This is a genomic window from Streptomyces sp. NPDC030840, from assembly GCF_055572015.1.
Genome location: NZ_JBVIEE010000009.1, coordinates 141,549 through 199,025, shown reverse-complemented (window position 1 = coordinate 199,025; position 57,477 = coordinate 141,549). Strand labels below are relative to the sequence as shown.

The 57,477-nt window shown below is 70.9% G+C and carries 50 protein-coding genes; 14 read left to right on the top strand and 36 right to left on the bottom strand.

Annotated features, from left to right (window positions below; all coding sequences use genetic code 11):
• Positions 1–662: 662 nt before the first annotated feature.
• The 4 genes from ACZ49J_RS21420 to ACZ49J_RS21405 form a co-directional block, all read right to left on the bottom strand.
• Positions 663–1,787: a GuaB3 family IMP dehydrogenase-related protein gene (locus ACZ49J_RS21420; RefSeq protein WP_467450039.1), complete on the bottom strand. Its 1,125-nt coding sequence runs from the start codon at positions 1,785–1,787 to the stop codon at positions 663–665.
• 103 nt (positions 1,788–1,890) lie between these two features.
• Positions 1,891–3,393 (bottom strand): IMP dehydrogenase, encoded by a 1,503-nt coding sequence (gene guaB / locus ACZ49J_RS21415; RefSeq protein WP_467450038.1) that lies wholly within the window; start codon positions 3,391–3,393, stop codon positions 1,891–1,893.
• 208 nt (positions 3,394–3,601) lie between these two features.
• The gene (locus tag ACZ49J_RS21410; protein ID WP_060901477.1) at positions 3,602–4,177 is read right to left on the bottom strand and encodes a sigma-70 family RNA polymerase sigma factor; all 576 of its coding nucleotides are present in this window, start codon (positions 4,175–4,177) and stop codon (positions 3,602–3,604) included.
• Positions 4,178–4,505: 328 nt separating this feature from the next.
• Positions 4,506–5,117 (bottom strand): response regulator transcription factor, encoded by a 612-nt coding sequence (locus ACZ49J_RS21405; RefSeq protein ID WP_003948568.1) that lies wholly within the window; start codon positions 5,115–5,117, stop codon positions 4,506–4,508.
• 389 nt (positions 5,118–5,506) lie between these two features.
• On the opposite strand from ACZ49J_RS21405, the gene ACZ49J_RS21400 reads away from it, so the two are divergent.
• On the top strand, positions 5,507–5,836 hold the full coding sequence (locus ACZ49J_RS21400; RefSeq protein ID WP_467450036.1) for a WhiB family transcriptional regulator: 330 nt from the start codon (positions 5,507–5,509) through the stop codon (positions 5,834–5,836).
• A gap of 67 nt (positions 5,837–5,903) precedes the next feature.
• Here ACZ49J_RS21400 and ACZ49J_RS21395 read toward each other — a convergent pair whose 3' ends face one another.
• Complete coding sequence (locus ACZ49J_RS21395; RefSeq protein WP_467450034.1) at positions 5,904–6,800, bottom strand: LysR family transcriptional regulator; 897 nt, start codon at positions 6,798–6,800, stop codon at positions 5,904–5,906.
• Positions 6,801–6,881: 81 nt separating this feature from the next.
• On the opposite strand from ACZ49J_RS21395, the gene ACZ49J_RS21390 reads away from it, so the two are divergent.
• The 3 genes from ACZ49J_RS21390 to ACZ49J_RS21380 all read left to right on the top strand — a co-directional run bounded on the left by ACZ49J_RS21390 (position 6,882) and on the right by ACZ49J_RS21380 (position 9,254).
• A complete protein-coding gene (locus ACZ49J_RS21390) occupies positions 6,882–7,556 on the top strand; it encodes an MOSC domain-containing protein (protein WP_467450033.1) in 675 nt (224 codons plus the stop codon).
• Positions 7,557–7,678: 122 nt separating this feature from the next.
• The gene (locus tag ACZ49J_RS21385; protein ID WP_467450031.1) at positions 7,679–8,452 is read left to right on the top strand and encodes an SDR family NAD(P)-dependent oxidoreductase; all 774 of its coding nucleotides are present in this window, start codon (positions 7,679–7,681) and stop codon (positions 8,450–8,452) included.
• Positions 8,453–8,546: 94 nt separating this feature from the next.
• Positions 8,547–9,254 (top strand): ester cyclase, encoded by a 708-nt coding sequence (locus ACZ49J_RS21380; RefSeq protein ID WP_467450030.1) that lies wholly within the window; start codon positions 8,547–8,549, stop codon positions 9,252–9,254.
• A 147-nt stretch (positions 9,255–9,401) separates the two neighbouring features.
• Here the strand turns inward: ACZ49J_RS21380 and groL are convergent, their stop codons facing one another.
• Together groL and groES are read right to left on the bottom strand one after the other, a co-directional pair.
• Positions 9,402–11,027 (bottom strand): chaperonin GroEL, encoded by a 1,626-nt coding sequence (gene groL / locus ACZ49J_RS21375; protein WP_467450028.1) that lies wholly within the window; start codon positions 11,025–11,027, stop codon positions 9,402–9,404.
• A gap of 141 nt (positions 11,028–11,168) precedes the next feature.
• Positions 11,169–11,477: a co-chaperone GroES gene (gene groES / locus ACZ49J_RS21370; protein WP_014178834.1), complete on the bottom strand. Its 309-nt coding sequence runs from the start codon at positions 11,475–11,477 to the stop codon at positions 11,169–11,171.
• Positions 11,478–11,818: 341 nt separating this feature from the next.
• Between groES and ACZ49J_RS21365 the strand changes: the two genes are divergently transcribed.
• A complete protein-coding gene (locus ACZ49J_RS21365; RefSeq protein ID WP_467450026.1) occupies positions 11,819–13,006 on the top strand; it encodes a class I SAM-dependent methyltransferase in 1,188 nt (395 codons plus the stop codon).
• Between the two features lie 166 nt (positions 13,007–13,172).
• On the opposite strand, the gene ACZ49J_RS21360 is transcribed toward ACZ49J_RS21365, so the two are convergent.
• The 13 genes from ACZ49J_RS21360 to tsaB all read right to left on the bottom strand — a co-directional run bounded on the left by ACZ49J_RS21360 (position 13,173) and on the right by tsaB (position 29,642).
• Complete coding sequence (locus ACZ49J_RS21360; RefSeq protein WP_467450025.1) at positions 13,173–14,243, bottom strand: LCP family protein; 1,071 nt, start codon at positions 14,241–14,243, stop codon at positions 13,173–13,175.
• 79 nt (positions 14,244–14,322) lie between these two features.
• Positions 14,323–15,684: a glycoside hydrolase family 10 protein gene (locus ACZ49J_RS21355; RefSeq protein WP_467450024.1), complete on the bottom strand. Its 1,362-nt coding sequence runs from the start codon at positions 15,682–15,684 to the stop codon at positions 14,323–14,325.
• A 744-nt stretch (positions 15,685–16,428) separates the two neighbouring features.
• Positions 16,429–17,532: a LacI family DNA-binding transcriptional regulator gene (locus ACZ49J_RS21350; protein WP_467450022.1), complete on the bottom strand. Its 1,104-nt coding sequence runs from the start codon at positions 17,530–17,532 to the stop codon at positions 16,429–16,431.
• A 164-nt stretch (positions 17,533–17,696) separates the two neighbouring features.
• Complete coding sequence (locus tag ACZ49J_RS21345) at positions 17,697–19,925, bottom strand: beta-xylosidase/alpha-l-arabinosidase (protein ID WP_467450020.1); 2,229 nt, start codon at positions 19,923–19,925, stop codon at positions 17,697–17,699.
• A 121-nt stretch (positions 19,926–20,046) separates the two neighbouring features.
• Complete coding sequence (locus ACZ49J_RS21340) at positions 20,047–20,943, bottom strand: carbohydrate ABC transporter permease (protein WP_467450018.1); 897 nt, start codon at positions 20,941–20,943, stop codon at positions 20,047–20,049.
• Positions 20,940–21,962, bottom strand: a complete 1,023-nt coding sequence (locus ACZ49J_RS21335) for a carbohydrate ABC transporter permease (protein ID WP_467450017.1) — start codon at positions 21,960–21,962, stop codon at positions 20,940–20,942. Before ACZ49J_RS21335 ends, ACZ49J_RS21340 begins: the two co-directional genes overlap by 4 nt.
• A gap of 9 nt (positions 21,963–21,971) precedes the next feature.
• The gene (locus ACZ49J_RS21330; RefSeq protein WP_467450229.1) at positions 21,972–23,264 is read right to left on the bottom strand and encodes an extracellular solute-binding protein; all 1,293 of its coding nucleotides are present in this window, start codon (positions 23,262–23,264) and stop codon (positions 21,972–21,974) included.
• A gap of 164 nt (positions 23,265–23,428) precedes the next feature.
• Entirely contained in the window at positions 23,429–24,448 is a 1,020-nt protein-coding gene (locus ACZ49J_RS21325; protein WP_467450016.1) for a LacI family DNA-binding transcriptional regulator, read from the bottom strand.
• A 112-nt stretch (positions 24,449–24,560) separates the two neighbouring features.
• A complete protein-coding gene (locus tag ACZ49J_RS21320) occupies positions 24,561–26,429 on the bottom strand; it encodes a glycoside hydrolase family 15 protein (protein ID WP_467450013.1) in 1,869 nt (622 codons plus the stop codon).
• 676 nt (positions 26,430–27,105) lie between these two features.
• The gene (locus ACZ49J_RS21315; RefSeq protein ID WP_467450012.1) at positions 27,106–27,357 is read right to left on the bottom strand and encodes a hypothetical protein; all 252 of its coding nucleotides are present in this window, start codon (positions 27,355–27,357) and stop codon (positions 27,106–27,108) included.
• Positions 27,354–28,466: a tRNA (adenosine(37)-N6)-threonylcarbamoyltransferase complex transferase subunit TsaD gene (tsaD, locus tag ACZ49J_RS21310; RefSeq protein ID WP_467450011.1), complete on the bottom strand. Its 1,113-nt coding sequence runs from the start codon at positions 28,464–28,466 to the stop codon at positions 27,354–27,356. Before tsaD ends, ACZ49J_RS21315 begins: the two co-directional genes overlap by 4 nt.
• Positions 28,459–28,965 carry a ribosomal protein S18-alanine N-acetyltransferase gene (gene rimI / locus ACZ49J_RS21305; RefSeq protein ID WP_467450228.1) on the bottom strand — a complete coding sequence of 169 codons (507 nt, stop codon included), beginning with the start codon at positions 28,963–28,965 and terminating at the stop codon, positions 28,459–28,461. Before rimI ends, tsaD begins: the two co-directional genes overlap by 8 nt.
• Before the next feature lie 23 nt (positions 28,966–28,988).
• Positions 28,989–29,642, bottom strand: coding sequence for a tRNA (adenosine(37)-N6)-threonylcarbamoyltransferase complex dimerization subunit type 1 TsaB (tsaB, locus tag ACZ49J_RS21300; protein ID WP_467450009.1), 654 nt, complete (start codon positions 29,640–29,642; stop codon positions 28,989–28,991).
• A 142-nt stretch (positions 29,643–29,784) separates the two neighbouring features.
• Here tsaB and ACZ49J_RS21295 point away from each other — a divergent pair, with 142 nt between their 5' ends.
• Positions 29,785–30,339, top strand: coding sequence for a hypothetical protein (locus ACZ49J_RS21295; protein WP_467450008.1), 555 nt, complete (start codon positions 29,785–29,787; stop codon positions 30,337–30,339).
• A 457-nt stretch (positions 30,340–30,796) separates the two neighbouring features.
• Here ACZ49J_RS21295 and tsaE read toward each other — a convergent pair whose 3' ends face one another.
• The 3 genes from tsaE to alr all read right to left on the bottom strand — a co-directional run bounded on the left by tsaE (position 30,797) and on the right by alr (position 33,906).
• Entirely contained in the window at positions 30,797–31,330 is a 534-nt protein-coding gene (tsaE, locus tag ACZ49J_RS21290) for a tRNA (adenosine(37)-N6)-threonylcarbamoyltransferase complex ATPase subunit type 1 TsaE (protein WP_467450007.1), read from the bottom strand.
• Positions 31,296–32,543, bottom strand: a complete 1,248-nt coding sequence (locus tag ACZ49J_RS21285; protein WP_467450006.1) for an alpha/beta fold hydrolase — start codon at positions 32,541–32,543, stop codon at positions 31,296–31,298. The genes tsaE and ACZ49J_RS21285 overlap by 35 nt, the downstream gene beginning before the upstream one ends.
• A 199-nt stretch (positions 32,544–32,742) precedes the next feature.
• Entirely contained in the window at positions 32,743–33,906 is a 1,164-nt protein-coding gene (gene alr, locus ACZ49J_RS21280) for an alanine racemase (RefSeq protein WP_467450004.1), read from the bottom strand.
• A gap of 407 nt (positions 33,907–34,313) precedes the next feature.
• Here alr and glmS point away from each other — a divergent pair, with 407 nt between their 5' ends.
• From glmS to ACZ49J_RS21265, 3 genes are all read left to right on the top strand, one after another.
• Positions 34,314–36,161, top strand: coding sequence for a glutamine--fructose-6-phosphate transaminase (isomerizing) (gene glmS / locus ACZ49J_RS21275; RefSeq protein WP_467450002.1), 1,848 nt, complete (start codon positions 34,314–34,316; stop codon positions 36,159–36,161).
• 374 nt (positions 36,162–36,535) lie between these two features.
• Positions 36,536–36,907 carry a holo-ACP synthase gene (locus ACZ49J_RS21270; RefSeq protein WP_467450001.1) on the top strand — a complete coding sequence of 124 codons (372 nt, stop codon included), beginning with the start codon at positions 36,536–36,538 and terminating at the stop codon, positions 36,905–36,907.
• 70 nt (positions 36,908–36,977) lie between these two features.
• Positions 36,978–38,408: an NAD(P)H-hydrate dehydratase gene (locus ACZ49J_RS21265; RefSeq protein ID WP_467450000.1), complete on the top strand. Its 1,431-nt coding sequence runs from the start codon at positions 36,978–36,980 to the stop codon at positions 38,406–38,408.
• 21 nt (positions 38,409–38,429) lie between these two features.
• Here ACZ49J_RS21265 and ACZ49J_RS21260 read toward each other — a convergent pair whose 3' ends face one another.
• Entirely contained in the window at positions 38,430–38,591 is a 162-nt protein-coding gene (locus tag ACZ49J_RS21260) for a hypothetical protein (protein ID WP_468349785.1), read from the bottom strand.
• A 250-nt stretch (positions 38,592–38,841) separates the two neighbouring features.
• On the opposite strand from ACZ49J_RS21260, the gene coaA reads away from it, so the two are divergent.
• On the top strand, positions 38,842–39,831 hold the full coding sequence (gene coaA / locus ACZ49J_RS21255; RefSeq protein WP_467449997.1) for a type I pantothenate kinase: 990 nt from the start codon (positions 38,842–38,844) through the stop codon (positions 39,829–39,831).
• Positions 39,832–39,848: 17 nt separating this feature from the next.
• Positions 39,849–40,787, top strand: a complete 939-nt coding sequence (locus tag ACZ49J_RS21250; RefSeq protein WP_467449995.1) for a DUF389 domain-containing protein — start codon at positions 39,849–39,851, stop codon at positions 40,785–40,787.
• 128 nt (positions 40,788–40,915) lie between these two features.
• Here the strand turns inward: ACZ49J_RS21250 and glmM are convergent, their stop codons facing one another.
• The 4 genes from glmM to ACZ49J_RS21230 all read right to left on the bottom strand — a co-directional run bounded on the left by glmM (position 40,916) and on the right by ACZ49J_RS21230 (position 45,070).
• On the bottom strand, positions 40,916–42,274 hold the full coding sequence (glmM, locus tag ACZ49J_RS21245; protein WP_467449994.1) for a phosphoglucosamine mutase: 1,359 nt from the start codon (positions 42,272–42,274) through the stop codon (positions 40,916–40,918).
• A gap of 291 nt (positions 42,275–42,565) precedes the next feature.
• Complete coding sequence (gene rpsI / locus ACZ49J_RS21240; protein ID WP_467449991.1) at positions 42,566–43,081, bottom strand: 30S ribosomal protein S9; 516 nt, start codon at positions 43,079–43,081, stop codon at positions 42,566–42,568.
• 41 nt (positions 43,082–43,122) lie between these two features.
• Positions 43,123–43,566, bottom strand: a complete 444-nt coding sequence (rplM, locus tag ACZ49J_RS21235; RefSeq protein WP_055715789.1) for a 50S ribosomal protein L13 — start codon at positions 43,564–43,566, stop codon at positions 43,123–43,125.
• A gap of 433 nt (positions 43,567–43,999) precedes the next feature.
• Positions 44,000–45,070: a glycosyltransferase family 87 protein gene (locus tag ACZ49J_RS21230; RefSeq protein ID WP_467449989.1), complete on the bottom strand. Its 1,071-nt coding sequence runs from the start codon at positions 45,068–45,070 to the stop codon at positions 44,000–44,002.
• On the opposite strand from ACZ49J_RS21230, the gene ACZ49J_RS21225 reads away from it, so the two are divergent.
• Both ACZ49J_RS21225 and ACZ49J_RS21220 read left to right on the top strand, forming a co-directional pair.
• Entirely contained in the window at positions 45,063–45,197 is a 135-nt protein-coding gene (locus ACZ49J_RS21225; RefSeq protein WP_467449988.1) for a hypothetical protein, read from the top strand. The genes ACZ49J_RS21230 and ACZ49J_RS21225 overlap by 8 nt on opposite strands.
• 127 nt (positions 45,198–45,324) lie before the next feature.
• Complete coding sequence (locus tag ACZ49J_RS21220; protein WP_467449985.1) at positions 45,325–46,206, top strand: hypothetical protein; 882 nt, start codon at positions 45,325–45,327, stop codon at positions 46,204–46,206.
• Between the two features lie 254 nt (positions 46,207–46,460).
• Here the strand turns inward: ACZ49J_RS21220 and ACZ49J_RS21215 are convergent, their stop codons facing one another.
• The 5 genes from ACZ49J_RS21215 to ACZ49J_RS21195 form a co-directional block, all read right to left on the bottom strand.
• Positions 46,461–47,546 (bottom strand): C40 family peptidase, encoded by a 1,086-nt coding sequence (locus tag ACZ49J_RS21215; protein WP_467449984.1) that lies wholly within the window; start codon positions 47,544–47,546, stop codon positions 46,461–46,463.
• An 18-nt stretch (positions 47,547–47,564) separates the two neighbouring features.
• Positions 47,565–48,047 (bottom strand): poly-gamma-glutamate biosynthesis protein PgsC/CapC, encoded by a 483-nt coding sequence (locus ACZ49J_RS21210; protein WP_467450227.1) that lies wholly within the window; start codon positions 48,045–48,047, stop codon positions 47,565–47,567.
• An 87-nt stretch (positions 48,048–48,134) separates the two neighbouring features.
• A complete protein-coding gene (pgsB, locus tag ACZ49J_RS21205; RefSeq protein ID WP_467449983.1) occupies positions 48,135–49,715 on the bottom strand; it encodes a poly-gamma-glutamate synthase PgsB in 1,581 nt (526 codons plus the stop codon).
• A gap of 7 nt (positions 49,716–49,722) precedes the next feature.
• Entirely contained in the window at positions 49,723–51,969 is a 2,247-nt protein-coding gene (locus tag ACZ49J_RS21200; protein WP_467450225.1) for a HAMP domain-containing protein, read from the bottom strand.
• A gap of 205 nt (positions 51,970–52,174) precedes the next feature.
• Positions 52,175–53,314 carry a CapA family protein gene (locus ACZ49J_RS21195; RefSeq protein ID WP_467449981.1) on the bottom strand — a complete coding sequence of 380 codons (1,140 nt, stop codon included), beginning with the start codon at positions 53,312–53,314 and terminating at the stop codon, positions 52,175–52,177.
• A gap of 332 nt (positions 53,315–53,646) precedes the next feature.
• On the opposite strand from ACZ49J_RS21195, the gene ACZ49J_RS21190 reads away from it, so the two are divergent.
• Entirely contained in the window at positions 53,647–54,354 is a 708-nt protein-coding gene (locus ACZ49J_RS21190; protein ID WP_467449980.1) for a hypothetical protein, read from the top strand.
• 38 nt (positions 54,355–54,392) lie between these two features.
• Here ACZ49J_RS21190 and truA read toward each other — a convergent pair whose 3' ends face one another.
• The 3 genes from truA to ACZ49J_RS21175 all read right to left on the bottom strand — a co-directional run bounded on the left by truA (position 54,393) and on the right by ACZ49J_RS21175 (position 57,135).
• Entirely contained in the window at positions 54,393–55,253 is an 861-nt protein-coding gene (truA, locus tag ACZ49J_RS21185) for a tRNA pseudouridine(38-40) synthase TruA (RefSeq protein WP_467449979.1), read from the bottom strand.
• A gap of 168 nt (positions 55,254–55,421) precedes the next feature.
• On the bottom strand, positions 55,422–55,931 hold the full coding sequence (gene rplQ / locus ACZ49J_RS21180) for a 50S ribosomal protein L17 (protein ID WP_467449977.1): 510 nt from the start codon (positions 55,929–55,931) through the stop codon (positions 55,422–55,424).
• Positions 55,932–56,112: 181 nt separating this feature from the next.
• Entirely contained in the window at positions 56,113–57,135 is a 1,023-nt protein-coding gene (locus ACZ49J_RS21175) for a DNA-directed RNA polymerase subunit alpha (RefSeq protein WP_003966937.1), read from the bottom strand.
• Positions 57,136–57,477: the final 342 nt, after the last annotated feature.

Here is a 57,477-nt window from a genome sequence, read left to right as displayed (position 1 = left end):
GAGCCGTCGCTAGCGTACGGGCAGGTGGAGTCCACCGCAGCGGGCTACTGCGGCAGGCTCCAGAACGGGTTCCGGGTATCCGCCCCTAGTCCTCGTAGGGACGGCCACTCTCCGTCCATGGATCCGCAAGATCCACCCTGCACTACGGTGCTGCCCGACAGCGGATCCGGTACCGTACGAAAAGGTGGAGCCCACCGCAGCGGTCACTGCAGCGGGCTCCTGGCCGGTTCACGGGTGTCCGCCCCTAGGTCTCATGGGGGCGGCCGCTCACCGTCCATAAATCCGCAAGATCCACCTCCTCCGGTACTTCACCATCCACAGACAGATCCGGTCCCAGCGGGTGGGCTTGCGGTGGCGGCCCATAGGCGCCCCCTTCCACGACGCCGCCCATTGACCCGGTGGACGGCACGTTGGACTGCGGGCCGGGCCCCGAGGGCCGGGGTCCGGAACCTTGTCCTTGGAAGGGGGCGTCCCAGAGAACCGGGGCGCCGGACATGGACACTACCGCCTCGATACGGCCGTCAGACGGGCATTCATCCCGAACGCAACCACGCGCCCCATACCGCAAATGCGCGCCCTACCAGCCCCTTTGGACACACAAAAGGACCCGGTCACCCACACGAGCAACCGGGCCCCTACGTCCCCTCAGGCCATGCGCAGCGTCACCGCTTGTGCTGCGAGTCCGCCACCGTGACCTCCACCCGCTGGAACTCCTTCAGCTCGCTGTACCCGGTCGTGGCCATCGCCCGCCGCAGCGCACCGAAGAAGTTCATCGAGCCGTCCGGAGTGTGCGAGGGACCCGTGAGGACCTCCTCGATCGTGCCGACCGTGCCGAGGTCGACCTTCTTGCCGCGCGGCAGCTCCTCGTTCACGGCCTCCATGCCCCAGTGGTTGCCCCTGCCGGGCGCGTCCGTGGCGCGGGCCAGCGGGGAGCCCATCATCACCGCGTCCGCGCCGCAGGCGATGGCCTTGGGCAGGTCGCCGGACCAGCCCACGCCGCCGTCGGCGATGACGTGCACGTACCGCCCGCCGGACTCGTCCATGTAGTCCCGCCGGGCCGCGGCCACGTCCGCCACCGCCGTCGCCATGGGCACCTGGATGCCCAGGACGTTGCGCGTGGTGTGCGCGGCGCCGCCGCCGAAGCCGACGAGGACACCGGCCGCGCCCGTGCGCATCAGGTGCAGGGCCGCGGTGTACGTGGCACAGCCGCCTACGATCACCGGGACGTCCAGCTCGTAGATGAACTGCTTCAGGTTCAGCGGCTCGTGCGCGCCCGACACGTGCTCCGCCGACACCGTCGTACCGCGGATGACGAAGATGTCGACGCCCGCGTCCACGACGGCCTTGGAGAACTGGGCCGTGCGCTGCGGGGAGAGCGCGGCGGCGGTGACCACACCCGAGTCGCGCACCTCCTTCAGGCGCTGCCCGATCAGCTCCTCCTTGATCGGAGCCGTGTAGATCTCCTGGAGGCGGCGGGTCGCGGTCTCAGCGTCCAGCTCGGTGATCTCGTCGAGCAGCGGCTCCGGGTCCTCGTACCGCGTCCACAGGCCTTCGAGGTTGAGGACGCCGAGGCCGCCCAGCTCGCCGATGCGGATGGCGGTGGCCGGCGAGACGACCGAGTCCATGGGGGCGGCCAGGAAGGGCAGCTCGAATCGGTAGGCGTCGATCTGCCAGGCGATCGAGACCTCCCTCGGGTCCCGCGTACGGCGGCTGGGGACGACGGCGATGTCGTCGAAGGCGTACGCCCGGCGGCCGCGCTTGCCGCGCCCGATCTCGATCTCAGTCACGTCTGTGGCCTTTCCCTCTGCGTTTCAGCGCCTCCAGTATCGCCGACGGGTACGCCGAGGGCGGCCCCGGAGGTTCCGGAGCCGCCCTGGGGAAGCGTGGCGACTACTTGGTGCTGTAGTTGGGCGCCTCGACCGTCATCTGGATGTCGTGCGGGTGGCTCTCCTTGAGGCCCGCGGAGGTGATCCGCACGAAGCGGCCCTTGGACTCCATCTCGTCGATGGTGGCGGCACCGACATAGCCCATGGTCTGGCGCAGGCCGCCGACGAGCTGGTGCAGGACGTTGGCCAGCGGGCCGCGGTAGGGCACCTGGCCCTCGACGCCCTCGGGCACGAGCTTGTCGTCGGAGGCGACCTCGGCCTGGAAGTAGCGGTCCTTCGAGTACGACCTCGCCTGGCCGCGGGACTGCATGGCGCCGAGCGAGCCCATGCCGCGGTACGACTTGAACTGCTTGCCGTTGATGAAGAGCAGCTCGCCGGGCGACTCCTCGCAGCCGGCCAGGAGGCTGCCGAGCATCACCGTGTCGGCGCCGGCGGCCAGCGCCTTGCCGATGTCGCCGGAGTACTGCAGGCCGCCGTCGCCGATCAGCGGGACACCGGCCGGGCGGGCGGCGAGAGAGGCCTCGTAGATGGCGGTGACCTGTGGGACACCGATGCCGGCGACCACGCGCGTGGTGCAGATCGACCCGGGGCCCACACCGACCTTGATGCCGTCGACACCGGCGTCGATCAGGGCCTGCGCGCCGTCGCGCGTGGCGACGTTGCCGCCGATGACGTCGACGGACACGCTGGACTTGATCTTCGACATCCAGCTGAGGGCGTTGCTGTTGTGGCCGTGCGAGGTGTCGACGACCAGGAAGTCCACGCCTGCCTCGGCGAGCGCCTGGGCGCGCTCCAGGGCCTCGGGGCTGGCGCCGACGGCGGCACCGACGAGCAGACGGCCCTCGGCGTCCTTGGCGGCGTTCGGGTACTTCTCGGCCTTGACGAAGTCCTTGACCGTGATGAGGCCCTTGAGGACACCGGCGTCGTCGACCAGGGGAAGCTTCTCGATCTTGTGGCGGCGCAGCAGCTCCATGGCGTCGACACCGGAGATGCCGACCTTGCCGGTGACCAGCGGCATCGGCGTCATGACCTCGCGCACCTGGCGGCTGCGGTCGGTCTCGAAGGCCATGTCGCGATTGGTGACGATGCCGAGCAGCTTTCCGGCCGGGTCGGTGACGGGGACACCGCTGATGCGGAACTTGCCGCACAGGGCGTCCGCCTCGGCGAGCGTCGCCTCCGGGTGCACCGTGATGGGGTCGGTGACCATGCCGGACTCGGACCGCTTGACCAGGTCGACCTGGTTCACCTGGTCCTCGACGGAGAGGTTGCGGTGCAGCACGCCGACGCCGCCCAGCCGGGCCATCGCGATCGCCATGCGGGACTCGGTCACCTTGTCCATCGCCGCCGAGAGCAGCGGGATGTTGACCCGGACGTTGCGGGAGATGCGGGACGAGGTGTCGACCGCGTTCGGGAGCACCTCGGATGCGCCCGGCAGCAGCAGCACGTCGTCGTAGGTCAGCCCGAGTGTCGCGAATTTCTCGGGCACTCCGTCGACGTTCGCAGTCATGACACCTTCCCCAAATGGCCTTGATCGGTGCGGATGTCCATGCTAACGGGAAGCGAGGGCGTCTCATTCCGGTGTCTCCTCGCATGACGAAGAGCACGCCTGGGCTTCGTAGGTTCGTACGGTCCGGGCATCGCCCCCGTTCACGGACATCGCTCACACGGCCGGAAAGCGCCTCCGGAAGGCCGGGGAACCCGCCGCGAGAGCTCGCCTACTGCTCCGCCAGGGCCCGCAGCCGGCTCAGCGCCCGGTGCTGTGCCACCCGCACGGCCCCCGGGGACATCCCCAGCATCTGGCCCGTCTCCTCGGCCGTGAGCCCCACCGCGATGCGCAACAGGAGCAGCTCCCGCTGGTTCTCCGGGAGGTTGGCCAGGAGTTTCTTGGCCCACTCGGCGTCGCTGCTCAGCAGCGCCCGTTCCTCGGGGCCCAGCGAGTCGTCCGGCCTCTCGGGCATCTCGTCCGAGGGAACCGCCGTCGAACCCGGGTGGCGCATCGCGGCCCGCTGCAGATCGGCGACCTTGTGGGCGGCGATGGCGAAGACGAACGCCTCGAAGGGCCTTCCTGTGTCCTTGTAGCGCGGCAGCGCCAGGAGCACGGCGACGCAGACCTCCTGCGCCAGGTCCTCCACGAAGTGGCGAGCGTCACCCGGAAGCCTGGACAGCCGCGTGCGGCAGTAGCGCAGGGCCAGCGGGTGGACGTGGGCGAGCAGATCGTGCGTGGCCTGCTCGTCTCCGTCGACTGCGCGGTGAACGAGCGCACCGATCACCGTCGTCTCGTCGTCGCGCATCGGTCCATGGTGCCCTGAGGCCGGCCGCCCCGTGGCACCGTGCCCCATGTTGTGCACCGAAGCGTTATGAGCAGGTGCGCCGGAACTCATCTCCTGCGCCCTCCCCTTCCGCTCGTCCGACTCGTCCCCGAGGAACTCCACACCTCAAGGATGCGGCATCCGCGGCGAAACGAGCAGCAGGCATCCGGCGGGCCGCTTGGACGGCCCCGCCCGCCTCGCGATATATGCCCCCGCTCACCTGCGGGAAAGCGCTGTCGTCGGCCTTTCGGAAAGCGGCCCCGCCCACCTCGTGGCAGGCGGGGATTTCCGATCCCCCGCTGCGGTCCACCTAACGAACCAGGCCCCACCGGAAGCCGAGCGCCACGGCGTGTGCCCGGTCGGATGCGCCGAGCTTCTTGAACAGCCGCCTCGCGTGCGTCTTGACGGTGTCCTCGGAGAGGAACAGCTCCCGGCCGATCTCCGCGTTCGACCGGCCGTGGCTCATGCCCTCGAGGACCTGGATCTCACGCGCGGTGAGCGTGGGGGCCGCCCCCATCTCGGCCGAGCGCAGCCGGCGGGGGGCGAGGCGCCAGGTCGGGTCGGCGAGCGCCTGCGTCACCGTGGCGCGCAGCTCCGCGCGGGAGGCGTCCTTGTGCAGGTACCCGCGGGCTCCGGCGGCGACCGCGAGCGCCACGCCGTCGAGGTCCTCGGCGACGGTGAGCATGATGATGCGCGCACCGGGGTCGGCGGACAGCAGCCGCCGCACCGTCTCGACGCCGCCCAGACCGGGCATGCGTACGTCCATCAGAATCAGGTCCGAGCGGTCGGCACCCCAGCGGCGGAGGACTTCCTCGCCGTTGGCCGCCGTCGTCACGCGCTCGACGCCGGGCACGGTCGCGACCGCGCGGCGGAGCGCCTCTCGGGCAAGCGGGGAGTCGTCGCAGACGAGGACGGATGTCATGGCCGCCCTCCGCAGCTGATGCGCGTCACCTTGAGCCTCCAGGCTGGTACGAATCGTCACCTGTGCGGTCGACACTCGCGAGCGGACTTCTGACGCCTGCCCGAGCGCTTGTTCCTTCAACCGCCTCCGCACTCTCAACGACGGTCACTCGAAAGAGTTACGGGGCACTGAGCCACCTTCGGCACTCTACGTGAGGGGACGGACACAGTGGAGGCATGAGCGGCGGACCCTCAACGTTTCACCACAACCGTGCCCCATTTAGCCCCATTTCTTCCCTTTTGGCAGTGTCTGAGGCTAGATTCGCAATGGGTCATATTTTCATCTCCTTAGATCGCGGATGTACGGTCAAGTCACATCTCAGCCCAGAACGGCAACAAGGGGACAACGCAATGGCAGATTTCTCCCGCCTTCCCGGGCCCAACGCGGATCTGTGGGACTGGCAGCTGCTTGCGGCGTGCCGCGGGGTCGACAGCTCGCTCTTCTTCCACCCGGAGGGCGAGCGTGGCGCGGCACGGAGCGCACGCGAGAACTCGGCCAAAGAGGTTTGCATGAGATGCCCGGTCCGCGCGGAGTGCGCGGCGCACGCCCTGCGCGTGCGCGAGCCGTACGGAGTGTGGGGCGGACTGACCGAGGACGAGCGCGAAGAGCTCATGGGCCGGGCGCGCCACCGGCTGGTGTCGGCGTCGACTACGGGGGGCGACACCTCGTCGAACACCTGAAGGAACGTTTCTGCACCACCCAGCGCCTTCGCGCCGCACGCCGGGCGCCGGGCGCCGACGGCGGCGTCTACCGGGCGGCCGCCCTGCCCAGGTGGTCCAGCGTCGCCGCGACCGCGGGCACCTGGGCCAGGTCCGGCAGCGTCAGCGCCACGATCTCCCGGCGCACCGGGGGTTCCACCGCGATCATCCGCACCCCCTTGGGCCGTACCGACTCGATGGCCAGCTCCGGCAGCACCGCGACACCGAGCCCCGCCCCCACCAGGCCGACCACCGCCGGATAGTCGTCGGTCGCGAAGTCGATCCGCGGCGTGAAGCCGGCCCCCTCGCAGATCTCGACGAGGTGCCCGCGGCAGCGAGGGCAGCCCGCGATCCACGGCTCCGCCGCGAGCGCCCCGATGCCGACGGACTCTGTACGGGCCAGGCGGTGTCCCTCCGGCACGAGCCCGACGAGCCGGTCGCTGAGCAGGGGGCGTACGACCAGGTCGTCCCACTCCTCGGCACCGGCCGCACCCTCGTAGCGGAAGGCGAGCGCGACGTCGCAGTCGCCCTGGCGCAGCAGGTCGACGGACGCCGGGGGCTCGGCCTCCTCCAGGAAGACGCGGGTCCCGGGGTGCTCGGCACGCAGCGCGGCGAGCGCCGTGGGCACGAGGGCGGAGCTACCGCTCGGGAAGGACACCAGACGCACGCGCCCGGCTCGCAGTCCCGCGATGGCGGCGACCTCCTCCTCGGCGGCCGTGAGCCCCGCGAGGATCCCGGCGGCGTGCCGGACCAGCGCCTCACCCGCCTGCGTCAGCCGCATCCGGCGCCCGCTCCGGACGATGAGCGGCGTGCCCACCGAGGCCTCAAGTGCCTTGATCTGCTGGCTGACGGCGGGCTGGGTGCAGCCGAGTTCGCGCCCCGCTGCCGAGAAGGATCCGGTGGTGGCGACGGCGCGGAGGACGCGGAGATGGCGGGCTTCGATCACATCGTCGAGCATAAGTGGGTCTTGGACAGTGAGCCGAATATTGCGTCGACGCTTTGGGCGCCATGGCCTAGCGTGCCCCGCATGAAGCTTCTGTCTCTGAACGTGGGGCGCCCCAGGACCGTGGACCACCCGGATCTGCGGGGGCACGTGACCGGTATCGACAAGCAGCCGGTGGAGGGGCCGTTGCGGATCTCCGCGCCCGGTCCCAAGGGAGTGGGCGCCAGTGGTGTGGCCGGGGACGCCGTCTGCAACACCGAGCACCACGGCGGCGACGACCAGGCGGTGTACGCGGTGGCACGCGAGGACCTCGACGACTGGGAGCGGGAGCTGGGCCGCACCCTGCCCAACGGCGTGTTCGGCGAGAACCTCACCACCGTGGGCCTCGACGTGTCCGGCGCGCGGGTCGGAGAGCGCTGGCGGATCGGCACCGACGTGGTCCTGGAGGTCACCTCGGGCCGGATCCCCTGCCTCAACTTCCAGGTGCACATGGGTGAGAAGGGCTGGGTCAGGCGCTTCACGCAGAAGGGCCGGACCGGTGCCTACCTGCGGGTCGTCGAACCGGGCGAGATCCGGGCCGGCGACCCCGTCGAGATCGTCCACCGCCCGGACCACGACGTGACGGCGGCCCTCCAGTTCCGGGCCGTCACGACCGAGCGTGACCTCCTGCCACGGCTGCTGGCCGCGGGCGACGCGCTGCACCCGGAGGCGCGCAGGCGTGCGGAGGAGTACGTGGCGAAGGGCGGCGGCGGTGCGTAGGCGGCGGCAGGGAGCCCGGTGACGCCGGGGCGCGGCCGTGATCGGTGCCGAGCGCGGAAAGGACAGGTGAAGGCCGGTACGCGGGGGCGGATTCGCACAGTCCGGGTCACTAATCTTGGGCCATGACAACGGCTCTGATTACGGGATCGACCGCGGGTATCGGTGCCGCCTTCGCTCGACGGCTGGCGGCTGACGGTCACGACCTCGTCCTGGTGGCACGCGACACGAAGCGGCTGCGCGAGCAGGCGACCGAGTTGCACGACCGGCACGGCATCGAGGCGGAGGTGCTGACGGCCGACCTGGCGACGGACGAGGGCATCGAAGGAGTGGAGCGGCGCCTCGCCGACCGCAGGAACCCGGTCGACCTGCTGATCAACAACGCGGGGTTCGGCAACAAGGGCCGCTACCTCGACGTGTCGATGGCCGACGAGCTGAAGATGCTCAAGGTGCACTGCGAGGCGGTGCTCCGGCTGACCTCGGCGGCGGCCGAGGGGATGCGGGAGCGGGGCCGGGGCGGGGTCGTCAACGTGGCGTCGGTGGCCGCGTTCGTGCCCCGGGGCAGCTATGGGGCGTCCAAGGCGTGGGTCGTGCAGTTCACGCAGGGCGCGGCGCGGGATCTGGCGGGCAGCGGGGTGCGGCTGATGGCGCTGGCCCCGGGCTTCGTGCGCACCGAGTTCCACGAGCGGGCCGGGATGGGAACGGACAACATCCCGGGCTGGATGTGGCTGGACGCCGACAAGCTGGTCACGACGGCGCTGGCCGACCTGGCCCGCGGCAAGTCGCTGTCCATCCCGGATCCCCGGTACAAGGCGCTGATGGGCGTGGTCAAGGTGCTGCCGCGGGGCCTGCTCGGGGGGATCAGCTCGAAGACGGGGCGCAAGTACGGGCCCCAGTAGCCGCGGCGGCCGGCCACGGCGAGCGGAGGTGGCGCCGCGTACCCGGTGTGAAAATGGGTGTATCAGCCGACCAGGGGGGCCGGGAGGCGGTGTCATGACGTTCGTGCAGCTCATCGACTGCAAGACCAGCCGGTTCGACGAGATGAACCGGCTGCTGGACACATGGGTCGAACAGACCAAAGGCAAGCGGACCGCCACGCACAGCGTCATCGGCAAGGACCGGTCCGACGCGGCGCACCTCATCGAGATCGTGGAGTTCCCGTCGTACGAGGAGGCGATGCGGAACTCGAACCTTCCGGAGACCGACAGGATCTTCAAGGACATGGTCGCGCTCTGCGACGAGATGCCGACGTTCACCGACCTGGAGGTCGTACGGGACGAGCAGCTGAACGCGGACAACGTGCGGCGGTTCTTCGAGACGCTGGCGAGCGCGGGCGATCTGCCGCCGATGAACGACCTTCTCGATGAGGACATCCACAGCCACAACCCGATGAACCCGCAGGACACGATCGGGCTGGACTCCGCCCGCAGCGAGTACCGGATGTGGCGCGGCGGCTTCGATTTCACGTTCACGGTCGACGATCTGATCGCCCAGGGCGACCGGGCCTGCGCGCGGTGGACCTGGAACGCCACCCACAAGGGAGACTTCCTGGGGATCTCCGCCACCGGAAAACGGGTCACCATGACCGGGACGACCACGTTCCGGTTCACCTCCGACGGGAAGATCGCCGAGATCTGGTGGCAGCACGACCAGCTGGGCCTGATGCAGCAGCTGGGTGCGCTGGACGCGCTGGAGAGGTAGCGGACGCGCTGGAGAGGTAGCGAACGCCCTGGAGAGGTAGCGGACGCCCTGGAGAAGGAGCAGACCCGCGGGAGAAGGACCACACAGGCGCGAAGGCCCGGCACCCACAGGGGGTGCCGGGCCTCACGTACGGCCTGTCGGCGTACGTCAGTGGGCGTGGCCGTGGCCGTGGCCCGCGGCGGCCGGCTCCTCCTCTTCCTTCTTCTCGACGACCAGGGTCTCGGTCGTCAGGAGGAGGGAGGCGATGGAGGCGGCGTTCTCCAGGGCGGAGCGGGTGACCTTGACCGGGTCGATCACGCCGGCCTTGACCAGGTCGCCGTACTCGCCGGTGGCGGCGTTGTAGCCGTTGCCCTTCTCGAGCTCGGCGACCTTGGAGACGATGACGTAGCCCTCCAGGCCGGCGTTCTCGGCAATCCAGCGCAGCGGCTCGACGGCGGCGCGGCGCACGACGGCGACACCGGTGGCCTCGTCGCCCTCCTTGCCGAGGGAGCCCTCCAGCACCTTCGCGGCGTGGACGAGCGCGGAGCCACCACCGGAGACGATGCCCTCCTCGACCGCGGCGCGGGTCGCGGAGATGGCGTCCTCCAGGCGGTGCTTCTTCTCCTTCAGCTCCACCTCGGTGGCGGCGCCGACCTTGATCACGCACACGCCGCCGGCCAGCTTCGCGAGGCGCTCCTGGAGCTTCTCGCGGTCCCAGTCGGAGTCCGTGGTCTCGATCTCGGCCTTGATCTGGCCGACGCGGCCGGCGACGTCCTCGGCCTTGCCACCGCCGTCGACGATCGTGGTGTCGTCCTTGGTGACGGTGACACGGCGGGCGGTGCCCAGCACGTCCAGACCGACCTGGTCGAGCTTGAGGCCGACCTCCTCGGCGACGACGGTGGCACCGGTGAGGGTGGCCATGTCGCCGAGCATCGCCTTGCGGCGGTCACCGAAGCCGGGGGCCTTGACCGCGACCGCGTTGAAGGTGCCGCGGATCTTGTTGACGACGAGGGTGGAGAGGGCCTCGCCCTCGACGTCCTCGGCGATGATCAGCAGCGGCTTGGAGGAGTTCGCCTGGATGACCTTCTCCAGCAGCGGCAGCAGGTCGGCGATCGAGGAGATCTTGCCCTGGTGAATGAGGATGTACGGGTCCTCCAGGACGGCCTCCATGCGCTCCTGGTCCGTCACGAAGTACGGCGACAGGTAGCCCTTGTCGAAGGCCATGCCCTCGGTGAAGTCCAGCTCCAGACCGAAGGTGTTGGACTCCTCGACGGTGATGACACCGTCCTTGCCGACCTTGTCCATCGCCTCGGCGATGAGCTCGCCGACCTGCTGGTCCTGGGCGGACAGCCCGGCGACGGCGGCGATGTCGGACTTCTCGTCGATCGGGCGGGCCGAGGCGAGCAGGTCCTCGGAGACCGCGGCGACGGCGGCGTCGATGCCCTTCTTCAGGGCGGCCGGGGAGGCACCGGCGGCGACGTTCTTCAGGCCCTCGCGCACGAGCGCCTGGGCGAGCACGGTGGCGGTGGTCGTACCGTCACCCGCGATGTCGTTGGTCTTGGTCGCCACCTCCTTCACCAGCTGGGCGCCGAGGTTCTCGTACGGGTCCTCGACCTCGACCTCGCGGGCGATGGTCACACCGTCGTTGGTGATGGTGGGGGCGCCGAACTTCTTGTCGATGACGACGTTGCGGCCCTTGGGGCCGATCGTCACCTTGACCGTGTCGGCAAGCTTGTTGACGCCGCGCTCGAGGGCGCGACGGGCGTCCTCGTCGAACTTCAGGATCTTCGCCATGGGAGCGTTGGCCCTCTCGGAAATCTAGAGGTGCTAGAGGTGTTCTAGCGGTGAAAGAGCTGCGCCCCCGGCGCCCGGCTGATCAACGGCGGGGGGCCAGGGGCGCAGCTGTGAAAGCAGAAACCGGGTGGTTCCGGGTGATTACTTCTCGATGATCGCGAGCACGTCGCGGGCCGAGAGGACGAGGTACTCCTCGCCGTTGTACTTCACCTCGGTGCCGCCGTACTTGCTGTAGAGCACCACGTCGCCGACGCTGACGTCGAGCGGAAGGCGGTTGCCGTCCTCGAAGCGGCCCGGGCCCACGGCCAGGACGACGCCCTCCTGGGGCTTCTCCTTCGCGGTGTCCGGAATGACCAGGCCAGAGGCCGTGGTCTGCTCGGCGTCCAGCGGCTGGACCACGATGCGGTCCTCGAGCGGCTTGATGGCAACCTTGGAGCTGGCGGTCGTCACGATCCGACCTCCCCCTTCGGAGATCTCACGGGGTTAACTGTCTGAGGTGGCGACCAGGTCGATCCGTCGTCGCGGGTGCCGGACCTGCCCGTCGCGTTGTTGGCACTCTCCCGAGGGGAGTGCCAGACCTGAGACTATGACCGCGATTAGCACTCGGTCAAGCGGAGTGCCAATTGCCCGCGGCGCGGCGTGGAATTCTGGGTGCGTACGGGGGTGCTTCAGTGCCCGGAGGTGGGGGCGCTCTCCCTGGGGGCTCCGCCCCCAGACCCCCGTGTTGGCCTTCGGCCTCGTCCTCAGACGCCGGACAGGCCGGTTTGGCGGCGGTGGCCCACAATGGCCCGGTGAACGACCTCTCCCCCGCCGACGCCCTCGAGTCCTTCGCCGCGCTCCTCACCCCCGAGGGCCTGGCCCTCCTCGACGAGGTGCGGGGCATCAGTCCGGCGGCCGAGCTGGCCGTGGCGACCCGGCTGCGGCGCGACCATCCGGCCGCTCTCGTCTCGGCGGCCATCGCCCAGGCCCGGCTGCGGCAGCGGGCGGTGGCGAAGTTCGGGGCGGGGGACGCGGAGCGGATGTTCTTCACGCCGAACGGGGTCGAGCAGTCCACGCGCACGTCGGTGGCGACGTACCGCGCTGCGCGGTTCGCGGCGCTGGGGGTGCGGTCCGTGGCCGACCTGTGCTGCGGCATCGGCGGAGACGCGATCGCGCTGGCGCGCGCCGGGATCCGGGTGCTGGCCGTCGACCGGGACCCGCTGACGGCCGCGGTGGCGCGGGCCAACGCGGCGGCGCTCGGGCTGTCCGGCCTGATCGAGGTACGGCAGGCCGACGTGACCGACGTGGACGTCACCCCGTACGACGCGGTCTTCGTGGATCCCGCGCGGCGCGGCGGCCGGGGCCGGGTCTTCGACCCGGAGGCGTACTCGCCACCGCTGTCCTGGGCGGTCGGGGCGGCCCTGAAGTCACCCCGCGCCGCGCTGAAGATCGCCCCGGGTGTCCCCCACGAGGCGATCCCCGCCGAGGCCGAGGCCGAGTGGATCTCGGACGGCGGGGACGTGAAGGAGGCCGTGCTGTGGTTCGGCACGGAGCCCGGGGCCGTACGGGCCACCCTGCTGCCGGGACCGCGCACGCTGCTCGGCCGCGGGCTGCCGGACCTCTCGGTACGGCCCCCGGGCCCCTACCTGTACGAGCCCGACGGCGCCGTGATCCGCGCGCACCTGGTGGCCGAGGTGGCGGCCGGCCTCGACGGCGGGCTGCTCGACCCCCACATCGCCTACATCACCTCGGACACCCTCCGCCCGACCCCGTACGCGACCGCCTACGAGATCACCGACCACCTCCCCTTCAACGTCAAGAGGCTGAAGGCGCTCGTGCGCGAGCGGGAGATCGGTGTGCTGACGGTCAAGAAGCGCGGCTCGGCCGTCGAGCCGGAGGAACTGCGCAAGAAGGTCAAGCCCCACGGACCTCACTCGGCCACCGTCTTCCTGACCCGGATCGCGGACGCGCCGACGATGCTGATCGGCCGCCCGGTCTGAGGGCACGGGTGCTTCCCTCAAGGAGGCTCGGGAGGCCTCGGCCGCCCGCCGCGGCAACAGCTCCCGTTCCCGCGGACACTCGGCAGCAGGTGGTGGCCCCGCGGTGCGGGTTCGCCGGCGAGGTGGTCGACGATCTCCAGGGCGGGGTGAAGGACCACGTGAGCGACTACCTGAGCGACTGCCACAAGTCGGTCGCCTCCGGCTCGTCGGCCACCACCCGGTTGGGGTTCGAGGGGGCCCGCACCACCGGCATCATCACCGTCCTGACGTCGGCCGAGGTCAGGTCGCCCAGGCTCTGGCCGAGGCGCGTCAGCTCGCTCAGGGAGTCCAGGCCCGTGTCGGTCGTCAGGCTGCCGGTGACGGCGTCGGCGACCCGGTAGAGCCTGGTGGGGCTGGTCAGCAGGCTCGTCGTGGAGATCTGGTCCAGCAGGGCCTTCACCAGTTTCTGCTGCAGGCCTATGCGGCCCAGGTCGCTGCCGTCGCCGATGCCGTGGCGGGTGCGGGCGAGGGCCAGCGCCTTCTCGCCGTCCAGATGGTGGGTGCCGGCCTCCAGCTTCAGATGGCTGTCCTCGTCGTCGATGTCCTCGTCCGTCGTGACGGTCACCCCGCCCAGCGCGTCCACCAGCTTGGCGAAGCCCGCGAAGTCGATCTCGATGTAGTGGTCCATGCGGATGCCGGTCAGCGACTCGACCGTCTTCACGGCACAGACCGGACCGCCCACCGAGTACGCGCTGTTGAACATCGACTGGTACGCCACCGAGGTGGAGCCGCCCGAGGACAGCGGGCAGGACGGGCGCGTGACCAGTGTGTCGCGCGGGATGCTCACCACCGTCGCCTCGGTGCGGCCCTCGCCGACGTGGACGACCATCGCCGTGTCGGAGCGGGCACCGCCGCTGTTCCCGCCGCCGAGCGCGGCGTTCTCCTTGCCGCTGCGGGAGTCCGAGCCGAGGACCAGGATGTTCAGCGCCGTGCTGGGCAGCGGGGCCGCCGAGGCGGAGGACGACGGCGACGGGCTCGACACCGCCGCGGGCGGGCGGTCCTCGCCGAGCGCGCTGTTGATGTCGACGCTCCTGATGTTGTCGTTCAGATGCCAGTACGCCCAGCCCGCCGCCCCCGCTCCCAGCACGAGCACCCCGGCGAGAGAGAGGCCGGCGGCCTTCAGCACCCTCGACCGCCGGCCCACCCGTCTGTCCGCCGCTCCGCCGTCATCTCCACGTTCGCCGCTTCTCACCGTCACAGGCAGGAACGTACGTCCGAATTGTTACGGGCGGAGCTGGCCGGCCGTCATTCTTCGGAAATTCTCAGACTTCTCGGGCTCATCCCAACGTCACCGCGGGCACGGGGTTGCTCCCGCTCCAGCTCGCGTTGAAACCGAAGGTCACCGAACCGCCGTCGGGCACGCCGCCGTTCCATGACGCGTTCGTGCAGCTCACCGCCGCGCCCGTCTGTGTGCACGCCGCGTTCCAGGCCTGGGTGACCTGCTGGCCCGCGCCGTACGTCCAGTTGACCTTCCAGGAGGAGAGGGACGCGCCGGAGCAGGCGATCCTCACCTGGCCCGTGAAGCCGGTGTTCCACTGGCTGGTGACGCTGTACGTCGCCGTACAGGCGCCCGTCGGGGGCGGTGTGGTCGTACCGCCGAGGGCCGTCGCGATGCCGGAGTACGCCGGTTTCGGGGCGTAGTTCTCGTCGTACGGAGTCGCCGCTCCCTCGCCCGGGAAGGTGTCCGGGACCCACGAGTCGGAGTCGGTGAAGCCCCAGACGGTGACGCCGGTGCACCGGCTCACGGCGACGCAGGCCTTCACCACGGACTCGTAGTCGGCCCGCTGCTGCGCCAGTTTCGCCTCGGTGGGCGGGAGTTGCATGCGGATGTCCAGCTCCGTGATGGCCACGTCCACGCCCAGGTCGGCGAAGCGCTGGATGTTCTGCTGGAGGGTGGACGGGACCTGACCGAGGATCAGGTGGGCCTGCAGCCCTACGCCGTCGATCGGGACGCCGCGCTCCTTCAGGGACTTGACCAAGTTGTACAGGGCCGTGCTCTTCGCGTTGACGCCCTCGACGTTGTAGTCGTTGACGTAGAGCTTGGCACTGGGGTCGGCCGCGCGGGCGGCGGTCAGGGCCTGGGCGATGTAGTCGGCGCCGAGGCCGTTGTACCAGAGGGTCTGGCGGTAGGTGCCGTCCTCGTTGAACGGCTCGTTCACCACGTCCCAGGCGGCCAGGCGGCCCTTGTAGCGGCCCACCTCCAGCGCGATGTGGTCGTTCAGCAACTGACTGAGCTGGGCCGGGGTCCAGTTGCCGTTCGTCAGCCAGCTCGGGTTCTGGCTGTGCCAGACGAGGGTGTGGCCGCGCACCTGCTGGCCGTGGGCCTCGGCGAAGTCGACGATCTGGTCGGCCTCGGTCCAGTTGTAGGTGCCGCGGGTGGGCTCCACGGAACCCCATTTCATGGCGTTGCCGGGGGTGAGGGAGTTGAACTCCGCGCCCGCGATCCGGCCGTAGGTTCCCGTCAGTTTGGAACCGGTGACCGCCGTTCCGATGACCTTTCCCCTTGCGTCGGCGAGGTCGCGCAGCGGGGGGTCGGCGGAGTGGGCGGCGGGGGCCGCGGCCACCAGGGTGGTGAGTGCTGCGGCGCCGGTGAGGAGGGTGGTGAGGCGGTGGCGTAAGGAGGATCTGGAGGTTCTCATGGCGGGTGCCTCCGAAAGTTTCGGTTGTGGAACCGATTGACTTCGGAGGAGTGTGGGGGTGGATGTGGCGCCCGTCAATAGGGGTTCTGGCGTCTGCGGGTGCGTCGTGGCTCGTCGCGCAGTTCCCCGCGCCCCTAAAACGCGTGGGCACACCCAGCATCGCCATGTACCGCTACCCCGCGCACAGCCACGCCCCGTCTGCGAGGTTCCCTCTGCGAACGACCGCGGGCTCGTCGTGGCTCGTCGCGCAGTTCCCCGCGCCCCTTAAAAACGTGGGCACACCCAGCATCGCCATGTACCGCTACCGCGCACACAGCCACGCCCCGTCTGCGGAGTTCCCTCTGCGAACGACCGCGGGCTCGTCGTGGCTCGTCGCGCAGTTCCCCGCGCCCCTTAAAAACGTGGGCGCGCCCGGCATCGCTACGTACGCGCCGTCATGGCCGCGCGACCGCAGCCGCGCACGCGCGGCAGGGGGTGTGCCGGGAGGTGTCCGCCCGCAGCGGTCGGCGTCCGCCGCCGGGCACCGTACGTGCCGACGGCACCGCCGGACCGAGGACGGAGACCTCCCGGCGCGCCCACGGCCCACGGACGAACCGCAGGTGCCCAAGCCACCACGCACGGGAAAGCCGAACCCCTCAAGCACCCAGCCCCCGCGGGAAGCGCAACCCGCGTCCAAGCCACCACCACGCAGGGGGAAAGCCGCCCGCGGACATCAGGCAATCTCCCCCAGGGGCGCCCCCCGCCTCACCGCCGGAGGGGCCCCGTGCTGCTGCGCACCACCAAGCTGGTCGCGAGTTCCACCCGGGTCGCCGCCGGGGAACCGTCCTCACGGCCCAGGTCGAGTACCAGGCGGGTGGCCGCCTCGGCCATCTCCATCAGCGGTTGGCGGACGGTCGTCAGCGGCGGGCCCACCCAGCGGGCCACCGGCAGGTCGTCGAAGCCGACCACGCTGAGGTCCTCCGGAATCCGCAGGCCCAGCTCGCGCGCGGCCTCGTACAGGCCGAGCGCCTGGAGGTCGTTGCCCGCGAAGACCGCGGTGGGGCGATCCGGCAGCCGGAGCAGTTCGAGGCCCAGGCGGTAGCCGGTCTCGTGGTGGAAGTCGCCCGCCTTGATCAGCGCCGGATCCACCGGCAGCCCCGCCGTCTCCAGCGCGGCCCGGTAGCCGTCCACCCGCGCCCGGCTGCACATCATCCGCGAGGGCCCGCTGATCGCGCCGACCCGTTCGTGGCCCAGCTCGATCAGGTGGCGGGTGGCCGCCAGGCCGCCCTGCCAGTTCGTGGCGCCGATCGAGGGCACGTCGTCACCGGGGTCGCCCGCCGGGTCCATCACCACGAACGGGATGGACCTGCTGGTCAGCAGCGCACGCTGGGACGCGTCCAGTCCGGAGAGGACCAGCACGACCCCGTGCGGGCGGCGGGCCGCCACCTGGTCGGCCCAGGTGCGCCCGGGGGTCAGCCGGCCCGCGCTCTCGGAGAGGACCACGCTCAGCCCGGCCTCCCGCGTGACCGTCTCGACGCCCCGGATGACCTCCATCGCCCAGGCGCTCTCCAGCTCGTGGAAGACCAGGTCGACGAGCGGTGAGCGGGTCGCCTCGGCGCGGCGGCGCCTGTACCCGTACTCGCGCAGCAGTTCCTCGACACGGGTGCGGGTCGCCGGGGCGACGTCGGCGCGGCCGTTGAGCACCTTCGAAACAGTCGGAGCCGAGACCCCGGCCTCCCGGGCGATCTCGGCGAGCGTCGCCGTCTGTGTGGGATGCGCCTTCGGCCGCGCCTCCGCGGAACGCGCGGGCTTCGCGGGCTCCACGGACTTCGCGGGCTCCACGGGCTTCGCGGACTTCGACGGTTTCATGGGCGCGATGGTATCCCTGTGATCCCTGATGACGGCCCCTCTCTCATCTCCGTCCGCTCCGGAACATTCGAGGATTGTCCAGAAACATTCACCCTCGGGTCGGCGGGCCCGCCCGTCCACGACGCGAGCGCTACGCGCGGGCGGGCGGGCACGGCCAGGTCACCTCACTTCACTCTCACCTCGCACCGCATCCGCCGCCCCGGCCCCACCACCCGCTCGGCACCGGTCAACGTCACCCGCACCGTGTGCCGTACGTCCCGCTCAGCGCTGGACCCGGCGAACCGCAGCTCCAGATCGCCGGGTTCGACGATGCGTTCGCCGTCCGGCCCCGTGTACGCGGCCAGGTCCGCCGGGAGCGTGAAGTGGACCTCGGCCGACGCCCCGGCCTCCAGCGGCACCCGCGCGTACCCCACCAGGCGGACCACCGGACGGGCCGCCTTGCCGACCGGGTCGTGGAGGTAGAGCTGGACGACCTCCGTGCCGGGCAACTGCCCGGTGTTGCGGACCATGAGGCGCAACGTCGTCTCGCCGTCCGTCGGGAGCGATCCGGGGTCGGCCGACGGGGCCTGCCAGTCGTAGGAGGTGTAGGACAGCCCGTGCCCGAAGGGGAACAGGGGCGTGGGGTCGATGCTGCTCGCCTCATGGCGCAGGCCGAGCGGTGGGGCGAGGTACGTCCACGGCTGCCCGGCCGGACCGCGCGGCACGCTCACGGGGAGCCGCCCCGAGGGGTTCACCCGCCCGGACAGGACACCCGCCACCGCGGGGCCGCCCTCCTCGCCGGGGAAGAACGCCTGCACCACGCCCGCGCACCGGTCGGCCCAGCGCCCCAGCGCGTACGGGCGCCCGGAGAGGACGACCAGCACGACGGGCGTCCCGGAGGCGAGCGCCTGGTCCACCAACGCACCCTGCCCGTCCGGCAGTTCGAGGTCCGCCGCGTCGCACCCCTCGCCCGACGTGCCCCGTCCGAACAGCCCCGACCGGTCCCCGACCGCGACCACGCACAGGTCTGCCGCCGCCGGGTCGTCCACGAACTCGGCGTCCGGCAGCTCGGCCCGGAGCGCGTCGAGCAGCGTCGGCACGGCGACGCCCATCGCGACCTCGGGGTGATCCAGGAGGACGTGGCGCGGGAAGGTGTAGCAGCCGAGCATGGCCGCCGGGTCGTCGGCGAGCGGACCGAGCAGGGCGATCCGCCGCACGCCGGGCGACAGCGGGAGCGTGCCGTCGTTGGCGAGCAGGACGACCGACTCCTCCGCAAGCCTCCGGGCCAGCGCCCGCATGGCCGGCGGATCGAGGTCGACCGGTGCCGAGGGCGGGGCGGGCGGCTCCCAGTCGGGGTCCAGCAGCCCCAGCTCGCACTTCTGCGTCAGGACCCGCAGGGCGGCCCGGTCCACCAGTTCCTCGTCGAGGGGCCCGGCGCCGAAGCAGCGCACCGCCGGAAGCTCCACGTCCACGCCGGCCGCGAGCGCGAGTTCCGCCGCCCCCGCCGGGGAGTCGGTGAGCTGCTGCGCCGACTCCAGCAGGGACACGCCGAAGTAGTCGGAGACGACCGTGCCGGTGAACTGCCATTCATCTCGCAGGAGTTCGCTGAGCAGTCGGCGGTGCGCGTGCGCGGGCAGCCCGTCGATGTCGTTGTACGCGGCCATCACCGACCGCGCACCGCCCTCCCGTACGGCCATCTCGAACGGCGGCAGGATGACGTCCGCCAGTTCCCGCGGGCCGATCGACGCGGGCGCGTGGTTACGGGCGCCGCGTGAGGCGGAGTACCCCGCGAAGTGCTTGAGCGTGGCGACGACGCCCGCCGACTCCAGGCCCTGGACGTAGGCGGTGGCGACGGTGGCCACGAGGTACGGGTCCTCGCCGATCGACTCCTCCGTACGGCCCCAGCGCGGATCCCGTACGACGTCGAGGACGGGAGAGAGCCCCTGGTGGATGCCGACCGCGCGCATGGAGGCGCCGATCGCCGACGCCATCTCCTTGACCAGCGCGGGGTCGAAGGCGGCACCCCAGGCGAGCGGTGTGGGGAAGATCGTGGCCTGCCAGGCGGTGAAGCCGGTGAGGCACTCCTCGTGGGCGAGGGCGGGGAGCCGGAAGCGGTTCGCGGCGCGGACGCGCTCCTGCAGGGACGCCAGCCGGGCGGCGCCCTCGGCCGGGTCGACCGGCGCGGTACCGAAGGGCCGGGTCAGCTGGCCGAGTCCGTGCGGGAGCAGCTCGGTGAGGTCCACGTCCTCGGACAGCGCGTGCTGGAGCGGGGCCATGTCCCCGCCCGGTGTCTCGTTCGAGCCGGGCCAGACGCTGTAGAGCTGGGCGATCTTCTCCTGGGGGGTCATCCGGGCGAGCAGGTCGGCGGCGCGGACGTCTGGGGACAAGGTGGGATCCTGCCAGGGGTGGGTCATGTGGCTCCTCACGTCCATCAGGGGTTTCGGCAGGTACGGAACATCCATCAGGGGCTTCGGCAGGTTCGGGGCCACACCGCGCGGGGGTGCCGAGGTGCGCGGCCGCCCGACCCGCCGTGGGTCAGCCCTTGGTCGCGCCGAGCGTGATGCCGCCGATCAGCTGCCGTTCGGCGACCGCGTAGAAGGCCAGGGCGGGTGCCATGGCGAGGACCAGGTAGGCGAAGATGCGGGCCACGTCGGAGGCGTACTGGCCCTGGAACTGCTGGATGCCGACCGGGATCGTCCACCAGGTGGGCTCGCTGAAGACCAGCAGGGGCAGCAGGAAGTTGTTCCAGCTTCCCACGATGGCCAGGACGGAGACCGTGCCGAGCGCAGGGCGCGCCAGCGGCAGCAGGATGCGCCAGAAGAAGCCGAAGGAGGAACAGCCGTCGAGGATCGCGGCCTCCTCCAGCTCCCCCGGTATCTCCCGGAAGAAGCCCCGCAGGATGACGATCGTCATGGGCAGCCCGAAGGCGGCCTGGGGCAGGATCACGCCCCAGGGGTTGTCCAGGAGTCCGAACGTGCGCAGCAGGATGAACAGGGGCAGGATCGCCACCGCGAACGGGAACATCAGTCCCATCGTGAACACCGTGAACAGGAACTCCCGTCCGCGGAAGGCGAATCTGGCCAGCGCGTAGGCGGCGAGCGCCGACGCCCCCACCGTCAGCAGGGCGGTGAGCACGGCGATCACGGTGCTGCTTCCGATGGACCGCCAGAACGCGCCCGAGCCGAGCAGTGAGGTGTAGTTCGAGGTCACCCACGGGTCCGGCAGTCCGAAGGTGTTGCTGGAGAGCTGGTCGGTGGACTTGAAGCCGGAGACGAGGGCGTACAGCAGCGGGGTCACCATGAACACGCCGACCAGCCACAGGATGACGTGGACGGGCACGGAGCGCAGCCTCCGGCGGCGTACGACGCTCTTCGGCACACGCGTCTTCGGCACACGCGTCTTCGGGCCACTCGTCTTCGTGACCGCGCTCATCGGTTACCCCGCATGGTCGTGATGGCTCCTTCGGTGTCGCGGCGCAGGACGAAGCGCTGGTAGGCGAGGGCGAAGACGAGGCTGATCAGGAACATCGCCACGCTGATGGCGCTGGCGTAGCCCATCTGGTAGCGCTTGAAACCGTACTGGAAGAGGCTGATGACCATGGTCTCGGAGGCGTGGTCGGGGCCGCCCGCGGTGATCACCCACACCAGGTCGAAGAGCTGGATGGCGCCGATCACGGACAGGAAGACGCTGATCCGGATGGTCGGCGCGAGGAGCGGCAGCGTGATGTGGCGGAAGCGGTGCCAGGTGCCGGCGCCGTCGATACGGGCCGCCTCGTGCAGTTCGGCCGGGATGCCCTGCAGGCCTGCCAGGTACAGCATCATGTGGAAGCCGAAGTACTTCCACGTCATGACGAGGAAGAGCGTGGGCAGCACGGTGTCCTGGCCGGCGAACCAGTCCCCGCCCAGCCCGCTGAGCCCCACCGCGTCGAGGACCTTGTCGGCCAGCCCCTCCCCCGGCGAGAAGATCATGCTGAACAGCACACCGGTGATGACCTCGGACAGGATGTACGGCGCGAAGAACAGCATCCGGTAGACGGCCCGGCCGCGCAGCCTCTGGTTCAGCATCACGGCCATCGCCAGCGCGAACGGCAGCTGGAGGACGAGGGAGAACGCGATCAGCAGCAACCCTCGCCACAGGTCGCCCAGGAACACCGGGTCGTCGAACAGCCGCGTGTAGTTGTCGAATCCGACGGAGTCCTCGGGCGTCCCGAAGCCGCCCCAGTTGAAGAAACTGATGTAGAACGCGTAACCCATCGGCACCAGCACGAGCAGGCCGAAGAGCACGAGCGCGGGGACCGTGAAGACGAAGGCCGACAACCAGTCGTACAGCCGGCGCGCGACGGGCTTGCGGGGCGCGCCTCCGGTGGTGGCGTGGACCTCGCCGGGCACCGTGCCGACGACGGTGCCCGGGGCGTACGTCGCCGGCGTCTTCGATGTCGTCGAGTGCGTCATCGGCCGCCGCTAGCCCTCGCTCTTGGCGACCTGTGTGACCGAACGCGCCACTTGCTCGGGGGACTTGGACCCCGCGAAGAGCGCGGCGACGCTGTCGTTGATCTCCTGGCCGACAGCGGGCGGGTAGGCCTGGTCGAGGTAGAGCTGGAAGCCGGTGGCGTTACCCAGGGCCTGGGACACGGCGGTGAGGTTGGCGTCGGTCAGCGCGCCCTGGGCGGCCTTGGACACCGGTATCAGGCCGGTCTCCTTGACGAGTTTCTCGGCGAACTCCTTCTCGGCGAAGAACTTCAGGAACTCGACGGCCGCGTCCGGCGCGCCTTTGCGCACCGCGTGTCCGCCGCCCCCGCCGAACGCCTCGGTGAGCGCGCCCTGTCCTCCCTCCACGGAGGGGAACTGGAAGAAGCCGAGGTCCTTGCCCAGCCCCTTGCCCGCGTCCGCCTGTACCACCGGCGCCCACTGGCCCATGAGCTCCATGGCCGCCTTGCCGTTGCCCACCGCGGCCGCCTCGCCGCCCGGCGTGGAGTACGCGGCGCCGAGGAACCCCTTCTGGAAGGGCTGCAACGCGATGAGTTCCTTGAGGTGTTCGCCGGCCTTGACGAACCCTTCGCCGGTGAAGTCCTTGTCCTCGGCCGCCTTCTGCATCGCTTCGAGCCCGGCGACGCGCATCGAGAGGTACGCCCAGTAGTACATGCCGGGCCACTTCTCCTTGCCCGCCAGCCCGATCGGCGTGATGCCCTCGTCCTTGAGCGCCTGGACGGCGTCGAGGTAGGCGGACCAGGTGGTGGGCGGGGACTCGATCCCCGCCTTCTTGAAGAGCGCCTTGTTGTACCAGAAGCCGACCATGCCGATGTCGAACGGCACGGCGTACGTGCGGTCCTCGAACCGGTAGGCCGCCATCGAGGCGGGTATGAAGTCCTTCGTCCAGGACGAGATCCTGTCCGTCAGGTCCTCGACCAGGCCCGCGTCGATCTGCTGCTTGAGGACCCCGCCGCCCCACGTGTGGTAGATGTCCGGCAGCTTCCCCGAGGTGGTCAACGCGGTCATCTTGGACTTGTACGCCTCGTTCTCCAGCGTGACGACCTTGATCTTCACGTCGGGGTGCGCGGCCTCGAACTCCCTGGCGCGCTGGGCCCACAGCTTCTTCGCGGGCTGGGTCGTGGTGATGTTCCACCACTCGATGGTGGTCTTGCCGGAGCTGTTGCCGCTGTCGGACGACCCGCAGGCGCTCAGGGCTGTCGCCCCCAGGCCGGTCGCAGCGGTGGCCGCGAGAAGTCCGCGGCGGGAGAGAGAGGTGGTGCCCAACGACGCTCGCATCGCACACCTTTCGGAAAGAGAGCCGAAAATTTCGGTTCCAGCGGCTCGGAAGGTACGGGTGCGTGACAAGGCGTGTCAACGCTCTTAACAAATAAAATCGGGAGTCATTCGAGATCGGATCCGTACGCTTCCGCACGGGCCCCGCGGGGCCTTCAGGCGGGAGGCGCCGAGCTCGCCCGCACGATCAGCTCGGTGGCGAGCTCGACCCGGGGGGACGCCGGCTCCTCCCCCGCCGCCAGCCGCAGCACCGTACGGGTCGCCAGCTTCCCCATGTCGGCGAGCGGTTGGCGCACGGTCGTCAGCGGCGGCGCCGACCAGCGGACCTCCGGCAGGTCGTCGAAGCCCACGACGCTCATGTCCTCGGGCACCCGCAGTGCCCTGCGCCGCAGCGCCTCGATCGCCCCCAGCGCCATCTGGTCGCTCGACGCGAACACGGCGGTCGGGGGCTCGTCCAGGTCGAGCAGGGCGTTGCAGCCGTCGAAGCCCGACGCGTGGTAGAAGTCGCCCGGCACGATCAGCGCGTCGTCCACCTCGACGGCCGCGCCCTCCAGGGCCGCGCGGTAGCCGTCCAGCCGCGCACGTGAGCACAGCAGCCGCTGGGGACCGGCGATGAACCCGATCCTGCGGTGACCGAGGCCGATCAGGTGTTCCGTCGCGGCCATCCCGCCCGCCCAGTTGGTGGCACCCACGGTCGGGGCGTCCAGGGACGGCGAGCCCGCCGGGTCCACGACGACGAGCGGGACCCCGAGCCGGCGCAGCTCCTCGTGCAGCCGGGGTTCGAGGACGGAGGTCACGAGGATCACGCCGTCCGAGGCGCGGGCGCGCAGATTGGTCATCCACTGCCGCGCCGGGCGTGAGGCGCCGTGGATGGCGGACACGACCGTGCCCACCCCGGAGGAGTGCGCGACCTCCTCCACACCCCGGATGATCTCCACGGCCCAGGGGCTGTCGAGGTCGTTGAACACCAGGTCGATCAGGGCCGCACGGGCCCGTGGCGCGGCGGCTTTCCGCTGGTAGCCGTGGAGCCGCAGCAACTCCTCGATCCGCGCCCGGGTCTCCTGGGAGACGTCCGAACGTCCGTTGACGACGCGCGACACAGTGGGCACCGAGACACCGGCCTGCCGGGCGATCTCGGTGATGGTCACCTTGTTCCTGACGCTCTCCTGGGCCACTGCCCCACCTCCGCCGCCGAAATCTTGCAGGATCCTTCCGGAAATCCCACTGGGCGTGAAGGCTACAGGTGCCGTGAGACAGAGCAGGGCAGGCGGGAGTCACCCGTCGGACTCAGCCCAGCGCCCGGTCCAGGTTGAAGGCCGCGCTGATCAGTGCCAGGTGGGTGAAGGCCTGCGGGAAGTTGCCCTGCTGTTCGCCGGTGCGGCTGATCTCCTCGGCGTACAGGCCGAGGTGGTTGGCGTAGGTGAGCATCTTCTCGAAGGCGAGCCGGGCCTCGTCGATCCGCCCGGCCCTGGTCAGCGCCTCGACGTACCAGAAGGAGCAGATGGAGAACGTGCCCTCCTCGCCGCGCAGGCCGTCGGGGCTGGCGGAGGGGTCGTAGCGGTGGACGAGGGAGTCCGACACCAGTTCCTGGGTCAGCGCGTCGAGCGTGGACAGCCACTTGGGGTCGGTGGGCGAGATGAACTTGGCCAGCGGCATCATCAGGACGGCGGCGTCGAGGACGTCGCCGTCCTCGTACTGGACGAACGCCCGGCGCCCGTCGGACCAGCCGCGGGTCATGATCCGCCGGTAGATGGTGTCGCGGGTCTGCCGCCAGCGGGGCAGGTCGGCGGGCAGGCCGCGCCGCTGGGCCATGCGGATCGCGCGCTCGATGGCCACCCAGCACATCAGCCGTGAGTACAGGAAGCTCTTGCGCCCGCCGCGGGTCTCCCAGATGCCCTCGTCGGGCTGGTCCCAGTGGTCGCACACCCAGTCGACGAGCGCGCAGACGTCGTCCCACTGCTCGCTGGAGATGGGCTGGGCCCACTTGTCGTAGAGGTAGATCGAGTCGATGAGGGCGCCGTAGATGTCGAGCTGGAGCTGCCCGGCGGCGTCGTTGCCGACCCGGACCGGTGCCGAGCCGCGGTGGCCCTCCAGGTGGCCGAGCTCGCGTTCGGACAGGTCGGTGCGGCCGTCGATGCCGTACATGATCTGCAGCGGGCCGGCCGGACCGGTCGGGGCGGCCGGCCCGGCGGGGCTCGAGCTGATGTGCAGGGTCACGAACCTCATGAACGCCTCGGCCTCGCTGGTGAAGCCGAGCCGCAGCAGCGCGTACACGCAGAAGGCCGCGTCACGGACCCACACGTACCGGTAGTCCCAGTTGCGCTCCCCACCGGGCTGCTCGGGCAGGCTGGTGGTGGGGGCGGCCACGATCGCGCCCGTCGGGAGGTAGGTGAGGAGTTTCAGGGTGAGCGCGGAGCGGTGCACCATCTCCCGCCAGCGGCCCCGGTAGCAGGAGGAAGACAGCCAGCGGCGCCAGTACGCGACGGTGCCGTCGAACTCCCGCTCGGCCTCCAGCCGGGCGCAGCCGCGCGGTGCCACGTCGTCGCCGACCTGATCGAGCGCGAACACCGCGGACTCGCCCTCCGCGAGCTTGAACTCGGCCCGCGCGTCGAGTCCGTCGTGTTCCAGGGGCACGGTGGAGGTCAGGGCGAGCGTCAGCCCGGCGGACTCGAAGACCGCCCCGTCGCCGATGTGCCGCACGGTGTGCGGGTCGGCCCCGTAGGTGAACCGGGGTGCCACGCGTGCCCGGAACGGCACGTTCCCGCGCACGCACAGCACCCGCCGGATCAGCCGGTGCCGGCCGGCCTCGCTGCCCGGGCCCGTGGCCGAGCCCGTGGCCGTGCTCATGGCCATGCCCGCCTCCGGCACCGGCATGAAGTCCTGGACCTCCCCCACACCCTCCTCGGTGAAGAAGCGGGTGATCAGCACATTGGTGTCGGGGAAGTAGAACTGTTTGGTCCGCGCCGGCACGGTGGCCGCCAGCTCGAAGCAACCGCCCCGCTCCGCGTCCAGGAGGGAGGCGAACACGCTCGGCGCGTCGAAGCGGGAGCAGCAGTACCAGTCGATCGTGCCGTTGCTGCCCACCAGGGCCACGCTCCGCAGGTCCCCGATCAGCCCGTGCTCGGCGATGGGCAGATATCCGCTGGTCTCCGCCATGGCAGCACCCCTCGTGGGGACCCGGGTCGCACCGGTCGGCCGTGCTTTCCAGGCTACGACCGCACTGGCGGGGCGGCGCGTCGGTGCGTTCGCGGTGGCGGGTTCGAGGGCGATGGCCGCGGTCGGGGTACGCGCGAGTCGCGTCCGCGGTCGGCGCCGGCGGGCTCCACGTGGCCCGGTGGCGCGGTAGCCCGGCGGCCCGGCGGCCCGGGCATCCCGCCACGGCGCGGGCGTCCCGGCGTCCCAGGTGCCCGCGCGGGCGTCCGGGCGCCCCGGGGTCCCGTCGCAGTCCCGGCAGCCCCAGGGCTCCGCGCAGTCCCGGCAGCCCCAGCTCCGCGCAGTCCCGGGCGGTGCCAGGGAGTTGTTTCTTCGCCCCCGCCGCCCCTACCCGTCCCATCCCCAGGGGCGCTGCCCCTTCGACCCCGTCTCCGGGCTCCGCCCGGTTTCGGGCTCCGCCCGGTTTCGCAGGCCGCCGGTTTCCGGGGCCGCCAGTTTCCGGGGCCGCCAGTTTCCGGGGCCGCCAGTTTCCGGGGCCGCCAGTTTCCGGGGCCGCCGGTTTCCGGGGGCCGGCCCCCGGACCCCCGCTCCTCAAACGCCGGAGGGGCTGATGGGTGCACCGGAGATGCTGAATGGTGCGCCGGAGGGGCTGTCGCGCCCGAGGGGGTGAATGATCCGCTCAGCCCAGCGACTCGAACCGCCACCGGTGTACGGCCCGGGCCACCAGCTCTCCCGGCGGCTCCGGTAGTTCGGGCAGCTCCGCGTCGTACGGGGCGTCCCACCAGGTGATGACGAGGACCCTGTCCTGCGGTGCGCGGAAGGTCTCGCGGCGCAGCGGTGTGGAGGGCGGTTCCTGTGCGCGGGCCCAGGCGAGGAGTTCCTCGCCCCGGCCCGCCGCCGCGCGGGCCTCCCACATCAGGGCGACGGTCACGAGTAGAGGTTCTCCTTGCTCACCTCGTGCACGTGGTCGTGGTCGTGCGTGTGCGCGGTGCCGGGCACGTGCGGGTCCGTCACGGGGAGGGACGAGTCCGCCGACAGGTCCCAGTCGGAGGCGGCACGGCCCCGGGCCACCATCTCCGCGCCCAGCGACGCCACCATCGCCCCGTTGTCCGTGCACAGCTTGGGGCGCGGGACCCGCAGCCGGATCCCGGCCGCCTCACAGCGCTCCTGGGCGAGGGCGCGCAGCCGGGAGTTGGCCGCGACGCCGCCGCCGATCATGAGGTGGTCGACGCCCTCGTCCTTGCAGGCCCGTACGGCCTTGCGCGTCAGCACGTCCACGACCGCCTCCTGGAAGGACGCCGCCACGTCACGCACCGGGACCTCCTCCCCCGCCGCCCGCTTGGCCTCGATCCAGCGGGCCACGGCCGTCTTCAGCCCGGAGAAGGAGAAGTCGTACACCGGGTCGCGCGGCCCGGTCAGCCCGCGCGGGAACGCGATCGCCTCCGGGTCCCCCTCGCGCGCGTACCGGTCGATGACCGGCCCGCCCGGGAAGCCCAGGTTCAGCACGCGCGCGATCTTGTCGAAGGCCTCGCCGGCCGCGTCGTCGATGGTCGAGCCCATCGGCCGTACGTCCGAGGTGATGTCCGTGGAGAGCAGGAGGGAGGAGTGGCCGCCGCTCACCAGCAGCGCCATCGTCGGCTCGGGCAGCGCGCCGTGCTCCAGCTGGTCCACACAGATGTGGGACGCCAGGTGGTTGACGCCGTACAGCGGCTTGCCCAGCGCGTACGCGTACGCCTTCGCCGCCGAGACGCCGACGAGCAGGGCCCCGGCCAGCCCGGGACCGGCGGTCACCGCGATGCCGTCCAGGTCGCGGGCGCTCACCCCGGCTTCCTTCAGCGCGCGGTCGATGGTCGGCACCATCGCCTCCAGGTGGGCCCGGGAGGCCACCTCGGGCACCACACCGCCGAAGCGGGCGTGCTCGTCGACGCTGGACGCGACGGCGTCCGCGAGCAGGGTGGTGCCGCGGACGATGCCGACGCCGGTCTCGTCGCAGGAGGTCTCGATGCCGAGTACGAGGGGCTCGTCGCGTGAGTCAGCCATTGATCTCGGTTCCTTGTACGCCGTTCACGGAGGGGGCACCCGCGGCCGTGCCGCTCTCGGGTGCCGGCTTGAGTCTCATCACCAGGGCGTCCACGTTGCCCGGCTGGTAGTAACCGCGCCTGAAGCCGATGGGCTCGAAGCCGAAGCGCTCGTACAGCTTCTGGGCACGGACGTTGTCGACACGGCACTCGAGCATGACCTCGGCGCACTCGAACGCCGTCGCGGCCCGCAGCAGTTCGGCCAGCAGGCGCGCGCCGAGCCCGGTGCCCCACTGGTCGCGGGCGACGGCGATGGTCTGCACGTCGGCAAGGTCGCCGGAGGAGGCGAGGCCCGCGTACCCCACGAGGCGGTCGCCCTGGACGGCCACGACGTACCGGCGGGTCGCCTCCGGGCCGCGGGCGTGGGCCAGCTCGGACCAGAACATGCCCCGCGACCAGGCGTCCTCGGGGAACAGGTCCTTCTCCAGCTCCAGTACGGGATCGATGTCCCACCAGCGCATCTCGCGCAGCACGGAGGTCTCCGTCACTTGGGGGTGACCACCTTGTAGTTCTTGGGCACCTGCGCGTCGGGGCGGCGCAGGTAGAGGGGCCGGGGCGGGGGCAGTTCCTCGCCCGCGGCCAGCTTCCGGGCGGCCAGCGAGGCGAGCGCGGCCGCCGACACGTTCTCGGGCTCGCGCGCCTGCGGGAAGGTGTCCGGGTAGAGCAGCGCCCCGGCGCCCACCGCCGGGAGCCCGGCCACGGCGTCGGCGATCTCGGCGGGCCGGTCGACGGCCGGGTCGGTCACCCGTGTTCGGGCGTCCGAGTACCGCGCCCAGTACACCTCCTTGCGGCGGGCGTCCGTGACGACGACGAACGGCACGTCGAGGTCGGAGGCGTACGCGAGCCCGTCGAGCGTGCACAGACCGTGGACGGGGACGCCGAGGGCGAGCCCGAAGGTGTCGGCGGTCATCAGGCCGACACGCAGTCCCGTGTACGGGCCGGGGCCGATGCCGACGACGATGCCGGTGACGGCGTCGAGACGCGTGCCCGCCTCGGCGAGGACCCGGTCGACGGCGGGCAGCAGCAGTTCCCCGTGCCGGCGCGCGTCCACCTGGCTCGACGAGGCGACGACGTTCGTCCCGTCGTGCAGCGCGACGGTGACGGCGGGGGTGGCGGTATCCAGAGCGAGCAAGAGCACGCAAACAGCCTACGGCGCCCGAGCCGCGCTGACGGCCGCCCCGGACCACCGCCCCTCTCCTGCTAACGTCACAACGAAGGATTGCTCGAACGACGTACAAGACATCAGAGCCGTACACGGGTACGAGAGGTGGGCGCAGAAGGTGGCCAGAAGCAGCTCGGGATTCGTGGCCGGGCTCACCGCGGCGGCCATCGCCGCAGTCGGTTTCCTCGCCTACCAGGCGTCGGCGAACGTCCCCGACGACCTGGGCCGGCCGTCCGCCACGAAGTCCCCGGCGGATGTGAAGTCGAAGGCCCCCGCGGACGAGAAGGCCCCGGCTCCCCTGCCGGGCGGTTCCGGCACCGGCAAGCGGGTCGTGTACTCGCTCACCGACGACCGCGTCTGGCTGGTCGGCGCGAACGACGAGGTCACCCGCACCTTCAAGGTCACCCCCAGCACGGTGGACCCCGCGCCCGCCACCTACAAGGTCACCTCACGCACGAACTCCACCACCGGCTCCGACGGCACCCCCATCGAGCACGTCGTCCGCTTCACCTCGGTCGACGGCGTCGTCATCGGCTTCAGCGCCGCGGTCGACGGCTCCACCCCGAAGCCCGACCCCACCACCAGGACGGGCGGCATCCGCGAGTCCCGCCCCGACGGCAACGCCATGTGGCAATTCGCCACGATCGGGCGAACGGTGGTCGTGGTCAAGTAAGCGGGCTTGCTTTCGGAGGTCCGGGGAGGATGCGCCCCTTCAGGGGCGCGGGGCTGTGGCGATATGCGGCTCCGCCGCGTGGGCGCGACCAGCCACGACGAACCCCCAGCGAACCACCAACCCGGCAGCCCCCTACGCAGCCTCGGGGCTCCGTACATCCTCGTCCTCCGCCGGAGGCACCGGCACCGGCGGCGTGGACACCACCCGAGCCGCCACACAAGAGGCCAGCAACTCCCGCATCGACACTCCGGGCACCCCAGCAACCCGCACAGCTCGCGGCAGCGCCGGCAGCGACTCTCGTTCTGAAGCCTGCATGGGACGCCTCCTGGAACCTGGGGGCGGAGGAGGTCGGGCACACCAACTTAGGTACACCTAACCAAGGGCCAGTACCATGTGACCACGCAGAAGGCGCCCAGCGCAACATTTTGCCGACGCGTTGTCGGAAACGTTCACGCGTTCACGCCGAGAGCACACTCAGATCCACGGCCGCCCACCGCTCCCCGACCCCGCGGAGCTCCACGTGCCGTACCTCGTCCGTCGTGTCGCCCACCGCCCGGTGGATGACGACGTGCAACCGGTCCTCCGTCAGCTCCTCGACCTTGCCCTCGCCCCACTCCACGACGACCACCGAGTCGGGCAGCGACACGTCGAGATCGAGGTCCTCCATCTCGTCGAGCCCGCCGCCCAGGCGGTACGCGTCGACGTGCACGAGCGGCGGCCCCTCCCCCAGGGAGGGGTGCACGCGCGCGATGACGAAGGTCGGGGAGGTGACCGCGCCCCGCACGCCCAGCCCCTCGCCGAGCCCCCGGGTCAGCGTCGTCTTGCCCGCGCCGAGCTCCCCGGTGAGCATCACGAGGTCGCCCGCGCGCAGCAGCTTGGCGAGGCGGCGGCCCAAGTCGGTCATCTGCTCGGGGGCGTTGACGGTGAGTTCCACGGTCACGGGGGCGTCCCGGTGCTCACCCGGGCTGTGCGGTGCTGCTGGTGCTTCCATAACCGCCAACGGTAGCCCCTGCCGGGACGGCACCCGCGCGCGTGAGAAGGTCGGCGAGGCGGTCCGTGACCACCTCGGGGTGCTCCAGCATCACCAGGTGCCCGGCGTCCGGCACGAGCACCAGTTCCGCGTCCGGCAGGAGGTCCGCGATCGCCTCGCTGTGCTCGCTGGGCGTGACGAGGTCCTGGACCCCGGCCAGCACGAGCACGGGCAGCCCGGCGAACTGCGCGAGCGCCTCCGTCTTGTCGTGCTCGGTGAACGCCGGGTAGAACTCGGCGACCACGTCGATGGGCGTGCCCTCGATCATCCGCTCGGCGAACCGCGCGACCGCCGGGTCGACGTCCCGGGACGCGAACGAGTACCGCTTGATGATCCCGGCGAACAGGTCGGCCGTGGCCCGCCGCCCCTTCTCCACCAGCTCGGCCCGTTGCCCGAGCACCCGCAGCACACCGGGCAGGACGCGCCGCACGGCGTTGACACCTGCCACCGGCAGCCCGAAGTTGACCTCGCCCAGCCGACCCGACGACGTGCCGACGAGCCCGACGCCGACGACGCGTTCGCGGATCAGTTCGGGGTAGTGGGCGGCCAGCGCCATTATCGTCATGCCGCCCATGGAGTGGCCGACGAGCACGATCGGTCCCTGGGGCACGGCCGCGTCGATGACCGCCTTCAGGTCGCGCCCGAGCTGGTCGATGGAGACCGGCGACTGGTCCTCCACCTGGGCCGCTCCCCGCCCGGAACGCCCGTGGCTGCGCTGGTCCCAGTGCACGGTCCGTACGACACCGCGCAGCGCGGCCCGCTGGAAGTGCCACGAGTCCTGGTTCAGGCAGTAGCCGTGGCAGAACACGACGGTGACCGGGGCCGGGGCCTTGCGCCCGAAGAGGCGGCGCCTGCGCGGGGCGAGAGAGGCCTCGGGCTCGACGTCGTCCACCTCGTAGTACAGCTCGGTGCCGTCGTCCGCGTACGCCTTGCCGGGCGTCCCGCGCAGCGACCCGTACGGTCCCGCCGAGTCGAGGGCGAGCCGGGCCTTCTGGCGCATGCCGCGGCCCACCGTGAGCCGCTCTATGGCGACACCGGCTGCGGCGCCGGCGGCGATCACGCCTATCGCGGCACCCGCGATGCTGCCGGCTCTGCGCCAGTTCCCGGCGGCGGAGGCGGCCGAGGCCACGTTCGCGACGGCCTCCACGGCCTCCGCGCTGCTGTCCTCGCTCACGTCCCGCTCCTCCTCGCCGGGGTCCGGCGCCTCACTCGGGCCGCCGGACTGGTTCTCGTACTGTTCTGTCGTCGGGGTGGTACTGGCCCTGCCATGCCGCACATCTATGCGGAGTTACCCGTCTTGTTCGTTGTTCACCGAATTCGTTGTCCACCGAGTTCGGTGTCCACCGAGTTCGTTGCTCACCCAGGACGGTCGCCTAGGACGACTCGTCGTTCACATAGACGCGCGGCACGCGCGTTCCGATCCGGGTGACGATTTCATACGCGATGGTCCCGGCCGCCTGCGCCCAGTCCTCGGCGGTCGGCTCGCCCCGGTCACCCGGCCCGAAGAGCACGGCCTCGGCGCCGGGGGGCGGTTCGTCCCCGCCGAGGTCGACCACGAACTGGTCCATCGCGATCCGCCCGGCGACCGTCCGCCACTTGCCGCCGACCAGCACAGGGCCGGCGCCCGAGGCGTGGCGCGGGATGCCGTCCGCGTAGCCGACGGGCACCAGGCCGAGGGTCGTGGCGCCCGGGGTGACGTACCGGTGGCCGTAGGAGACGCCGTGCCCGCCGGGGGCGCGCTTCACCAGGGCGAGGGACGCGCTGAGGGTCATCACGGGCCGCAGACCGAAGTCGGCGGGGGTGCCGACCTCGGGGCTGGGCGAGATGCCGTAGAGGGAGACTCCGGTCCGCACGAGGTCGAAGTGGGACTCGGGAAGCGTGAGGGTGGCCGGCGAGTTGGCGATGTGCCGCACCTCGGGGCGGGCGCCCTGCTGCTCGGCGTACGCCACCATCTCGCGGAAGCGGGTGAGCTGGGCCGCGATGGAGGGGTGGCCGGGCTCGTCGGCGCACGCGAAGTGGGACCACAGACCGGTGACCGTGAGGAGCCCGTCGGCCTCGGCGCGCAGGGCCTGCGCGACGAGGTCCGGCCAGTCGTCGGGCTGGCAGCCGTTCCGTCCGAGCCCGGTGTCCGCCTTGAGCTGCACACGCGCGCGCAGGCCCGCCGCTGCCGCCGCCTCGGTGACCTCCCGCAGCGCCCACAGTCCGCTGACGGAGACGTCCAGATCGGCCTCGACGGCCTGGCGCCAGGGGCCGCCGGGCGTCCACAGCCAGCACATGATGCGCCCCCGCAGCCCGGCCGCGCGCAGGGCGAGGGCCTCCTCGGGCGTGGCCGTGCCGAGCCACCCGGCACCCGCGGCCACGGCGGCCCGGGCGCACGGCACGGCCCCGTGGCCGTACGCGTCGGACTTCACGACGGCCATCAGGGCCGCGCCCGGGGCGTGCGCGCGCAGCGCCCGCACGTTGTCCCGCAGGGCGCCGAGATCGATCTCCGCACGGGCCCGCAGAGGCGCGGTCGGCGGTACTGCTGTCTCAGTCATCGCGCCCAGTGTCTCAGAGGGGGGACAACGGCCCGGTGGGGAGCACACGCCAAGGCGATCCGGCCCGCTCAGGACGCCCCGACCGCCTCAGCCACCAGCATGTACGCGCTCAGCCACGGACACGTACGCGCTCAGCCTCCGACTCGCCGGGCGCGGCCGGCTCCGCCCGGGAGAACCGCCGACGGGGAGAGGAGGACGTCGGCGCCGCCGAGCGCCGCCCGGCGGACACCTGTTCCCTTCGTTCCTGTTCGTGTCATACGACCAGCGAACGGGGAGCGCGCGCACGGATGAGTGCGCCGCGCGCGTGAGGTCACCCGATATGAGGGCCGCCGTCACCGCACCGTCACGTACAGTCACGGCAGATACACACGGTGTCCCCGCTCGGGCGGTCTGAAGGGGTTGGTGGTATGTGCGGAATCGTGGGATACGTGGGCTCGCAGCCCGCGCTCGACGTGGTCCTCGCCGGTCTGCAGCGGCTGGAGTACCGGGGGTACGACTCGGCGGGCGTCGCGGTCCTGGCCGACGGGGGCCTCGCCGCCGCCAAGAAGGCCGGGAAACTGCTCAATCTGGAGAAGGAACTCGTCGACCGCCCGCTGCCGGCCGGCACCACAGGCATCGGCCACACCCGCTGGGCCACCCACGGCGCCCCCACGGACGCCAACGCCCACCCGCACCACGACAACGCGGGCCGCGTGGCCGTCGTGCACAACGGCATCATCGAGAACTTCGCCTGTCTGCGGGCCGAGCTGGCCGAGCGCGGGCACACCCTCGTCTCCGAGACGGACACCGAGGTGGTGGCACACCTGCTGGCCGAGGAGTTCTCCTCCCGCGCGGACCTCGCGGAGGCGATGCGGCTGGTGTGCCGTCGGCTGGAGGGCGCGTTCACGCTGGTCGCGGTGCACGCGGACGAGCCGGACGTGGTGGTGGGCGCCCGCCGGAACTCACCGCTGGTGGTGGGCGTCGGAGAGGACGAGGCCTTTCTCGCCTCGGACGTCGCCGCGTTCATCGCCCACACGCGGTCGGCGATCGAGCTGGGGCAGGACCAGGTGGTGGAGCTGCGCCGGGACGGGGTGACCGTGACGGGCTTCGACGGCCGCCCCGCCGACGTGCGCTCGTACCACGTCGACTGGGACGCCTCGGCAGCCGAGAAGGGGGGTTATGACTACTTCATGCTCAAGGAGATCGCCGAGCAGCCCAAGGCGGTCGCCGACACGTTGCTCGGGCGCATCGACTCCGCGGGTTTCCTGACGCTGGACGAGGTCCGGATCAGCACCTCCGAGCTGCGCGAGATGGACAAGGTGGTCATCGTCGCGTGCGGTACGGCGTTCCACGCGGGCCTCATCGCCAAGTACGCCATCGAGCACTGGACCCGCATCCCGTGCGAGGTGGAGCTGGCGAGCGAGTTCCGCTACCGGGACCCGATCCTCGACCCCCGCACGCTGGTCATCGCCATCTCCCAGTCCGGCGAGACCATGGACACGCTGATGGCGCTGCGGCACGCCCGCGAGCAGGGCTCCAAGGTGCTGGCCATCTGCAACACCAACGGCTCGACCATCCCGCGCGAGTCGGACGCCGTGCTGTACACGCACGCGGGCCCGGAGGTCGCGGTCGCGTCCACGAAGGCGTTCCTGACCCAGCTCGTCGCGTGCTACCTCGTGGCGCTGTACCTGGGCCAGGTGCGCGGCACGAAGTGGGGCGACGAGATCCAGGCGGTCGTCCGGGAGTTGGCCAGCAGCTCCCAGGACGTCGAGCGGGTCCTCGAGACCATGGAGCCGGTACGGGAGTTGGCGCGCTCGCTCGCCGACAAGCCCACGGTGCTGTTCCTGGGCCGGCACGTGGGCTACCCGGTGGCGCTGGAGGGCGCGCTGAAGCTGAAGGAGCTCGCGTACATGCACGCGGAGGGCTTCGCGGCGGGCGAGCTGAAGCACGGGCCGATCGCCCTGATCGAGGACGACCTGCCGGTGGTGGTCGTGGTGCCGTCGCCGCGCGGGCGGTCCGTCCTCCACGACAAGATCGTGTCGAATATCCAGGAGATCCGGGCCAGGGGCGCGCGGACCATCGTGATCGCGGAGGAGGGGGACGAGGCGGTGATCCCGTACGCGGACCACTTGATCCGCATCCCGGCCACGCCGACCCTGCTCCAACCCCTCGTCGCCACGGTCCCGTTGCAGGTCTTCGCCTGCGAACTGGCCACGGCGCGCGGGAACGAGGTGGATCAGCCTCGGAACCTGGCGAAGTCGGTGACGGTGGAATGAGAGGGCCGGCACCCCGGACGGGCACGGGGAACCGCGCCTCTTGAGGGGCACGGGGAACCGCGCGCCTCTCAAGGGGCGCGGGGAACTGCGCGTCTCTTGAGGAGCACGGGGAATCGCGCGTCTCTTGAGGGGCGCGGTGGAACTGCGCGTCTCTTGAGGGGCACGGGGAATGCGCGTCTCTTGAGGGGCGCGGGGGACTGCGCGTCATTTAAGGGGCGCGGGGAACTGCGCGACCAGCCACAGCGCACCCGCACCGCACCCGCACCCGCACCCGCACCCGCACCCGCACCCGCACCCGCACCCGCACCCGCACCCGCACCCGCACCCGGCATACCCGCCCCCAGCGGAGCGCCCCGGCACCGTAGGGTGCCGACATGAGCATCATCGGGGTCGGCATCGACGTGGCCGAGATCGACCGCTTCCGCGTCTCGCTGCAGCGCACACCCGGTCTGGCCGAACGCCTCTTCCTGGAGAGCGAGTTGCTCCTCCCGAGCGGCGAACGCCGGGGCGTCGCCTCCCTGGCGGCCCGCTTCGCCGCGAAGGAGGCGCTCGCCAAGGCCCTGGGCGCCCCGTCGGGCCTGCACTGGACGGACGCCGAGGTCTACGTCGAGGACACCGGGCAGCCCCGCCTCCGGGTCAAGGGCACGGTGGCCGCCCGCGCCGCCCAACTCGGCGTCACGTCCTGGCACGTCTCGCTGAGTCATGACGCGGGCGTGGCGTCGGCGGTGGTGGTGGCGGAGGGATGACCCTTCCGGGTGGGTGGCCTTCCCCCTGCCCCGGGGTGCCGATCAGCGACCGTACGGGAGACTCGACAGCATGCGTAGTGCGTACCGCGTGGAAACCGTCCGAACCGCCGAGCGCGAGCTCATGGCCCGGCTCCCCGACGGCGCTCTCATGCAGCGCGCCGCCGCCGGACTGGCCGCGGCCTGCGCGGACCTGCTGGGCCGTGTGTACGGCAGTCGTGTCGTCCTCCTGGTCGGCAGCGGCGACAACGGCGGCGACACCCTGTACGCGGGCGCCCGCCTCGCCAGGCGCGGCGCGGGCGTCACCGCCGTCCTGCTCAACCCCGACCGCACCCACGCCGGCGGCCTCAGGGCCCTGCGCCGGGCGGGCGGCACCGTGATCCCGCCGGCCCGGGCGGACCACGCCCTCCGCCGGGCCGACCTCGTCCTCGACGGCATCGTCGGGATCGGCGGCAAGGGGGGCCTGCGCCCCGACGCCGCGCCCCTCGCCGAGCTGGCGGCCGCGTCCGGCGCGGCCGTGGTCGCCGTGGACCTGCCCTCCGGGATCGAGCCCGACACGGGCGAGGTGCGCGGCGCGGCCGTCCGCGCCGACCTGACGGTCACCTTCGGCACGCACAAGCCGGGCCTGCTCATCGACCCGGCGCGCGAGTACGCGGGCTCCGTACGCCTGGTCGACATCGGCCTCACCCTCCCCGACGGTCCGGACCTTGAGGCGCTGCAGCACGCGGACGCCGCGGCCCTGCTGCCCCGGCCCGCCGCCGAGAGCGACAAGTACCGGCGGGGTGTCGTGGGCATCGCGGCGGGCTCGGCCCGCTATCCGGGTGCGGCCGTCCTCGCCGTCTCGGGCGCCCTGCGCGGCGGCGCGGGAGCCGTGCGGTACGTCGGTCCGGCCGGGGACGCCGTCATCGCCCGCTTCCCGGAGACCCTCGTGTCGGACCGGGGCCCGAAGCAGGCGGGCCGGGTGCAGGCCTGGGTCGTGGGTCCGGGCGCCGGTGACGACGCGGGGCCCGTGGCCGAGGTGCTCGCCACCGACGTGCCCGTGCTGCTCGACGCGGACGGCCTGCGCCTCGCCGACCGGGACGCCGTACGCGCCCGCAGCGCGCCCACGCTGCTGACCCCGCACGCCGGAGAGGCCGCCGCGCTGCTCGGCACGTCCCGTGAGGAGGTCGAGGGGGCGCGTCTGGCCGCCGTACGGGACCTCGCGCGCCGCTATGACGCGACCGTGCTGCTCAAGGGCTCCACCACGCTCGTCGCCGGACCCGACTGCGGCACGGTCCGGGTGAACCCCACCGGCACGCCCTGGCTCGCCACCGCGGGCAGCGGCGACGTCCTGTCCGGTCTCGCCGGCTCCCTGCTGGCCGCGGGGCTGCCCGCCCTGGACGCGGCGAGCGTCGCGGCGTACGTCCACGGGCTGGCGGGCCGCTACGCCGCGGACGGGGCCCCCGCGGGCGCGCACGACGTGGCGGAGGCGATCCCGGCGGCATGGCGGGACATCCGGGACTGAGGCACCTGAGGGGCTTCGGCGTCAGTGGCCCTGCTCGAGCCGGTCGATGGCCTCCTGGACCATCCCGAGGTACTCGACCTCCTCGCACCGGGGCTTGCTCCCCATCCGGTACATGTCGATGCAGTCGTAGAGGTACTCCCCGAGGTCCTCGTCCGGTAGATCGTCCGCGAGTTCGCTGCACACCTGTCCGGCGAAATCCGATTCGCCTCGCGTAGATCGACGACGCACCGCATCCCGGATCCGTACGGCATCACGAAGGCGCATGGCAACGACCACCTCAAACCCCCCGACCGTCCGGAAGGCGGCTCGCTCCCGGCAGCCGGGACGCTATCTCCTGCGTCACCCCAGGTCCATACCTTGGGCACAAGTCATACACAGGGGGCGTGACGGACCCCACCCCGCCGATCCGTTCGTACTCCGTTAACAATGGAATGTGATCTCACCGGTCTCCTCGTTGCCGCGGAGCGCCCACCGGCCCAGGCCGGAGGCGACTCCCTACGTCGACCTCACCCGTGCCGAGTGGAGCGCGCTGCGCGACAAGACGCCTCTGCCCCTGACAGCCGAGGAGGTGGAGAAGCTGCGCGGCCTGGGTGACGTCATCGACCTCGACGAGGTACGGGACGTCTACCTGCCGCTGTCCCGGCTCCTCAATCTCTACGTCGGCGCCACGGACGGACTGCGCGGCGCCCTGAACACGTTCCTCGGCGAGCAGGGTTCCCAGTCCGGCACCCCGTTCGTCATAGGCGTCGCGGGCTCGGTCGCCGTCGGCAAGTCCACGACGGCCCGCCTGCTCCAGGCCCTGCTGGCCCGCTGGCCCGAGCACCCCCGTGTGGAACTGGTCACGACGGACGGCTTCCTGCTCCCGATGAAGGACCTCCAGGAGCGGGGCCTCGTGTCGCGGAAGGGTTTCCCCGAGTCGTACGACCGGCGTGCGCTCACCCGTTTCGTCGCCGACATCAAGGCGGGCAAGGACGAGGTCACGGCCCCCGTCTACTCCCACCTGATCTACGACATCATCCCCGGCCAGAAGCTCACCGTCCGCCGCCCTGACATCCTCATCGTCGAGGGCCTGAACGTCCTCCAGCCCGCCCTCCCCGGCAAGGACGGCCGCACCCGCGTGGGCCTCGCCGACTACTTCGACTTCAGCGTGTACGTCGACGCCCGCACCGAGGACATCGAGCGCTGGTACCTGAGCCGCTTCCGCAAGCTGCGCGAGACGGCCTTCCAGAACCCGTCCTCCTACTTCCGCAAGTACACCCAGGTGTCGGAGGAGGAGGCCCTGGACTACGCCCGCACGACCTGGCGCACGATCAACCGGCCCAACCTGGTCGAGAACGTGGCCCCCACCCGCGGCCGCGCCACCCTGGTCCTGCGCAAGGGACCGGACCACAAGGTGCAGCGCCTCAGTCTGCGCAAACTCTGACCGCTACCCTGCCCCTCATGCTGCATCTGCGCCTGATCACGCCATCCGGCAAGACGGACGCCGTGGTGCGCCTGATAGAGAAGACAGTCGGCACCACACACCTGGTCGTACTGCCGGGCGCCGCCCGCAACCCCTCCGGCGACGTGGTGATGTGCGACGTGGCGCGCGAGGCGGGTGACGAACTCATCGGCGCACTGCGGGAGCTGGACCTCGACGAGACGGGCTCCATCGCTGTCGAGAACATCGACCTGTCCCTCTCCAGGCGCGCCGAGAAGGCCGAGGACGAGGCGCCGGGCGAGGCCGCGGACGCGGTGCTGTGGGAGCACCTGGCGGACGCGACGCACGAGGAGTCGACACTCTCGGTCACGTACCTGGCCTTCATCACGCTCGCCACGATGATCGCGGCGTGCGGTGTGGTCCTCGACAACGCGGTCCTGATCGTGGGCGCGATGGCGGTGGGCCCGGAGTTCGGCCCCCTGGCGGGCTTCAGCACGGCCCTGGTGCAACGCCGGCCGCGCCTCGCCGTTCGCTCCCTCGTCGCCCTGCTGGTGGGCTTCACCGTGGCGATGGCGGTGACGGTGGGCTTCAGCCTCTTCATGGACGCGGTCCACCTGTTCAGCCAGGAGAAGCTGGACGCGGACCGGCCCAACACGGGCTTCGTCTACGCCCCCGACTGGTTCTCCTTCGTCGTGGCGGTCCTCGCGGGCATCGCCGGAACCCTCTCCCTGACCTCGGCCAAGTCGGGCGCGCTGGTGGGTGTGGCCATCTCGGTGACGACGGTCCCGGCCGCGGCCAACGCGGCCGTCGCCCTGAGCTACGGCGACACGAAACAGACCTGGGGCTCCACCGAGCAGCTGCTCCTGAACCTCCTGGGCATCATCCTGGCCGGCACCCTCACACTCCTGGCCCAGAAATGGCTGTGGTCGAAGCCCCGAAAGGGGGCCGCAGGCCCCTGAGGGGCCCAAGGCCCCTCAGGGGCACGGGGCTCTGTCGATATGCGGCTCCGCCGCGTGGGCGCGAGCAACCACACACGACCGGCAGCCCGCCCAACCGCCGGACCCCCCACCCGTGACGGGACCCGCACCTACCCCAGCGCCGACTTCACCGCATCAGCCAGCCGCCCCGCGACAGACCGCGCCTGATCGATATCGGCCGCCTCCACCATCACCCGCACCAACGGCTCCGTCCCCGAAGGCCGCAGCAGAACCCGCCCCGTGGACCCGAGCTCCCGCTCCGCGTCGGCCACGGCGGTGGCCAGCTCCGTGGACGTACCGACCCGGGACCTGTCGACGTCCGGCACGTTGATCAGCACCTGCGGCAACCGCTCCATGACGGACGCGAGGTCCTTGAGCGTACGGCCGGTCTGAGCGACCCGGGCGGCCAGCAGGAGCCCGGTCAGGGTGCCGTCGCCCGTCGTCGCGTGGTCGAGGATGATCACGTGCCCGGACTGCTCGCCCCCGAGGGCGTACCCGTGCTCCTTCATCTCCTCCAGCACGTAACGGTCGCCGACCGCGGTCTGGACGAGCTTCAACCCCTCCCGCTCCAGCGCGAGCTTGAAACCGAGGTTGGACATGACGGTGGCCACCACGGTGTCGGACCTGAGCACGGACCGCTCCCGCATCGCCAGCGCGAGCACGGCGAGGATCTGGTCGCCGTCGATCTCGTTGCCCTCGTGGTCCACGGCCAGGCAGCGGTCGGCGTCGCCGTCGTGCGCGATCCCGAGGTCCGCGCCGTGCTCGACGACGGCGGCCTTCAGCTGGCCGAGGTGCGTGGAGCCGCACCCGTCGTTGATGTTGAGCCCGTCGGGCTCGGCACCGATGGTGACGACCTCGGCTCCGGCCCGCGTGAAGGCCTCGGGCGAGACACGGGCGGCGGCCCCGTGCGCCTCGTCCAGCACCACCTTCAGTCCGTCGAGCCGGTGGGGCAGCGCGTCGATGAGGTGCCCGACGTACAGGTCGAGCCCTTCGTCGTACGACTTCACACGCCCGACACCGGCACCCGTCGGCCGGTCCCACGGCGCCCCGGTCCGGTGCTCCTCGTACACGCCCTCGATCCGGTCCTCCAGCTCGTCGGCGAGCTTGTGGCCGCCGCGGGCGAAGAACTTGACGCCGTTGTCGGGCATGGCGTTGTGGCTGGCGGAGAGCATCACGCCGAGGTCGGCACCGAGCGAGCCGGTGAGGTACGCGACCGCGGGGGTGGGCAGCACACCTACGCGCAGCACGTCCACGCCCGCGCTGGCGAGCCCGGCGACCACGGCGGCCTCCAGGAACTCCCCGGACGCTCGCGGGTCCCGCCCGACCACCGCCACCGGCTTGTGGCCTTCGAACGTGCCCGCCTCGGCCAGTACGTGGGCCGCCGCGACGGAGAGGCCGAGGGCCATCTCGGCCGTCAGATCCGCGTTGGCGACGCCGCGCACGCCGTCCGTCCCGAAGAGTCGTCCCACTGTGTGTCCTCCGAATGTGCTGAAAATGTACGGCTCATGCCGAGTGTCCAGGCTTGGCCGGGGTCACGTACATCCCCTGACTCCCGTGACCTCCCGGGTCCCCGTGAAGTCGGCCGTCACCGGCACTCCATGGTTGCCCCGCGTCGGGCCTGCTCTGTGCACCCGTGCACTTGTGCACTCGTACACCCCGCGCATAAGCCTGTGATAAAGCGTTCACCCCCGTAAACGAACCGCCCCGGCGGCACAGGACGTGCCGCCGGGGCGATGCGTGCGGTACAGCGAGGCGACTGTTTAGCGCTTGCTGTACTGCGGGGCCTTGCGGGCCTTCTTCAGACCGGCCTTCTTGCGCTCGACCGCACGGTCGTCGCGGCGGAGGAAGCCGGCCTTCTTGAGCGGGCCGCGGTTGTTGTCGACGTCGGCCTCGTTCAGGGCGCGGGCGACACCGAGGCGGAGCGCACCGGCCTGGCCGGAGACGCCGCCACCCGCGATGCGGGCGATGACGTCGTAGCGGCCCTCGAGCTCGAGCACCTTGAAGGGCTCGTTGACTTCCTGCTGGTGCACCTTGTTCGGGAAGTAGTCCTCGAGGGTGCGCCCGTTGATCTTCCACTTGCCGGTGCCCGGAACGATCCGGACGCGGGCGATGGCGTTCTTGCGACGGCCCAGGCCGGCGGCCGGCTGCGGGTCGCCGAAGCGGGAGGCGAGGGACTCGGAGGTGTACTCGCCCTCCAGGGGCACCTCGGTCTCGGTGGTGTAGCTGTCGATGTCGACGGTCTCGTCGAGCGGCTGCTCAGCGGTGGTCTCGGCCACGATGCTCCTCAGATTCCTTCAGTCTTAGGGGTTGGCCGGACTTACTGCGCGACCTGGGTGATCTCGAACGGCACCGGCTGCTGGGCAGCGTGCGGGTGCTGGTCGCCCGAGTAGACCTTCAGCTTGGAGAGCATCTGACGGCCGAGGCTGTTCTTGGGAAGCATGCCCTTGACGGCCTTCTCGACCGCTTTCTCCGGGTTCTTCTCCAGCAGCTCGTCATAACGGACGGAACGCAGACCACCCGGGTAGCCGGAGTGGCGGTACGCCATCTTCTGGGTCCGCTTGTTGCCGGACAGGTGCACCTTGTCGGCGTTGATGATGATGACGAAGTCACCAGCGTCGACGTGCGGCGCGTAGATGGGCTTGTGCTTGCCGCGCAGGAGGGTGGCGGCGGTGGTGGCAAGACGACCCAGGACGACGTCCTGGGCGTCGATGACGTGCCACTGACGCGTCACATCGCCGGGCTTGGGGCTGTACGTACGCACGGTTCGTAGCCTTCGCTTCTTCAGTGAGGTTCCTGACAAGGTCACCGAAGACGATCACGACAGCCATGACCGCACCACGGTGACGCAAGCCGTGTGCTGGTCGCTGGTCATCGGCCCGGTGGACCGGTGTAAGGGCCCCTCACGTGAGAATGAGCAAGCCAATACACATAACGAACGTGCAGAATACCCGGGCACGCGGTGACGGGTCAAAACGGGGCCGCCGCGCTGGGCTCCGCCGATGCGCCGGAGCGCCGTTGGGGTGCGGGTGCGCTCGTCGGCTGCGGCCGCGCCGTGGTCGCTCGCGCAGTTCCCCGCGCCCCTTACAGTCGCGGGGAACAGTCGCTTTCAAGGGGCGCGGGGAACTGCGCGACCAGCCACGAACGACCCGCACTCGACGCACGACCCCGCCCCCTGGGCCAGGGGGGCGCAGCCCCTAGGCGGGGTCGAAGGGGCGGAGCCCCTGGGGCACGGGACGGGTAGGGGCGGCGGGGGCGAGTCCCTCCGCGGGCGGCCGGCGAAACGCCAGCGTCACCGCCAGCACGCACAGCGTCACCGCGTCCTTGAACGCCCGCCGGGTCGGCACCTCGAGAAACGGCCAGGTGAACCCCGGCACCTGCGGCACGAGCGCCAGCCAGAACCACGGGCTGCGCGCCACCGATCCGGGCACCCCCGCACTCGCGACCAACAACGGCAACACCACCACCAGGTAGTGATCGAACGACGGCCGCGACACCAGGAACACCGACAGCATCACCAAACACGCCGTCTCCGTCAGCCGCAGCGCCGGGTCACCTCCACGCCGCCACCGCCCGTACGCGCACCACACCCCCACCACGGCCGCCCCCACGGCCACCGCACTCGCCACCACCTCCGGCACCCCGAGCCTCGGCAGCACCGCCCCCACCGACGCCTCGTACAGTCGCGCGAAATCATCCTGCCCGCCCAAGAGGAACGGCAGGGTCCGTGTGAAGAACCCCGCCGGGTTCGGCATCAACAGCGCCGAACCACCCGAAGCCACCGCCGGAACCAGAACCATCAGCCCCAGCCCGCGCCACCGCCGCGCGAACACGAACAACAGCACCATCGGCGCGAGCAGCGGCTTGAGCGCGACGGCGGCACCGAGCACCACCCCCGCCGCCCCCCATCTCCCCCGTGACATCAGCAACAGCGCCAGCGGCAGCGCCGCCGCGGCCGTCGCCGTCCAGTTCCCCAACTGCACCAGGTGTCCGAACGGCGCGAACCCCACCGTCAGACCGACCAGCCCCAGCACCGCGAACCGGCTCCGCCACGGCACCCCGTGCAGCCGCAACGCGCACGCCCACCCGAACGCCAGCAGCCCGGTCACCACCGCCGGCACCAGCACCCGCAGTACGCCCGACGGCACGAACAGCTGCGGCACCGCCACCAGCATGGCGCTGGGGAAGTAGAGGAAGCGCTGGTCGTCGTAGGGCGACCCACCGTGCCAGAACACGCGTGCCGCCCGCACGAGGAAGGCGTTGTCCATACCCCCCTCCGCCGAAGCCCGCGCCACGCTCAGGACGAGCGCGCACGACACCGCCCCCAGCGCCAGCCACGCCTGCCAGGGCGCCCGCCCCAGCGCCCAGCCGGCCCACCACACCCGCCCGTCCTGACGCCGCCGAGGCCGACCGGACCGACCAGAAATACCCTTTTCATCCGCGTTCATTCAGGTCACGCTAGGGGCTCAAGTGCCTCAGGAGGCTGAACAGCACGCCCCAACGCCCGTCTAAAATGCGGTCCATGAGTTTTGGGCAAGGGGAGCCTCAGTGGGACCCGTGGAAGCCGGGTTCCGAGCAGCCGCAGTGGTCGAGCCAGGGCAGCAGCCAGACCCCTGACTGGGCCGCGCTCGCCGAGGCGTCCGAGACGCGCAACAAACGGCGCCGCGCACTGTTCATAGTCGGCGGCGCCCTGGCCACGGTCGCGATCGGCACCGCCGTCGCGGTGGCCGTCGTCTCCGCGGACAGTGGCACCGAGGCCTCGAACAGACCCACCAACGACCTGCCGGCCACCGCGGACATCCCGAGTTCGAGCGACGCGCCCGAGCCGTCCTTCGCGCCGACGTCGGCGCCGCCCCCGCTGGACCCGAAGGACTTCATCTCCAGCGCGAAGAAGGACACGGCCCCGCTCAGCGCGGAGAGCCTGTTCCCCGGTTCGCAGCTGACCATGGGTGCCTCCGTCTACAAGAAGGGCGCCACGGCCTCCACCAACGACTGTGCGTCGGCCGTCCAGGGCACCCTCGACAAGGTCCTGGCGGACAACGACTGCACCCGCGTCATGCGCGTCACCTACAGCAAGGACGGCGTCGCGGTCACGGTCGGCGTGGCCCTCTTCGACACCGAGGCGCAGGCGGCGAAGGCCAAGACGGACGCCGACAAGAAGAGCATCGTCACCTCGCTCTCCGGTGACGGCGTGCCCGCGTTCTGCCGTACGGCGATCTGCCGCTCCACGACCAACTCGTACGGTCGCTACGCCTACTTCACCCTCGCCGGCTTCACCAACGGCAAGGACGTCACGGAGAAGGACACCACGGTGTTCTCCACGGGCGACGACCTGGCCGAGTTCACCTTCCGCCAGATCCGCCGCCGCGGCGAGGCCCAGGCCTCAGCAGCAGCAAACGAGTAAGCAAGAGTCAGCGAGGCCGAAGGCACGGTGTGAACTGCGCGCCCTTCAGGGGCGCGGGGAACTGCGCGCCTTCAGGGGCGCGGGGAACTGCGCGACCAGCCCCCACCCACCCGCACCAACCCACCCACCCCAGACACCCCCACTCCGGGGGTCATGGGGGCGAAGCCCCCGGGGATGGGACGGGTAGGGGCGGCGGGGGCGAAACCCTCCAGGTCACCCCCAGCGAGCGGCACCCGCCCTCCCCCACCCCCAACTCACAACCGCTTCGCACTCCGCAACGTCTTCGCGTAGTACCCGTTCCCGTCCAGCCGGGACACCCCACCCACGTCACCGATCGTCGGCCCGTTGACCTCCTCCCGGCTCGACACGAAGATCAGGTGCCCCTCCGTGTCGTAGCCGAGAACCATCCCGACGTGGTCCAGCCGCTGCCCGGTCCGCTGGTCGAGCTTGAAGAAGACCAGATCCCCCGGCTGCAGCTGGTCGATCCCGGTCGGCCGGTCCTTCGCCGCGATCCCGGTCAGCGGCAGCACGTCGACGCCCTGCTTGGAGCGAGCCATACCGTTGGCCGTACGCGGCAGTCCGTCACCCGAGTTGTCCGAGGACATCAGCGGGTAGCGGGCCCGGTAGCCCCACACCATGCGCATGAACCCCGAGCAGTCCAGGGACTTGGCCCGCATCGCCTCGGGCGTCCCGGTCGCACCGTCCCGGAACGGGTACGGCACCTGGAGGAAGTCGTAGAAGTCCGACTGCTCCAGCCGCAGGTCCCCGCCCTCGGCCCCCGACGTGTTCAGAGGACCGAAGTTGGCGTCACCGGCGTACCGGATGCCCTGCGCGTCCTTCTTGTCCTTGGCACCGGCGACGTACTGGAACGCGTAGGCGAAGAGGTCGTCCTTCTTGCTGCCCTCGAACTCGGCGTACCAGTCCTTGAACCACTTCTCCTTCTCCGCGCCCTTCTTCCACTTCTCGGGCATCAGCCGCACCCAGTCCGTGGTCGAGACCTTGGAGCTGGTGGACGAGGGCTCGGCGAAGGTACGGGACGGCCCGGTCAGCGTCGCGGTGCGCGCCCCGTCGGTGAGCACCGCCTTGACCTGGCCGTCGGCGCCGCGCAGCACGGAGCGGGCCGGATTCTCCAGCCGGGACCACGTCTCCTCACCCTTGTCCGCGCCCTTGCTCGGCCCGCCGGACTTTCCGGAGCCGTCCAGCACACCGACGTTGGTGATCTCCGTGACGCCCTGCTCCTCCTGCTTGCGGAGCTCCACGGTGAGGTAGCCGGACGTCCCCACGAGCGCGAGCACCACGAGCCCGGAGACGACCGGCCGCGATTTCTTCTTCCCTGCCATGCGAACTCTCCCCGTTTCTCAGACTGTGGGCATGACGCCGAGCAGCAGCCCGGCGGCGACGACGATGTAGGCCATGAGCGAGACGGTGCCGGTCGCCAGCAGCGTGGGTCCCTTCGGCTGACGCACCATCTGGTAGGCGATCAGACCGGGCACGATGAAGCCGAGGGTCTGGTTGCCGTACAGCAGCGGGAACTCGATCGAGAGCACGATCATCACCGTGGCCTGGAGCAGCACGCCCAGCAGGACGACCGCGGCGAACAGCCGCTTGCCGTAGAGGATCACCAGTCGCTGCATCACCTTGGTGCCGCCGTAGGTGAGGGCGGTGACGCCGACCACCATGGCCGCCCGCTGGAGGTCCTCGATGAGCGTGAGGGCGATCCATCCCGGCGTGATCATCCCGCCCGGGGACAGGTTGGTGGTCAGGTAGCACAGCAACGAGAAGAACAGGCCGATGGCGATGCCGAGGGCGGCCATCTCGGGGGTCAGGGCTGCGGTGGTCAACGGGTACTCCGGGCGCGGGTGCGGGTCGTGGTGCAGGGCGGTCGGCGGCGGCATGCGGGCGCGGGGCGTCGTCCCCGCCCGCGGAGATCAGGAGTGTGGATGCTGACCTCCGCCGTCGGCCGCCTGGTACGGGTAGTCGCCGTAGGAGCCGTCGCCGTACTGCCACGTCTCGTGGTCCCGGGCGGCGTACTGCCCCTGCCCCTGCCCCTGCGCGTGTGCGTGTCCCTGGTGCTCCTGGTGCTCCTGGTGCTCCTGGTGCTCCTGGTGCTCCTGGACGTACGGCCCCTCGTGCTGGCCGGGGTGCTGGGCCCACGACGGGCGACGCTGCTGAGCGGGGATGCGGACCACCGGGATCTCCTGGGTCTGCGAGGCCTGGTAGCGCTCCTCGTAGGCCACGGGGTACGAGGCGTACGGGTCCAGGCGCGCCGGCTGGGCCTGCGGCGCGGGTTCCGCGGACCGGTCCGCCGCCGCGTCCGCGGGTGCGGAGTCGTCCGCCGGGAGTTCGGCGAGGTACTCCAGGAGTTCCTCGCCCTGGCCGTGGATGTTGCCGATGGCGACGAGGGAGGAGTCGGCCGCCATGCGCTCCAGTAGGGCCGGCATGAACTCCTCGGCCGACCGCCGCTCACCGCCGAGGTCGATCGCACGGTCGCGCCACTCGGCCGGGATGGCGTCGATGGCGCTCTTGGCGGGGTGTCCGATGACGAACACGTTGTCCGGCTGGAGGTCGGGGATGATCTCGCCCATCTGGCCGTTGCGCTCGACACGGTCGGGACGGCAGTTGATCACGACGTTCAGGGGCCGGTGGATGGCGCCCAGGTCGAGCAGCTGATTGATGTTCATCAGCGTCGACTCCGGGTCGTTGGCCGCGAAAACGTTGGCGAAGGCGAGCTTCTTGCCCTCGGGCGTGAGGTAACGCTCCACGGAGAGGACACCGGGGTCCGGCGGGGCGTCGTACATGCCCTGCAGGGCGACCTGCCGTTCCACGCCGAGCAGTTCGGCGACGACGAGCGCGATCGCGACGTTCTCCTTGAAGGTGAACCAGCTGAAGCCCCGCAGCTCCTCGTCGGTGACCGTCTCCGGGTCGGCGTAGACGAGCTTGCAGTTACGGGCGTCGGCCTCCTCCTGGAGGATGTGGAAGCGTTCCTTCTCCGCGGTGACGCAGATGCCGTCCTCGGGCATCGAGCGGCACAGCGAACGGGCCACGTCGTCGAGCGTGGGGCCCATCTCGGCGAGGTGGTCCTCACGGACGTTGCACAGCACGCCGATCGTGGAGCGGATCAGCTTGCTCTGGTTGACCTCCTGCAGGGCCGGCATGACGGCCATGCACTCGATGACGAGGGCGTCGGGACGGTAGGTGGCGGCCCGGCGGACGATGCCGATCTGCTCCACCACGTTGGCGATCCCGAACTTCCGGTAGACCGGCTCCTCGGTGGCGTCGGGGTGGATGAACCGCGCGGCGGTCCCCGTCGTCTTGGCCACGGTCACCAGGTCCCCGCCCCTGAGGGCCCCGGCGCACAGCCGGGTGATGGAGGACTTGCCGCGGATGCCGTTGACGAGCACCCGCGAGGGGATGCTGTGCAGGCTGGCGTAGTGCCGGCGCTGCTCCACGATGCCCGCCACGAGCAGCATCACACCGCCTATGAGCAGCACGAAGTAGAGATAGAGCACAGCTGGGTCACCTTCCCCGGACGACGGGCTGTGGCTCCGCGAGCCGGCGTGCCTGGTTCTGCTTACGGGCCTGCAGTTGCTGGCGGAGCAGTTCGAGACTGCGCACGACGGCACCGACCTCGTCCTGGTAGCGGGGGTACTGCACGGTCTTGAGGTCGCCGTCGGCCAGCTTCTCGGCGCCGGCCGCGAGGGCGCGCAGGGGCCGGGCCACGACCAGGAACACCCAGCCGAGACAGACGACGATCAGGGCGAGACCGAGCAGCCCGGCGAGGATGCTGCGGTCCTCCAGCTGGTACGGGGCGATCTGGAAGGCCTGGGCGTTCTGCCAGCTGACCACGGTCCAGCCGATGTCGGCCGCCACGCCGCCGCCGGAGAAGGGGGCGGCCGCGGCGACGGTGACCGAGCGCCCCTCGCGCAGCAGCAGGCCGTTCTCGACGGGACCGGCTCCGACCCGGACACTGCCGGCCCGGACGACATCGGTGAGCGCGTCCCGCGGCAGCTTCTCGAAGGCCAGGAAGCCGTCGCTGGCGGCGACGGTCTCCACCTTGGCGTCGACCACGCGGACCTCGCCGAGGCCGGGCCGCTTCAGCAGCGAGTTGAGGAACTCGACCCTGACCTCGCCGACGACGGTCCGCCCCTTCTCGCCCGGGACGGGGGCCGCGACCTGGACGACGGGCTTCTTCCCGCCCTTGCCCGCGACACGGACCAGCGGAAGGCCGTCGTCGGCGCTCCAGTCGGCGCTCGGTTCCTCGCCCGCGCGGGCCACGACGTCACCGTCCCCGGACAGGACGTACAGCGCCTGGTAGCGGGTGTGCTCCCGCAGGGCCGCCTCGAGCACCTTGCCGGTGGCGCCGGCGTCGTCGCCCTCGATCAGCCGGGCGGTGGAGACCATGTCCGCCTGCGCCTCGTTGAGCGCCCGGCGCACCCGGTCGGCGACCAGGTCCGTGCGGTCACGCTGGTCGCTGACCATGGAGGCCGGGACGCTGACGGAGGCGTCCGTACGGTTCAGCAGGAGGCCGACCGGCACGCACCACACCAGCAGCAGTACGGCGGTCAGCGCGAGCGGCCCGCGCACCCCGAACCCCGTCTTCACGCGCCGGCGCTCGACGGGCTCGTCCCCCGCGCCACCGAGCTGCCCGCGCAGGTGCTCCAGGGCATGACCGACCCGCGCGGCCTCACCCCAGCGGGGCACGGCCACGGGCCGGGTCAGGTCGCCGCGGGCCAGCCGGCGGGACTCCAGGAACAGCCGCAGCAGCGGCCGCTGCACGGTCACCCAGAGCACGGTCACCGCGAGCAGGCCGAGCACCACCAGGGCACCGGCCGCCAGCAGCCCGTACAGCTCCCGGCCCGGGGCGGCGGCCTCCTGCTGGACCACGGGGAGCATGGCCACGACCGTGAGCCCGAGCCCGGCGCCGACGCTCTGCTTCTCCTCGGGGTCGGCGGAGGCGAGGGAGGCGTATCCGGCGGTGGCGATACGGCCGTTGTAGGCGTCGCCGACCAGGGTTCCGCTGACGCCGGGGTAGCCGCGCGATCCGGGTTCCCTGGCGCTGACGGGGTCCTGCTCGGTCTTCTGGGCCGACCGGCCGGCGAGGTCGCTCATCTGCTTCTGGAGGAAGGACAGTTCCTTGCGCTCCTGGTCCGAGTTGAGTGCCTCGGACTGCTCGAAGCCGGCCGTGGCGAGGACCTCCCCACCGGTGGCGACGACCGCCATGGAGCGGAACTGCCCCAGGTTGATGGCGGGCACGGACAGGCTGTTGGACGCGATCAGCAGCTGCTGCGGCCGGTCCTCGAAGTCCAGGACCGCCATGGTCATCAGTCGTACGTCACCGGTCTCAAGCCGGACCATACGGGGCTTGAGCGCCTTGTCCCCGGTGAGGACGGCCTTGTCCAGCCAGGCCAGGGGAATCGTTTCACCCCTGGCGGCCAGCACCTTGCCGCTCTCCAGGTCCAGGATCGTGGTGCCCGTCCACTTCTGGTACGTCTTGCCGAGGTCGGACAGGACGGTCTCAGGCTCCACCGGCGCACCCTGGTTCAGCGCCTCGGCGGTGCGGTTCAGGTCGGTGACCCGCTCGTCGATCGACGCGCGTAGGGCGATGGCGCCGTCCTCCGCGAAGTGCTTCTGCGCGGAGAGCACCGCCTCTGGCACGGCCTGCTCACCGGCGGGGCCGAGCACCTTGGCGGTGAGTCCTGCGAGGGCGAGCACCAGCACGCAGAGCAGCGCGATCGGCGGACGGATGCCGCCCAGCAGCGGCATGTCCGCCCGTCTGCGGCTTCGTCGCCGCCCGCCCTTCACCGGGCGCGCGGCACGAGTGGATGTCACCGGTGGTCCCCTCCGACCTCTACGGATGACGACTCATGCCCGAAACCGCGCCGAAACGCGGGGGCATGACAAGCCGTCACTTGAAAGACTGTTAAGGAGCGCCGAGGTTGTGTCTCTCGCCCCGGAACACGCTGTGGTGCTAGTCACGCTCCAGCGTGAGCTCCTTCAGACCGTCACCACCGGGGGCCCCGCGGTTGTACAGGAAGCCACTCGTGCGCTCCTCCGCCAGCCGGTAGCGGGCGAGCCGTTCCTCGGAGACGTCCGCGTCCTTCAGCGCCTGCCGCACGTCCACCACCCGGTGGTCCTCGACCGCGCCCTCGGGGGCCTTCTCACCGACTTCCAGCTCCGGCGGGATGTCCACCAGCGTCGTGGCGTAGCGGGCCGACACGTCCCACCCGTCGGTCGTCTCACGGAACTCGAACCAGCCGATCGCGCCCTCCTCGGTGAGCCCGGTGGGCGAGGAGTGGCGGGCGACCTGGTTGCCGAGGCTGTAGGCGATCCAGGTGCCGTTCAGCTTCTGGATGGGCTGCACCACGTGGGAGTGGTGTCCGATCACCAGGTCGACGTTCGTCTCCTCGGTGATCCGCTCCGCCAACTGGACCTGCGGGATGCTCGGCTCGTTGTAGTGCTCAAGCCCCCAGTGGAGCGAGAGGATCACGACCTCCGCGCCCTTGTCGCGGGCGCGGGTCTCCGCCTTCTTGATCTCGTCCGTGCTGATCTGGTTGAACGCCCACTTCTCCTTCTCCGGCGTCGGGTTGAGGAACGACATCCAGGAGAACGAGAGATGGGCGACCTTCACGCCGTTGACGTCACGGATGTTGATCTGTTCTGCTTCCTCGGGCGTGCGCGCCGATCCGGTGTGCCCGAGGCCGACCTCGTCCATGGTGTCCAACGTGCGCTTCACGGCCCCGAGTCCGTGGTCGTACGTGTGGTTGGAGGCCGTCGAGCAGGTGTCGTAGCCCACGTCCTTGAGCGTCGTCAGAATCTGCGGCGGAACGAGGAACTCCGGGTAGCCCTCGAAAGGACCCTTGGGCTTTCCGACCGGCGTCTCCATGTGACAGATGCCCAGGTCGGCCTTGCTGATGATCGGCTTCACACCGGCCATCAGCGGCCCGAAGTCCAGCCCGGCCTGCCCCTTCCCGGTCTTCTTGGCATCCTTGGCGGCCTGGTCGACCAACTCGGGGTGGATGAGCACGTCACCGGCGGCCGCGACGGTGAACGAGCGCCCGCCCGACTTGACCTGCGGCGCCGAGGCACCCGAACCGCACGCGGTGGTCACGGCGACGACCGTCGCCAGGGCGGCAACCGAACGACCGATCCGGAGAGGAAAACGAAGTGTCACCGCGCCATATTCACACGGGGCTTACAACCGCCACTGACATTACCGTCACAAGACAGTCACGTTTCATTCGCATTCTGGCACAAGTCGGTCTCGCCCTGGCCCTTCTCGGCTGCCAGTCATCAACTGACCAAGGAACGGAGGGATCCGCTCCGCAGTCCCGGGAACTCGTTGACCTTCGCAGCCGCATCCTCACGTATACGGCCGGCTTCGAGCCCGACGGCGACTACAGCCCGCCGAGCGACTCGGAGCGCGAGAAACTGTCCGAGGGCGTGGGACACCTCCTGGACGGCGACGCGGCGAAGGCCGAGCAACTCCTCTCGCCCATCGGCCTCAAGGTGACCCGCCTGACCGACACCGACTCCGGACGCAGGTACGACGAGATCGCGGCCCGGCGGAAGGGCGAGGCCCAGCACTGGGGCCGCCTGTACCTGAACGCCGACGCCGGCCTCCGCTGGAACGCACAGGTCCCGCATCCGGTGTCCGACCGGGACACCGAACTCCTGGGAGTACGGCTCCTGGAGGACAACCCCGGCGGCTCGCTCGTCGTGGCAGGCGCCCACCGCCGTGCGGGCGAGGACGACGCCGCCGATGTCGCCCACCGGGAGGACAGCGCCTTCCAGGCCGTCGTCGTGGAACTCCAGAAGCGCGATGTGCCCGGTGTCCAACTGCACGGCTTCGCCAGGGACTCGGACCGCCCCTACGAGGCCGTCCTGTCCACCGGCGCCGCCCAGAAGGCGCACACCGAGACCTCAGCCATGGCCGACGCGATGGAGGCCGACGGGCTCCGCGTGTGCCGCGGCTGGCAGGACCGGTGCCCGCTCGAAGGCGTCACGAACGTCCAGGGCAAGGCCGCGCAACGGCAGCACGCGAAGTTCGTCCACGTGGAACTCGCCCCCAGCACCCGGGGAGACGGCCGCCACGCCGACGAGGCCGAGAAGGCCCTCTCAGGCCTGGTCACGTCCTGGGCACACGACTGACCACGACTGACAACGACTGGGCACCTGCTGACGAGCCCTCAGCAGCATCCGGCCACCCCGGGCAGCGTCCGCTTGTTCCGCGCCTCCTTGTTCCGCGCGGCCAGCAACTCGTCGGCGGGGTACCCGACTTCCTCCAGCGTCAGCCCGTGCGGCCGTACGACGTGCACGGCGGAGTCCCGCACACCGGCGGCCAGCACCTTCCCCGGCCAGTCGGGCGCCCGGTGGCCGTCCCCCACGAACAGCAGAGCCCCGATGAGCGACCGCACCATGTTGTGGCAGAAGGCGTCGGCACGCACGGTGGCGGTGACGATGCCGTCATCGCCCCGCACGAGGCTCAGCTCCTGCAGCGTACGAATGGTCGTGGCGCCCTCACGCTTCTTGCAGTAGGCGGCGAAGTCGTGCTCCCCGAGCAGCCCCTGAGCGGCCTCGTTCATGGCGTCGACGTCAAGTGGCCAGTCGTGCCACAGCACATGGCCGCGCAGCAGCGGATCGACACCGCCGGGATTGTCGGTGACCCGGTAGGCGTACCGCCTCCACACGGCCGAGAACCGCGCGTTGAACCCCGCGGGAGCCTCCCTGAGGGCCCACACCCGCACATCCTTGGGCAGCCTCCCGGCCAGCCGCTTGAGCAGCTTCCCGTGCTGCTCGCCCCACACGTCCTCCGGCAGATCCACATGCGCGACCTGCCCCCGCGCATGCACCCCGGCATCGGTCCGCCCGGCCACGGTCAGCTCGTACGTCGTGCCCTTCGAGCGGGTGACCGTACTGAGAGCGTCCTCGATCTCCCCCTGCACGGTCCGCCGTCCCCCGGCCTGCTTGGCCCAGCCGGAGAACTCGGTGCCGTCGTAGGAGAGGTCGAGACGGACGCGGACGTAACCGGGTGCCACTTCATCACTCACGTGGGCATCCTCTCAGGAACACAAGAGCGGGCCCGCTCCTCGAAAGGAACGGGCCCACTGACGCGCCCCAAAGGGGCGCGGGGCTGTGTCGATATGCGGCTGCGCCGCGTGGGCGCGAACAACCACGACGAAGCCGCAGCCGCCAACCGAACAGAACCCCGCAGACGCTTACGCGTCCTTCGACTCCTCGGCGGGAGCCTCAGCCTCGTCGGCCTTGGTCGTGTCGACCTTGGTCTCCTCGGCAGCCGGAGCGGCCTCCGCGTCCTTGGCGGCACGCTTCGTCGCGGCCTCGGCCTCGCCGGTGGCCTGCTGCGCGACCGTCAGCGCCTCGACCAGCTCGATGACAGCCATGGGCGCGTTGTCGCCACGGCGGTTACCGATCTTGGTGATGCGGGTGTAGCCACCGGGACGGTTCTCGTACCGCGGGCCGATCTCGGTGAAGAGCGTGTGCACGACGCTCTTGTCCGTGATGACCTGGAGCACCTGACGGCGGTTGTGAAGGTCGCCCTTCTTCGCCTTGGTGACCAGACGCTCGGCGTACGGCCGCAGCCGGCGCGCCTTCGCCTCGGTGGTGGTGATGCGGCCGTGCTCGAACAGCGCCTTCGCGAGGTTCGCGAGGATCAGCTTCTCGTGCGCGGCACTGCCGCCCAGACGGGCACCCTTGGTGGGCTTCGGCATTGTTCTTCTCCTGTGTGTCTGCCCCGGCCGTATCAGGTACCGGGGTCAGTATCCGAGCAGGCGGTCGCCTGTCGGAGATCCGGGAGCAGCCCCGAAGGGGCGCTCCCGGAAGGGGCGCGGGGAACTGCGCGATCAAGCACAGCGCACCCGCACCCAAGCACGGACCGGATGGCCCGAGCTCTTAGTACTGCTCGGTCTCCACGAAGCCCGCATCCGCGTCGTCGTCCGCGCCGAACGCGTCCGCCGCGGCGGTGGGGTCGAACCCGGGCGGGCTGTCCTTCAGGGCCAGGCCCATGCCGGCCAGCTTCGCCTTGACCTCGTCAATGGACTTCGCACCGAAGTTGCGGATGTCCAGGAGGTCGGCCTCGGAGCGCGCGACCAGCTCACCCACGGAGTGGATGCCCTCACGCTTGAGGCAGTTGTACGAACGAACGGTGAGCTCCAGCTCCTCGATCGGCAGCGCCAGATCGGCCGCGAGGGCGGCGTCCGTCGGGGACGGACCCATGTCGATGCCCTCGGCGTCGATGTTGAGCTCGCGCGCCAGACCGAACAGCTCGACCAGGGTCTTACCGGCCGACGCCATGGCGTCACGCGGACGCATGGCCTGCTTGGTCTCGACGTCGACGATCAGCTTGTCGAAGTCGGTGCGCTGCTCGACACGCGTGGCCTCGACCTTGTACGTGACCTTCAGAACCGGCGAGTAGATCGAGTCGACCGGGATGCGCCCGATCTCCTGACCGACCTGCTTGTTCTGCACTGCGGAGACGTAACCGCGGCCACGCTCGACCGTCAGCTCCATCTCCAGCTTGCCCTTGCCGTTGAGCGTGGCGAGGACGAGGTCGGGGTTGTGCACCTCGACACCGGCCGGGGGCGCGATGTCGGCGGCGGTGACCAGACCCGGGCCCTGCTTGCGCAGGTACATCACAACGGGCTCGTCGTGCTCACTGCTCACGACCAGCTGCTTGATGTTGAGGATCAGGTCGGTGACGTCCTCCTTGACGCCCGGCACGGTGGTGAACTCGTGCAGGACACCGTCGATCCGGATGGAGGTGACGGCGGCACCGGGGATCGAGGACAGGAGGGTGCGGCGGAGGGAGTTGCCGAGGGTGTAACCGAAGCCCGGCTCCAGCGGCTCGATCACGAACCGGGAGCGGAACTCGTCGACGACCTCTTCGGTCAACGAGGGACGCTGAGCGATCAGCATGTGTGGATCAGATCCTTCTTTCGTGGACGCCCGCTATTTGACGTCCGACGGAAACCGCGCCCGTGATAAGCGCGGGTACTGCAAGGGTACGGGCGATACGGCCCTTTTACGGTGCCGTACCGCCCGGCTGTTACATGTGGGGGACAACCCCCACACCCCCGGCCGAAAGCCCCGGAGGCGCAGCAGACCCTTCAGAAGCCGACGTCAGACGCGACGACGCTTCGGCGGACGGCACCCGTACTGCGGCATGTGGGGGACGACCCCCACACCCCCAGCCGGAAACCGAGCCACCGCGCCCCGATGCGTCAGACGCGACGACGCTTCGGCGGACGGCACCCGTAC

What these genes read in the sequence shown, in the direction of transcription:
- guaB (WP_467450038.1), bottom strand. Translation starts at nt 3,393, where the DNA reads ATGACTGCGAACGTCGACGGAGTGCCCGAGAAATTCGCGACACTCGGG.
- ACZ49J_RS21410 (WP_060901477.1), bottom strand. Translation starts at nt 4,177, where the DNA reads ATGCGCGACGACGAGACGACGGTGATCGGTGCGCTCGTTCACCGCGCA.
- ACZ49J_RS21405 (WP_003948568.1), bottom strand. Translation starts at nt 5,117, where the DNA reads ATGACATCCGTCCTCGTCTGCGACGACTCCCCGCTTGCCCGAGAGGCG.
- ACZ49J_RS21400 (WP_467450036.1), top strand. Translation starts at nt 5,507, where the DNA reads ATGGCAGATTTCTCCCGCCTTCCCGGGCCCAACGCGGATCTGTGGGAC.
- ACZ49J_RS21390 (WP_467450033.1), top strand. Translation starts at nt 6,882, where the DNA reads ATGAAGCTTCTGTCTCTGAACGTGGGGCGCCCCAGGACCGTGGACCAC.
- ACZ49J_RS21385 (WP_467450031.1), top strand. Translation starts at nt 7,679, where the DNA reads ATGACAACGGCTCTGATTACGGGATCGACCGCGGGTATCGGTGCCGCC.
- ACZ49J_RS21380 (WP_467450030.1), top strand. Translation starts at nt 8,547, where the DNA reads ATGACGTTCGTGCAGCTCATCGACTGCAAGACCAGCCGGTTCGACGAG.
- groL (WP_467450028.1), bottom strand. Translation starts at nt 11,027, where the DNA reads ATGGCGAAGATCCTGAAGTTCGACGAGGACGCCCGTCGCGCCCTCGAG.
- ACZ49J_RS21355 (WP_467450024.1), bottom strand. Translation starts at nt 15,684, where the DNA reads ATGAGAACCTCCAGATCCTCCTTACGCCACCGCCTCACCACCCTCCTC.
- ACZ49J_RS21350 (WP_467450022.1), bottom strand. Translation starts at nt 17,532, where the DNA reads ATGAAACCGTCGAAGTCCGCGAAGCCCGTGGAGCCCGCGAAGTCCGTG.
- ACZ49J_RS21345 (WP_467450020.1), bottom strand. Translation starts at nt 19,925, where the DNA reads ATGACCCACCCCTGGCAGGATCCCACCTTGTCCCCAGACGTCCGCGCC.
- ACZ49J_RS21340 (WP_467450018.1), bottom strand. Translation starts at nt 20,943, where the DNA reads ATGAGCGCGGTCACGAAGACGAGTGGCCCGAAGACGCGTGTGCCGAAG.
- ACZ49J_RS21335 (WP_467450017.1), bottom strand. Translation starts at nt 21,962, where the DNA reads ATGACGCACTCGACGACATCGAAGACGCCGGCGACGTACGCCCCGGGC.
- ACZ49J_RS21320 (WP_467450013.1), bottom strand. Translation starts at nt 26,429, where the DNA reads ATGGCGGAGACCAGCGGATATCTGCCCATCGCCGAGCACGGGCTGATC.
- tsaD (WP_467450011.1), bottom strand. Translation starts at nt 28,466, where the DNA reads ATGGCTGACTCACGCGACGAGCCCCTCGTACTCGGCATCGAGACCTCC.
- rimI (WP_467450228.1), bottom strand. Translation starts at nt 28,965, where the DNA reads ATGCGCTGGTGGGACATCGATCCCGTACTGGAGCTGGAGAAGGACCTG.
- tsaE (WP_467450007.1), bottom strand. Translation starts at nt 31,330, where the DNA reads ATGGAAGCACCAGCAGCACCGCACAGCCCGGGTGAGCACCGGGACGCC.
- alr (WP_467450004.1), bottom strand. Translation starts at nt 33,906, where the DNA reads ATGACTGAGACAGCAGTACCGCCGACCGCGCCTCTGCGGGCCCGTGCG.
- glmS (WP_467450002.1), top strand. Translation starts at nt 34,314, where the DNA reads ATGTGCGGAATCGTGGGATACGTGGGCTCGCAGCCCGCGCTCGACGTG.
- ACZ49J_RS21270 (WP_467450001.1), top strand. Translation starts at nt 36,536, where the DNA reads ATGAGCATCATCGGGGTCGGCATCGACGTGGCCGAGATCGACCGCTTC.
- ACZ49J_RS21265 (WP_467450000.1), top strand. Translation starts at nt 36,978, where the DNA reads ATGCGTAGTGCGTACCGCGTGGAAACCGTCCGAACCGCCGAGCGCGAG.
- ACZ49J_RS21250 (WP_467449995.1), top strand. Translation starts at nt 39,849, where the DNA reads ATGCTGCATCTGCGCCTGATCACGCCATCCGGCAAGACGGACGCCGTG.
- ACZ49J_RS21230 (WP_467449989.1), bottom strand. Translation starts at nt 45,070, where the DNA reads ATGGACAACGCCTTCCTCGTGCGGGCGGCACGCGTGTTCTGGCACGGT.
- ACZ49J_RS21220 (WP_467449985.1), top strand. Translation starts at nt 45,325, where the DNA reads ATGAGTTTTGGGCAAGGGGAGCCTCAGTGGGACCCGTGGAAGCCGGGT.
- ACZ49J_RS21215 (WP_467449984.1), bottom strand. Translation starts at nt 47,546, where the DNA reads ATGGCAGGGAAGAAGAAATCGCGGCCGGTCGTCTCCGGGCTCGTGGTG.
- ACZ49J_RS21200 (WP_467450225.1), bottom strand. Translation starts at nt 51,969, where the DNA reads ATGCCGCTGCTGGGCGGCATCCGTCCGCCGATCGCGCTGCTCTGCGTG.
- rplQ (WP_467449977.1), bottom strand. Translation starts at nt 55,931, where the DNA reads ATGCCGAAGCCCACCAAGGGTGCCCGTCTGGGCGGCAGTGCCGCGCAC.
- ACZ49J_RS21175 (WP_003966937.1), bottom strand. Translation starts at nt 57,135, where the DNA reads ATGCTGATCGCTCAGCGTCCCTCGTTGACCGAAGAGGTCGTCGACGAG.